The following is a 45,428-nucleotide window of genomic DNA, read 5'->3' as shown; positions in this document are numbered from 1 at the left end:
CGCCGTCGAGGCGGACGGAGGAGGAATAAACGCCGTCCGGCACGGCGGCGATCGCGCGCCGCATGGATTGCTCGGACATGGCGTGAAGCTCGCGCGACAGATCCTCGAAATCCTCAAGCCCGGTATCGGCGAGGAAATCGGATGCACGTTTCCGGCAGACCTGGTTGGCGGTCACCTGCGCCTCGATGTCGCCAAGAATCAGATCGGGGTGCCGGACATTGTTGAGGAAGAGACGCAGCATGGTCTCCTCGCGAACGCCGGCCCGGTAGAGATGAATGGGCGGGATACATACGCCCTCTTCATATATCTCGCGATTGTCGGGCCGGACGCTCCCGCCGATATCGGGCGCATGGGCCGCCGTGCCGGAAAAGGCGACCAGCCTGCCGTTGTGAAAGACCGGCGCGATGAGCGCGATGTCCGGCAGATGCCCCGTCGCGATCCAGGGATCGTTCGTGAAAACGCAGTCCCCTTCCCGCCAGGTTTCCAGCGGAAATCGCTCCAGAATGCTCCGGCAGGCCCGCCCCAGAAGCCCCGCGAAGGCGGGGATGCCGCCGCTGCACTCGGCCAGCGTCTCGCCACGCAGATTCATCAGGCATGTCGCGAAATCATTCGATTCACGTATAATTGGAGAGAAGGCAGTACGCAGCAGCGTGGTCGCCGCCTCGTCGGCGACGGCAATCAGCTTACTCCAGTAGATTTCGAGCGAAATCGCGTCGAATTTCTCACTCATATGCGTCCACCGATGCTGCTAGTGTCTCCGGAATTGGCGCCAAGCTAGCAGCGGCATCCCCCTACTTCCAATTCGCTATACGTATAGATTGATGCATCGATATTCCCCCTCCCGGCCCAACAGACTGTCCCGATTTCAGGTGCGCCGCGCAGGCGCGCGGGAAAGGAGAGCGACGTGAATATCGATTGGCTCGACGATTTCCTGGCGCTGGTCGAGGTCGGCGGCTTTGCGCGCGCCGCGGAGCAACGCGCGGTCACGCAGCCGACCTTCAGCCGGCGGATTCAGGCTCTGGAAGAGTGGGTCGGCGCCACGCTTGTCGACCGCAGCACACACACAATGAAGCTAACCGCCGCCGGCGAGAGTTTTAAGGTTGTGGCGGAACAGACGGTCCGCCGTCTCCAGCTCGGGCGGGAGGAAGCGCGGGCGATCGCCAAGATTTCGTCCGAAACGCTTCGCTTCGCCTCGACCCATGCGCTGTCGCTGACCTTCTTTCCGACCTGGCTGCGCCGTCTGGAGAAGGACGAACCGACAAGCGTGACGGTGGAGCTGACGGCCGACCACATGGTGGCGTGCGAAAGACTGATGATCGAAGGGCGTGCACAGTTTCTGCTCGGCCATCACCACGAAGCCGCAACGACAAGGTTCGGCAAGGACTTCCGGTCCGTACGGCTGGGCGAGGATACGCTGTTGCCCGTGATTTCACCGGAACTGGCAAAACAGGTCGACCCGGAAAAGGCGCCGCAACTATCCTTCTCCGCCGAATCGGGCATGGGAAGGATCCTGTCCGCGGCCTGCGCCGCCTCCGGGCGCACGCCAAGAGCCAAGCCTGTCTTTTCTTCTCATTTAGCCAGTGTCCTGACGGCCATGGCCCGCGACGGCCGCGGCGTCGCATGGACAGCGCTCAGTCTTGTAGGAGACGACATCGAGGCGGGAACCCTGTTGCGCGCCGGCCCGCCGGAGCAGGATATTCCTATTGAGATACGTCTGTGGCGCCCCGCGGCCCGACAATCACCGGCGGCGGAGGCGCTCTGGAGCAGGATTTTGAAGTCTCAATAGGCTCAACCTTAGCTTGACCGGAAACATACCCCGTAGGGCCTCGCGGAAAACCGACGCACTGAAGATAATTCACTCCGAGCAACGTCGGTGCATGTGGATGCAGTCAGCCGACGGTGCTCCATATGCACGGCTTAATTTCGCGGAAAAGAACGATCACTCATTTCGCACCTTCTGGAGGGGCGTTTCCATCCACGCCAGAAACATACAATCCCTCCCCACCCGGATGGTCAGTTTGATTACCGCCTTCCAACACCCAATTGCATCAGGTCTTCGCCAATCACAAGTTTACCCTCAAATCCTTTCTGCGCTGGCGCCAGATCCTCATTGCTGGCATTGCCTGGAACGATATGACTAAGGACAAGGGTGGAAACTTCAGCACGGGCGGCAACGGTGCCGACATCTTCTACCGCTGTATGTGCGCTCAGGAGGTGATTGAGAATAGCATCATCATTTTCGCTACGCGGTTGGGGAAACATGCTGCGCACCCAATCCGCAACAATCACCTCATGCACAAGTATGTCAGCCCCTTTCGCCAGACGAATAAGGTTTTCACTTACCGCCGTGTCCCCTGAAAATACGATGGACCCATCGTCGGTATCGAAACGGAAGGCGAAAGCAGGCCAAACGGGAAAGTGATTTACCAATGTCGCAGATACCCGGACCCGATCATCTTCGAAGACTTTGAAGGGAGCCATCTCCGGCTCCGGTGTCTTGTTTGGACTTTCGAAGCCGGGAATTTCGGGCAGCTCTATGTCGTGAACATCGATCATCGTCGAAGGATCGGGCCGATGATTGTCTCGAATCCGATCGTTTATGTCCGTTGCAAACGCCTGATACAGATATCCTGCCATGTCCTTAGTGCCAGGGGTCGGGTTCTCGGGGTTGACGACGGGAAGGTCATGAGGCGCGGCGCCCGCCGGCGAGAAAACAGGCTCCATTTCATTTCTTCTTCCTGGGCCGAAGACCTTCAATGGGACCTTCGCATGCGATCCGTCGAATATTCCAAAAAGCGTCAATGCCGGATAATCGACGATATGGTCCGAGTGCAGGTGCGTAAAAAATAGAGCTCTCACATCCCGAAGGACGCCAATTCCGTTTGTCGAAGGGCCTTGTGCCTCCTGCAACCTGCGTCCCGCGCCCGCCCCGCAATCCACGAGATAGAGCGCGTCCCCAACAGCGACAGCGGATGCAATCCCGTGCCGGTTGGTGCCCGGCCAGAACACAGGGCCTCCCGCCGTTCCAAGCAGAATGAGCCTTGTGTTAAATTGGCTTGCTTCCGCTTGGGAGGCATTGATCCTTTTCCTCTGCTCTTCCATTTCCTTTGCGCTGGCAGGAGAGCCTAGTACCAGCGTCGATGCGGCCCCCAAACCGGCCAGAAACTGACGCCTTTCGATTGCCCTTTCGATCGCCTGACCGACAACATGACACATTGGTTTCTCCCTTAAACAGGGGCATCGCCCCGATGAGCCTTCCTCAGCAGATCCCTGACGCTTTCCCGATCTACGGGGCGCGGATTGTAGTAGGGGTTTTCCGTTGCCATGCTTGCGGCGAGATCAATATCCGCGAGCGTCAGCCCCAGTTCAGACAGGCTTTTTATCCTTGCCACTTTACGCATGAGTTGGAAGAGCCCCATCGGAGCATCCGCAACGTTCAAAGCCCGCGCAATCCGACCCATCGCATCAGGCGCGTCTTCTCTGTTGTAAGCCGCGGAATAGGGGATCAACAGGCTATGAACATCTGCATGCGGAAGATCGAAAGCCCCCCCCAGCACATGGCACAATTTGTGATGAATAGCCATCCCGACGGAACCGAGACATGCCCCCGCAAGCCAGGCTCCATAGAGCGCCTCCGTCCACGCGTCGCGGTCGGACGGGTTTGCCATGATGCGAGGAAGAGCCACCCCTAAAGCGCCGATTGCAGCTTCGGCCCACATACTCACAACAGGATTTCTCTGCTCGGCATATAGCGCTTCTACAGCGTGAGCGACTGCATTCATACCAGAAGGTCCGGCCACCTCGGGTGGCAACGTCTCGACGAAATCCGGATCGTAAATGACGGTTTGCGGCAACAGCCGCCCATCACGTAGCGTTGTTTTGACGCCGTTCTCCGTCTGCCCGAGAATAGGCGTCATTTCCGAACCGGCGAATGTCGTTGGAACTGCGATCTGCGGCAACCCTGTTCGTAGCGCCAGTGCTTTTGCGAGTCCGATAGATGACCCCCCGCCAAATGCGACAAGCACATCGGCGCCTTTTTCTTCAATCAAGCGAAGCTCTTTGTTTGTCGCCTCCACCGGGGTGTGCATACGTGCACCGGAAGAAAGTCCGTATGCTCTGCCTCCAAGCGCTTCGACAAGCATTTCCGCCTGCGCTGCCTGCTCCGGGGTCGACAACACCCAGGCTCGCTTTGCATCAAGACGTGCGACTTCCCGTTCAATTTCAGCAACCCTGCCGCGCCCGAAAAGAACACGCTGCGGAAGTGCCACAACATCGAACGACTGCCAGGCAAAGGAGTTTCTGATCGTCATCGATTTCGGTCCGCTGTCCGCCGCTCGAGGTCCCTGAGTGCAGAAATCTCCCTCTCGGTGGGTGGCGGCGTTTCCGCGATGCTGTCGGCAAGCTTGAGATCCCATTCCGTGGCGTCCCGCGCTTCGTCGAGCGTGCGTCCGGAATGAAGGCTCGATAGCTGCAGTTCACGCGTGATCGGATCCGGCGTAAGTATGCCAATATCCGTAACCACCGCGGTCGGCCCGGCGCCAGGGAGCCCGGCGTTTATTCTCGCATCGCCCCCATCGAGATGACCGACAGACGTGACAAAATCCAGCTTCTCGACGAAAGCCGCTCGACTTTGCTTGAGAACGATCAGGACCTCTTTGGCGGAGGCCGCAATCTCCGGCGCGCCGCCAGCGCCAGGGAGCCTGACTTTCGGTGACTCATAATCCCCGATCACCGTCGTGTTGATATTGGCGTAGCGATCGATTTGCGCCGCGCCCAGAAACCCGACATCGATCCGTCCGCCTTGAAGCCAGTATCGGAATATCTCATGCGTCGGCACGACCGTATCGGCGGTCAGCGAAAGGTCCCCATCCCCAATAGACAAGGGAAGAGTATCGGGCTTTGCACCGATTGGACCGGACTCGTAAATCAAGGTCACGTCAGGTGCATGCGTCAGGCGAGCCAGATTCGCGGCCTTGGACGGCAATCCGATTCCGACAAAACAAACGGCTCTATCAGACAACAGGCGCGACGCGGCCACCGCCATCATTTCCGAAGAAGTGAAATCGTTGGCAAACATCACGCTGTCACCTCGTCGCGCGCTTCCGGCAGCTTTTGCAAAAATTCGTCACACCCCGTAGTGCCGAGAACGAACTCCTCCATCCAGCTAGTAAAAGCCTCGCGGTCCTTCGAAATCGGGTCCCATGCCTGATAGAATCTGTTGCTTCGCTCGTAATACCCTTCTGCATATGACGGCCATGCGCCATACCGTACCGGGCAAACGGCACTTAGAACCCAATGCGGCAGGATACAGGCGTTAGAGGGGGCGCTGAGCTCATCGACGATTTCTTCGACCGTCACGATTGTTCTTTTTGCTGCGAGAACCGCTTCTTTCTGGACACCGAGTATCCCCTTGAGCAGGACATTTCCCCTGCGATCCGCCTTCTGCGCATGGATAATCGTGATATCCGGCCTCACGGCGGGAACCGCTGCGAGCTTCTCACCCGTGAAAGGGCATGAGATGAACGCGATACGCGGGTTATGCGTCGCGAGGTCGGACGCTACATACCCGCGCATAACGGCAAAAGGCAAATTACTCGCGCCGGCGACATAGGCGTTTGCCAAATCGGCATGGCTACGCTCTTCGAGCTCAATCTTGTGTGGCCAGCCCCGTTCTACGGCATCGCGGAATCTGTGCAGGGACCCGACACCCGGATTCCCTCCCCAGGAAAATACGAGCTTTTTTGCACAGCCCATACCAATCATCTGATCGTAGATCAGATCGGGCGTCATCCGATAAAGAGTGAGATTCTTCCTGCCTTGCCGGATTATCTCATGCCCGGCGGCGAATGGAATAAGATGCGTGAAACCTTCCAGGGCGAGGTGGTCGCCATCATTCACAAAGCGCCGCACCGCTTCGTCCAGAGGCATGATCCTGCCATCTTCAATATTGCCTACCCTCATGTCGCGGGACGCTGATAGAAGTCCGGGATATTTGCATCGACATTGACCCAAACCGATTTCGGCTGGGTGTATTCGCGCATCACCTCAAAACCCATTTCCCGGCCATATCCGGATTGCCCCACGCCTCCGAAGGGAGACCCGGGGTGCACAATCTTGTAGGCATTGATCCAGACCATGCCGGCATGGAGCTCACCTGCAACACGATGAGCGCGTTGCAGATCGCTTGTCCAGATCCCTGAACCCAGACCGTAGGACACGTCATTTGCTATTGTGAGAGCTTCTTCAGCAGACGCAAATGTCATCACAGAGACAAACGGGCCGAAGACTTCCTCCTGACAAGCCCTGTCCGTTGGCCTTGCACGAACGACTGTCGGCTCCACAAAACACCCATTCGCCAAGGCAGGATGATCCGGCACTTTTCCGCCGGTCAAAATTTCTCCGCCCTCCTCTACCGCAATCTTGCAGTAGTCGATCACTCTCTCCTGGTGCGCCTTGGAGGTGAGCGGCCCCATTTCCGTCAACGGATCCAACGGATCGCCAAGACGAATGGATTCCGCGAGCGGTATGAATTTCTCCAGAAATTCGTCCGTTATCGCCTCATGGAGAATGAGGCGCGAACCAGCAATGCAGGCCTGCCCCTGATTGTGAAAGATTGCCGAGGCAGATCCCTTGACCGCCTTATCGATATCCGCGTCGTCAAAAACGATATTCGCTCCCTTGCCGCCAAGCTCAAGCTGAAGCTTCTTGAGATTTCCTGCCGACATCCGAACGATGTTGCGACCGGTCTCCGTCGAGCCCGTGAAAGACACCTTCCCGATATCCGGATGCTCTGCGAGCCGGACACCCGCAGTCGAACCAAAACCCGGAAGAATGTTCACAACCCCTGGTGGGAATCCCGCCTCGTTAATCAGCTCTGCAATCCTGAGGCTGCTCAGCGGCGTCAGTTCCGCCGGCTTCATTACGACACAGTTTCCCGCCGCAAGCGCAGGCGCCAGCTTCCAGCTCGTGAACATAAGCGGGAAATTCCAAGGCACGATCTGCCCGACAATGCCAATCGGTTCCCTCTGAACATAGTTCAGGAACCCTGGATAAACGGGCGGAAGAAAGCCCTCGAGCTTGTCCGCCATTCCACCGAAGTACCGGAAACAACGTGCCGTGCGCGGAACGTCCAGGTTCCTTGCGTCGCGCAGAGGGTGTCCGGTATCGCGGGATTCCAGCAACGCGAGTTCCTCGGCATTTTGCTCGATGGCCACGGCGAGCTTAAGCAACAATTCCCCGCGTTCAGCAGCGTCCACACGCTTCCACTCGGAAAACGCTCTCCGAGCCGCTTCAACCGCTCGGTCTATATCTTCCGCCTGAGCGCTAGAAACCTCGCATATCTGACTATTGTTGAAGGGGTTGAACACCGGCATGGTCGCCCCGTGAAGGGCATCCACGAACTCGCCTTCGATAAACAATCGTGTTTGCACTTTGGCGGTACCCTCTACCAACGGACAGGCACAACGGGTGCCGTTCCCGAACGCACCATCTCCGGAATTGCCGGCGAGCCGTTCTCCCATACAAGGAGCATCGCTCTCTTGTTGGAGTATCCCTGATGACGAATATCGGCCGGCATGCATGCAACATCTCCGGCACGCATTGTGACGACGGCACGCGGCGCACCTGTCTTGCCGTCCTTTACATCCCAAACAATTTCATCGGAGAGCTGCAAAAACCACTCGACCCGGTCGTTTCCATGCTCAACCGGCAAAATAAACTCCTCGGTCGTTGGGCAGAACAGACTATCCCGCACCACAGAGCAGACCGATGGATTCCATGTGACGTCCGATCGGGAGAGATAGGCAAACAGGTTGAAGGCTGCTACTTCCCCCTCGAATCCCGGCTCGGCGTGCACTTCGGGTTCATCCTGCCCGACATCGCGGAAAGCACGGTTGACCGGATATCCTGTTTCGTCGCTACGCTTTGGCGCGTCGCCGGCCAAGCCGACCATGCGCTGTGCGGTAACACGCTGGCGGCTAACCGCTTCATTATTTGAGCCCTTCTTGGTTCCCCAAGGCGTCCCCGTTTCCATGGGTGCGGCAAAGGGGTCATAGGATTCATTCGTCCAGTCATCGACCATCTGCCTGAACACATCAATCAGCTCTTCCGACCGAAAGCGTTCGATGAGTTCGCGACCCGCCGATGTGTAGGCATCATTCATTGCACCGACAAAAACTTCCACCTCGCCGTAGTAGTTTGTCGTGCCGAACACGCCATCGAAGTTCACCGTACCGTAGAAAAAACCCCACGCCACGTCGCGCATCATTGCACGAAGAAAAGCGTCGATCGGCATCTGATGGTTTCCGCCAGGCCACGAAATGCGAACAAAGTACTCATCGCGGCGAAATGAGAAGGAGCCGACACGAAATGATCTGTAACCGGTTTCATTATCGATTGCGCCAATTTCGAAATCCGATACCACCGGCAATCCGCGCGGATTGGCGACCTTCAGATCTCCGGTATCATTGTCTTTCATAGCCATGATTGTTCTCCTCCGGTCTCTTTGAATTACACGGCGTCAGACTCAGGCCAGACAAATCTCTGCCCATTTCTCAACCGTCTCTGCGCCCTGAATAGTTTGGAAGATCACGACAGCCGGGCTCGACGCCTCGAACCTGTAGGCGGCGCCAACAGGCAAGAGCGCCATGTGACCCCGCTTGAGCCTGACACGCCCCATCTTTCGTTGATTGTCGGGTAGCTCTTCGAGCCTTTGCGCACCGTCGAGAGACGAGTCGACCAGTCCCTCAGGCGCATCGAGCTTGACGAGATGGACGTCCACTTCGCCATCCATGCAGACCACGAATTCGTCATGCCTGCACGCATACCACCCCGACTGGCCCTCGGCCCGAGCGACCTCGATCACATATTCGAAATTCTTCGCCGCGCAGACACGTTCATAGGGCTCGGAGCGCGCCGCAGTCTCGTAAATGTTCGAGAACACGTAGTTCCTCGGATCATCATCGACAATGTCGATGCCTCCCTTCTGGAAGTTGTCGAGCGATCCAAATTCTGTGCGCTTTTCGGTCATCTGTTTTCTTCCCCGGCTATTTCCGTTGACGGCTGGCTTCCTTCAGGTCGAGGGCAACGTCGACGATCATGTCTTCCTGGCCACCCACCATTCGCCGTCGACCCAGCTCGACAAGGATGTCTCTGACATCAAGGTCATAGGTTTCCGCCGCCTTTTCCGCATGGCGCAAGAAACTCGAATAGACGCCTGCATAACCGAGACTCAATGTCTCACGGTCTACGCGGACGGGTCGGTCCTGCAGGGGACGCACCAATTGGTCGGCAGCGTCCATCAGACGAAAGAGGTCGGTGCCGTGATCCCAGCCATAGACATCTGCCGCGGCTATAAAGGCTTCCAAAGGAGCATTACCCGCGCCTGCGCCCATCCCTGCCAGAGATGCATCGACCCGGATCGCGCCGTTCTCGACCGCCGTGATGGAGTTCGCCACACCGAGACTCAGATTGTGATGAGCATGAATGCCGCGCTCGGTCTCGGGCTTCAGTACGTCGCCATAGGCACGAAATCTCTCCGCCACGCCTTTCATTGTCAGCGCGCCGCCGCTGTCGGTCACATAGACGCAATGCGCACCATATGTTTCCATCAGCTTGGCCTGCTCGGCCAGCCTCTTCGGTGGACTCATGTGACTCATCATCAGGAAGCCGGAGACGTCCATCCCGGCTTCCCGCGCCGCTTCGATGTGCTGTCTGGATATATCGGCTTCGGTACAATGCGTTGCTACGCGAACCGAACGAACCCCCATTTCAAAAGCATGGCGGAGATCGTGGACGGTTCCGATACCCGGCAAAAGCAGCGTCGTCACCGTCGCATGTTTTACCGACTCAACAACCGCGCCGATCCAGTCCCAATCCGTGTGCGCACCAAATCCATAGTTGAAACTCGATCCCGCCAACCCGTCACCATGAGACACTTCGATCGCGTCGACCTTGGCTTCATCCAGCGCTTTTGCTATCTCACAAACATGCGCCAGACCGTATTGGTGGCGGATCGCGTGCATGCCATCGCGCAGCGTGACGTCCTGAATGTAGAGTTTGCGCGCTGGCCTGAAATCTCTCATCACGCTTTCTCCGAGGAACTACGCGCAACGATTCGTTCTGCAGTTTTCAACGCAGCAGAGGTCATAATGTCCAGATTTCCTGCATAAGCCGGCAGGTAGTGTGCAGCGCCTTCCACTTCCAAAAAGACTGTCGTCTTCAACCCGGTGAAGTCGCCGTTCATTTCCGGTATGTGAAGGCGATTGTTATGGCCGATGCGCTCGAACTGCACTTTCTGCTTTAACCGGTACCCAGGCACATAAGCCTGAACGGCTAGCACCATTCTTTCTATCGAGGCTTCTACCGCCGTCTCGTCCGCGTCTTCGCTCAGGCAGTAGACCGTATCGCGCATGATGAGCGGCGGTTCCGCCGGATTGAGAACGATGATGGCCTTACCGCGTTGCGCGCCGCCGACCACCTCAATCGCTTTCGAAGTCGTTTCAGTAAACTCGTCGATATTTGCACGTGTGCCCGGCCCAGCCGACCGCGAGGCGATGGAGGCCACGATCTCTGCATAGAGGACCGGAGCCACGCTGTTGACCGCCGCCACCATTGGAATGGTCGCCTGACCACCGCAAGTCACCATATTGACATTCGGTGCATCGAGATTGTCGTCCAGGTTGACCGGCGGAATCGTATAGGGGCCGATCGCGGCAGGTGTAAGGTCGATTACCCGCTTTCCGTATGCGCGCAAGACTTCGTCATGGTGTTTATGCGCGCCCGCCGATGTCGCGTCGAAGACGATTTCGATTTCAGAGAAGCCAGGCATGCTCACTAGCCCCTCAACTCCCGCCGAAGTCACCGGTACACCCAATCGAGTGGCGCGTTTCAACCCGTCGGACTCCGGATCGATGCCAACAAGGGCACCCACTTCCAACACTTTGGAGAGACGCATGACCTTGATCATCAAGTCCGTTCCGATATTTCCGGAACCAATAATCGCAACTTTGACGGACATGGTTCTCCTCACTCCGCCGAGAACGGAACCGTCAGTGCGCCAAAGCCGCCCACTTCGATGGTGAACGTATCGTTCGGCGCTACATCGACCATTGGACCAAGCGCACCGGACAAAATAATTTCGCCGCGCCGGAGGGGATCGCCGAGCCTGACCGACATATCGGCTAGCCACTTGACCGCGCGAAGCGGATGGCCGAGACAAGCCGCGCCGGTGCCGACGGAGACTTCCTCACCATTACGGCTCAAAACCATGCTGCAAAGCCGCGGATCGAAGTCACCGAGCTTTCGTTCCTGCTCTCCAAGTACGAACAAACCGCATGACGCATTGTCCGCAATGGTATCAGCCAGAGTGATTTTCCAGTCAGCTATGGCACTATCCACGACCTCTGCCGCAGCGACTGCATAACCGATCGCTCCTTCTAGGGCCGACCAGGATGTGTTGGGCTCGACCAGATCGTGTTCGAGTACAAACGCGATCTCGGCCTCAATCCGTGGCTGCATGAGACGCTTCATGGGAAGCGTCTCACCGCTTGCAAACTGCATATCATCGAACAGAACCCCGAAATCAGGCTGGTCCACCCCCAATTGAGCCTGGACGGTTTTTGAAGTGAGGCCGATCTTGCGGCCGACGCGCCGCGCTCCCTCGTCGATGCGACGGCGCGTATTAATTTCCTGCACTCGATAGGCCTCATCCACATCGCTAAGCCCGTAGGTCAGACTGAGGGGCGGAATGCACAACCCCGTTCTTCGGGATTGGTAAACAGCATCTGCTATGTTCGCGGACGATTCCGGCATGGCTTGAGGCCTTCCTCAGGCGGCGATGAAATTGGCGACGAGTTCATTGAACTCCGATGCCTTTTCCCATTGCGCCCAGTGCCCACAATTCGGGAAGACGTGCAGTCTGGCGTTCGGCAACCGGTTCAGCAAAATGAATGAAGAATCTAGAGGAAGGACACGATCCTCACGCCCCCAGATAATAAGGACCTCGTTTTCCAGGCCTGCGAGATCCTCGCGCCAGAGGTCTTCGATAGCCGGCTTGCCGTTGCGAGGCAAGATGGAAGGCGCGGCGACGACTTCCGGATCAATCGAGTTCTGGTAGCGCTGCTCGAGCAGTTCATCCGAGATCTGCGACCCGTCAAAAACCATCATGTCGATGAAATCGCGCAGGCGCTCACGCGTCGGCTTGCCATCTGCATAATAGGCAAACATCCGGCGCAGTCCTTCCGTGGGCATTGCGGAGAAGATAGGCAGGCCACCTCCCGCGCCCATCAGGATGACCTTGCCGGTGCGCTCGGGATTGTCGAGCGCGAACTTCAGCGATGTACCGCCTCCAAGCGAATTACCGACAAAATTGGCTTTCTCAATGCCGATCTTGTCCATGAATTCGCGCACAACGCCGGAGTAGTAGCGGAACAGGCCAGGCTGCGGCCCCACTTTGGTGGAGCGCCCATAGTTCGGCAGATCAATGACAATGACTCGGCCTTTTTTTGCAAGATCTTCTACGTTGCGCTGGTAATTGCTCCAGCCCGTGGCGCCGGGTCCCCCACCATGTATCAGGATGGTCGGAAACCCCTCTCCCATATCGTGATAGTGAAGAGAGACCCCATCGAGTTCTGCCATACGACTCGTTGCTTCGAAGGTGTAGGACACGTCGCGTTTCCTTTCGATATTCGTTCTGTCGACCTCGCCGGGCCGGATATGTTCGGTTTGAATTACTGCCGAGTGCGTCCATGCCCCCAAATGGAGGTCGAGGCATATCGGGCAGGCACCCATGTTTTTTCGTCGATAAGGCGACCGTCGCATCCGAACTCCAATTCGAATTCGGATGGCGTTGCCACGTAAAAGGAGAGCATCCTGTCGTTGCTATGCCGGCCGAGACTGCCGGTCACCGGCACCTTGGCGGATTCCGCCTGATCGTAGAGACGTCCCACATCGTCCACGCTTTCCACTTCAAGCATCAGATGCACAAGACGCTTCGGTAAAGGTGCCGGCAGCAGAGCAATCGTATGATGGCGAGGATTGCAGTGGAGGAACACGGCTTCGACAGTCATATCCGGCCCCAATGACACATCGATGTAGTCACTGACTTCGAACCCGAGTACTTCGCAGTAGAAATTCCGCATTTCCTCAATTCGGCTTGTGGCGAGAACAGCGTGGCCCAGCCCCAGGGAACCGGTGACGAATTGCGACCGCAAGCGAGGCGAACAGAAGGGTTCTTCGGGACAGCGACGCACGGTATGAAAAAACTCCAACCGGTTTCCATCCGGGTCTGCCGCAATGAGCAGCCCGTCTACCATGCGCCGCTTGAGAACGTCCTCGTCACCCATCACGGCTTCTATTCCCTTGGCGGCGAGTATCTGACCAAGATGAGACAGTTCGTCCACATCCTTCACCTCGAACCCGAGAGCCAAAAGGTCGTCGTCCTGCGAGGGCTCGGTTGCAATGCGCATCGCATAATCGTCGATGCGATAGGCCTTTGCTCCGCCTCCGACATGAGGACCGTTCATCAGCCCGAGATACCGGACGAGGAAATCATCCCACGCCGGCTGATCACTCACGCCGACAACCGCATATCCCAAATTTTCGACCAGGCTCATTCCCCGCTCCCCTCGCAAAATCGTTCCAACAGACCATTTCCCCCAGCAGGTTCGACAAGACCTCTCACGCCGACACCACCATCCACATTGAGGATCGCGCCCGTCGTCGCGCGCGAATGCCGTGATGACGCCAGCAGTACATAGGCGCTGGCGTAGTCCTCGCCCCGCGGCATGTCGGGTAGGGGTGAATGCTGTGCGACAAGGTCTGCCATCGGCAGCGAAGTAATCGACTGATCGGCAAGACCGAGACTCTGGGGCCCGCGCAGATCCGACTGCAGCGGCCCCGGGGCCACACCGTTAACCCGGACATGCGGGGCAAATTCGAATGCAAGCTGGCGGACGACGCCAACGCCAGCAAACTTCGAGGCGGTGTAGAGAATGCCACCGCCATTTACGTAGAAACTGGCATTCGAAAGTGTAAGAACGACACTGCCCCGCGCTTCGAGAAGAGCGGGAAGCGCGGCCCTCGCTCCCTTCATCGCGCCCAGAAGGTTGATCCCCATCACCTCATTGAAGGCCTCGTCAAGGCAATCCGGATCGATGTCGGCAAGAGCTGTCTGATAATCCCAAATGCCGGCATTGCCTATGAATGCGTCCAGGCGACCGAAAGTCTTTAGAGCGTTAGAGACTGCAGAGAGATTGTCTTCATAGTTACGTACATCACCACAGCAAGGGATAACCTCCGCACCAAACTCCCGGGTCAGCGCTTCCAGCTTTTCCGAAGAGCGATCAAGAACCGCAACGCGTGCGCCTTCTTCAACGAAACGCTTCACGATCGAGCGCCCCAGACCCGACGCGCCGCCTGTTACAAGCGCGACATGCCCATCAAGCCAGTTCATGCGGCTGCCCTTTCAATCTCTTGTACGAGAGTCCGTAGCTGCACTTCCAAATCAGCCAATGCCGATGGATTAGCGACCGGCTTGCCGATGAGGCGTCTCATTGCGGCGAAATCCGATGGTGCTCCGATCGCGAAAGCGCCTGTTGCCCGGCCTTCTTTCAACACCAGACAGCTAGCCGCGCCGGAAGTTTTGCTCCGACGCAGGACAAGATCATCACCCTGCGCCTCGCCCGCTCCCTGGATGTAGATTTCCGCCTGTTCCGACCAGAAGGTAGGGAGAATTGACGCGGCACAGTCCTGCCCTGCGATTTCGCCCGCTACGATCCGGGCCTGCGCCATCGCATCGTTATAGGTCTCGTGACGGCATCCCGGCTTTCCTGGATGCGCCCCCCAACGGGCAGCATCACCGACGGCAAAGACATTTGCGTCCGATGTTCGCCCTCTTTCGTCTGCCAGCACACCATCGGAAACGGCAATCCCGGCCGCCTCGGCCAGCTCATCTCGCGGAGACACACCTATCCCGACAAAGGTCAGATCGGCTGGAATGCAGGTACCGTCCGCAAGGCAGATCGCCTCAACCGATTTGTTCCGATCGATGCGGAGTATCGATGCCCCGAGCTCGAAGCCGATTCCCTTCTCCTCCAGAAGCCTCTGGAGCAACTGCGCCATCTGCGCCGGTAGTGATCGGGACATGATCCGCGATTGCTGCTCTATGACCCGGACATTGCATCCAAGCCCGACCGCGGCACACGCGACTTCGAGCCCAATCACGCCTCCCCCAACTACGCAGACGTTCTCTGCTTCGCGCAGTGCATCACCGAGTACACGCGCATCACCCCAATCGCGCAGCGTGTAAAAGTCCGTCGCACCGGCACCCGGAGCGCTGATTGTCTTGGGGCGAGCACCCGTAGCGATTACCAGGGTGTCGAAAGGATATTCGACGCCGTCGGACGTCGTAACGACTCGCCGTACTTTATCAATCGAGGTCGCTTCCCGCCCTTTGTGCAGGACAATTTCCAACGAACGAAGCTCCGCCTCCTCCGAGAGAAATGGCACGTCTGGGTCAGTAGCCTTCAGCGCATCCTTTGACAGGGGTGGCCGTTGATAAGGAAACAGGTTTTCCGACGAAAGAATGCGGACGCTGTCCTTATAGCCCATGTTACGGAGCTGTCTTGCGCATTCAAAACCTGCGAGGCCACCGCCAATGATCAACGTACCGGCGGTCATTTTTTCTCACCACCTTCATCAGGCGCCGGTAATTCGATCCTGATTTCACCATCCACGTCTTCCACCGCAAATGTCTTGAGTGGGCAAGTCGCAGGCGGAGAGAGCACACAGCCGGTACGAATATCGAACTTCGCCATGTGCAGTGTGCATTCGATTACATGACCATCTAGCCAACCTTCCGAAAGTGACCAATTGCCATGCGTGCATGTGTCGGAAAATGCGAAGAACTCACCATCGACATTGCACACAGCGACCGGCCCCACCTCGGTCTCGACCTTGAGAATGGCGCCCAGCGGTAAATCGGATTTTTCGACGGAAGCAATAAAGGCCATTCGAGAACTCAAAAGAAGATACTGATGCTGTTGGTCAGAATTAGAGTGTGGTCGAGGTATACGGTACGCGCAGCGATTTCGAACTTCCCGCCGCCACCACTCCGACGCAGCCGATCCACGCGCTTTCCGGAAAACATATCCACCTGCCGCTCAAGACGGCTGCGGTATACGAGCGTATTGGACGTCACCTCGAACTCGTCGTTCTCCAGCGCTCGCAGGCGAATGTTGGAAACAAAATGTCTCGTTCGAGATGGCGGATCCTCGGCCCAGGCAAACCCGGTTGCGAGACGCCGTATGCGCGTCTTCAACCCCTCGTAGTCATCGTCAAAATGGGCAAGCTCGGCCGTTCCGCTGAATTCCTTGTCACGCTCGCGCGCGCTCCGTGTCGTTCTCACGGGAACGAAGTAGCGAATATCCGGCGCAAAGAGCGCGAGCCATTCATCGAAATGCCCGTCGTCGAGCAGGGCCGCCTCATCGAAGAGGAACTCTTCAACTTCGCGCGCAGTTTCAACGTCAATGCGGTTGTTCATATCGCTCGATCCGCCCTAGCTGCCACTGTCCGGTTTTCCACAGGCCGATGCCGGTTCCTGCGCCAGTTCCTCCCAACTTTGGCCCGCCATCATTCTGGCCCAATGCTGGTAGAACCCCCTTGCCGCTTCCTCGGAGAACATGCCACTCACGATTCCTGGGTACTCCGAACGATCTTCCGTATGGCCCTTTCCCATCGACGCGTTGAGAGATGTCTGGCGCGTCTTGTGCCCCCGCAACACTCTCTGGACCTCCACCCAGTTTTCGCCATCGTCCTGCTCAAAGATTCCGCTCGTGCCGAACATTCGCGTGATCCGGTCGCGATATGCGGCCTTCACTTCGTCCGGCGCATCGCTATCCACCAGGATCATCGACCAGACTTCCATTTCCTGAGGCCCCCGCGGATGCCATACGCGCAGCGCGTTGATACCCGGCAAGAAGGAGAAATTTGGGAAGATCGTCATATGTTGTCCGGTAATCTGGCGGCCTCTCAACTCACCCAGATGCTGGACTGCCGCGTCGGAATATTTTCCAGCGAGGTAGTCCACGATTGTTCGACCCATCGTGTTGACGTTGAATTCCCACCCGCGCTCGCTGGCGAAAAAGCCCGTTCCATGACCGAAACGCGGCGCGCGAAACTGTGCTCCCTCTTGCGGCCAGTCCGCATCCGCCGGGGACGCGTCGTCTGGCAGGCTCGCCAGAACCGCTGAAAGATGCGAATAGGGCGCGTGGTACATATCACTTGCAAACTGCTCGGCCGCCAGCTTCCAGTTGCAGGGGATAACCCATTTGTGCACGCCCGAAATCAACTCGCTGCCCGCACCCGAACGATCGAACATGACGTCCATATACCAGGCGGCATCGCCAATATAGGTTTCGAGGTCAGGGGCTGCCTCATCCCAGCAACCGAAAATCAGATTACGGAAGGATGCAATCCGGGGAACACGAACAGGGCCCCAGGCGTCCTTGTCGATTTCTCCGTGATAGGCCTCCTGCTCAAGAGGCACATGTACGAGCCGGCCCGAAATGTCATAGGCCCAGCCATGGTAGGAGCAGGTGAAAGAGCGTGCCTTGCCACAATCGGTCCGACAGATGCGCATACCCCGATGGCGACACTGATTGAGAAAGGCAACGACGCTCCCATCCTTCTGGCGCACGACCAGTACGGGATCCTCCCCCATATATGTGGAGACGAAATCGCCCGTTTCCGGAATCTGACTGCCATGCGCGAGGAACAACCAACTGCGACCGAACACCTGCTCCAACTCGCGCCGGTAAATGTCTTCATCCACGTAGATGGCAGGATTAATCTCACCACCATCGCCCCCGACGAGATCAATCATGCTACGATCTGGACCACCAGAGTATGGATTTGGCATTTTACTACCCGACTCCTCAACAAGAAAAATACTACCCGCCATTTCAGGTAATAATTACTTGTTATTTGTATTTTCTATTTGTTTTTATGTTCGTTTTTTCCGTATCTTACCTAGAACAAACTAGAAGGTAGTGCGCTGCCCGTCATTGACCGACTGTCCGCTTCTGTTGATGACGGGTCCGAGGAAACGGACAAATGGCAAACTTCGGCTACATCAATCTCGACGACATCGACTATGGGACGATCCACCGGAACGTCCCTTGGGGCATTCATGTGGAACCGCGGCGCATGCTCGCCCTTTTCGTTGTCAGCCGCGGCAAGGCGTGGTTCCAGACGGACAACAAATCCTTGCCTCGGGTTGAGCTTGGAGAGGGAGATATCATCGGCGTGTCAGCCGGAATCGGTTACACGCTGTCGAGCGAGCCGGAGCCCGCTGCTGCGAGCATCATCGACGGGAGAGAGATATTTGAAAGCCTTGCCCGCAAGACACGGCATACGCCGTCGACCGGAGAAGGTGATACGGAACTGGTTATTGGACGTGTGCCCCTTAAAAAGCAGGTTCTTGCGGGCATCTACCCGACGATATCCCTGCTCACACCGCGCGACGGCAAACCGCATTTGCGTACCCGGAACATCATCGACATGATCATCAGGGACTACGCACAGGCAGATGGATCGCCAGAGCGTGCCATCCTAAAGAGGCTGACAGAGGCACTCGCTATCGAACTTCTGACCAATGTCGAACGCAAGCGAGCACGCGGCGAGGATCGATTCTGGCACCCCACCACTACGGATCGTTCTATTTCAAGTGCCCTCGACCTGCTGCATCAAAACCCTCAGGAAGACTGGACTCTCGAACGCCTGGCCCAGGCAGTCGGTTTGAGCAGATCGGTTTTCGCCGAGCGGTTCCGCAACATCACCGGCGGCACGCCGATTTCGTATCTCACCTCAATCAGGATTAACCGTGCCATTATACTAATTGAGGAAGGCGCACTCTCTCTCAGCGAGATCGCCTTTGCGACCGGCTATATGTCGGAAGCCGCCTTCAGCAGGGCCTTTGTACGGGAGAAAGGCATTACGCCCGGTCGCTTCCGGTCCTCGATACTAAAAGACGCGGCGCAGTAAACTTGCGCCGCGCCCGGATCACCATCCATTCCTGCTACTTGTTCACAGCAACCTGATTCGATGGATAGAAGCGAAAAATAATATCCGCGACAAGTACGGGTTTGTCTGCCTTGTCGTTTTCGATTTCGCATCCCATCAACAGCTGAACACCGCCTTTGACGTCGATCACGTCCTTCAGGGTCATGTGGAGCCGAATACGCGAGTTCACAAGCACCGGTGCCGGGAACCTTGCTTTCTCGATGCCGTAGTTCAGCCCCATGCCGATGTCTTCCAGTTTGTAGACATCACGCAGCAACGGCACCAGCATGGCGAGTGTCCAATAGCCATGCGCGATCGTACAACCGAAAGGGCCTGTTTTGGCCTTCTCCACATCGACGTGACTCCAGTCCCAATCCTTGGTCGCGTCGGCAAACATATTGATTTGTTCCTGGGTCACGTCATGCCATTCACTCGACCCTACACGTTGTCCGCGGTACGACTTGATGCCTTCAACACCCTTGAATGTAACCGGCAATTTTTCCCTCCTGCTGAGTGCGCTTATGTATGCGCTAGCGTTTTCCATTCCTCGGCGAGCTGTCGCCTGACCAGGCTTCGATCAACCTTGCCATTCGCCAGAAACGGCATCTCGGACCAAACTGATATGAGTTTCGGCACCTTGTAACCCGGGAGCCGACCACGCAGATGCGCACGAAGTTCTTCGACGTCTGCCGTCCTACCATCCGCAAATGACACGGCAGCCGCAACGACCTCGCCGTACTCCTCGTCTTTCACACCAACAATGGTGGCGAACGCCACCGCCCCATGAACTTCGATAGCGCTCTCGACTTCGTAGGGGGAGATGTTGTAGCCGCCCGACCGGATGAGTTCCTTTTTCCGTCCAACAATCGAGAGATATTCCTGGTCGAAGGCTCCGAGATCTCCGGTACGAAACCATCCATCTTCCGTGAAGGAGTCCGCCGTCGCATCCGGACGGCCCCGATATTCGGATATGACCTGCCTCCCTCGAATAAGTATCTCACCGACGAAGCGCCCATCCATTTCCACCGGATCATCGAGCTTGACCTCAAGGCTCGGCAGCGGCTTGCCCACACCCGACAGCAAGGCTTCCGCGGACATGTCTCTATCGGAAAATGTTATTCCGCCAGCAGCTTCCGACATCCCGTAGGACACACCCAACCGCTTCGCCCGACAGCGAATAGCATCAAAGGCTTCACGCGAGAGGGGCCCTGGCCACCAGACATACTCCAGACTCGACAGGTCGAATTCATCCATCCGTCCGGATGAAGCAAGACGCTGAAGCATGGTCGGGATTGCACACCAAAGCGTTATTCGCTTCTGCTCGATCGCTTCCAGCGTTCGTTCCACATCGAACCCGGGGAGCTGCACCGCGGTACCGCCCGCCAGCAATGCCATCACCACTTCATTCGCCAGAAATGCGACATGATCGATCGGCAGCATGGATAAGGCGCGAATATCCTCCATATCAATGCGAGCGAGTGCATTGGTAACCGAAGTGAGAATAGCGAGGTTCGAGATCAGAACGCCCTTCGGCTTTCCTGTCGAACCTGAAGTGTAGATCAGCGCGACGGCAGCTTCGGGGTCGTCTGCAGGGATAACCTGCTGGGCAGCATCTTGCTCAAGAAAGGCACCAAAATCCGATAGCCTCACGAGACGGTGTTTTTCATCTTTGCCCAGCACCTCTTCGATCGCTTTCGCAAAATCACGCCCATCGAGCCTTTCGATTGAAAAGATGATCGTCGACGCAGAGTCCTCCAGCAAATGCGAGAGCTCGTCATCCGAAAGCCTCGGCCCCAGCCCCGCGAAAATCGCCCCGATTTTCGAGCAGGCCAGCAAGACCGTCGTCACTTCGGGGCATGGCGCCGCAAGGAACGCGACACGATCTCCGACACCTACGCCGCGACGCCTAAGCGAGAGGGCGCATCGATCTACCAGATCAACCAGTTCCGCGTATGAGATAACGCGCTCTCCATATTCGATCGCCGGATGCATCGGGCGATCGACGGAAATTTCTTTCGCTTTTTTGTAGAGCGTATCTTCAACAATGTGTTCCGTGGTCGAAGTACCCATGTCGCTCCCGTCTCAATAAATCCCGGAGTCTTCGCGGCGCCCATGCGCAACACCTGTCGGCCCCTGACTCAGCCAGCGGCCGGCGCTCTTCACCCAAGGTGCGAGCTGTGCCGCGGCCCATCGCTTCGCATGCGCCATGACATTGGGTGGCGAGAGCCTATCCAGGCCGGATGCGGCAACACTCTTGTTGAACTCGGCGGCTTCGTGGCGATCAGCCGCAAAATGTCGGGTAGCCATCTTCGCGACTGCCGGGTCTGTGCTGCTCATCGCCGTTGCGATTGCGACAGCGGCGGAATCTGCATCCACGATCCCCGAATTCAGCCCTCTTCCACCGAAGGGGGCAAAAAGATGTGCTGCCTCGCCACAAAGCAGAATGCGGCCGCTATCATCTGTGAAGTCTCGCGCTACCAGTTGCCGGAAGCGGTAAGTCGAAACCCAAGTGATTTCGGCATCGGCAAGGCCATGATTGAAATCTGACAACCATGCTCGGCACCCTTCAGGCGACCCGAGGAATTCAACGTCGTCATCCGCCTTGCACTGGAGGTCAAAGCGCCAACCTCCTTTGAAGGGAAGGATCAAGAGATTGCGCCCGGCGAGGCTCTTGTGCCGATAATGGAAGTAAAGTTTGAGCGGCCAAGCGTCGAGAGTAGGCGACGACACATCTGCGATGACATAAGCAGTGTTCGAGCTGCTGCCCTGGAGGGGTATCCCCAAAGCCTTGCGTACCGACGAACGCGCCCCGTCGGCAGCGACCACATAAGGCGCAACAAGCCTCTCGCCTTCAGCGTTCAGCAGGGTCACACCCTCGGATCCCACCTGCACCGTGCTAACGGAAAATGACCAACGGAATTCGACGCCGGCTTCCAGAGCAGCCTTGTAGAGGATTGTCTCAGTGTCCACCTGCGGAAGGCTCGTCCCATAGTTCAGATAGCTCGAACGCTCGAATGAACGTTGATAAACAAGCTTGTTTGCATAGGTGAATTCAGCGCCACGCCATGTAACGCCCGCCTCACCTATCTGCTTTGCAAGGCCCGGCGCCATCCGGTCGAGTATCTGCAGCGGCTCTTTATGGAGGAACAAGGCTCTGCTGCCAGGTCTTTGCCGCCCATCAGCATCGGCTTCCACGACAAGTACGGGTAGCCCTCTCGCCCGAAGCGCCAAGGCTGCGGTCAAGCCGACCGGCCCTGCTCCGACTACGATGATATTTACCGATTTCGCCACAAGCTGGCCCTGCTTTCCAGTCCATACCCATGCGATTGGCGCCGAGGCAGCTCACCCGCCCTTCTCCACCAATCACATCGGCACTAGACCTATTGCAGGACATGCAAACAATATCCGGACGTATGAATCTCCAGACAGATCGTCCGACACCGGCAGGCAATCCAAGCGCTTTACGTATCGTCCGGATGCCCGCCACTCAAAGTGATCGAAATCGTTTTTTCGATTACCGGTGCCGCCGCCCTCGGGGTAACGACTTCGTCCCCCGACTTCCAAAAGATAAAGTGCATTTCAGTCAAAGAGAGTGAACATGGAATCGAATAGCTCGAATGATCGCCACTGATGCACATGGAAATCCTATTGGTGGGAAGCTTCCGCATTTCAGGAACCGGGATCTTCTCCCCTCACCACCGCCTTCCGCGCCACTCGGTGCGCCTCGCGGGCCTGCGCCAACAGCACATCTGGATACACACCAAGTGCAAAGGACTTCCGCCGGCCTCCGAACCGATATTCATATCGCCAGTACCGCTGCCCTTTGGTGGCGACCAGCAAGAAGAGGCCCGCTCCATCGGAAAGCTTGCATGCCTTGGACCTTGGTTTCGCGGTCCTTACAGCCACATCGGTCAACGGCATGACGGTATCTCCTTACAGAGAGGAAGAAATGTGCCGTCACGACATTCGGAAGCCCAAAGACAAGGTCGGACCTTGCCGGACTCAAGCGTTTGATTTTGTTTGAGATTTAGACCCGTCTCGGACTTTCTCGAACGTCCTTGGATGGGTAGGTGGTGCCCAGGGGCGGAATCGAACCACCGACACTGCGATTTTCAGTCGCATGCTCTACCAACTGAGCTACCTGGGCGGAAGCTCCAAAGCGGGGCGGGCTCTTGAGGCCCCGGCAAACCGCCTTGGTGAGGTTCGCGGGTTATAAGAGATTGATCCGGCACTGTCCAGAGGTGCCGCACAGCTTTCGGTCAGAATATCGAAAGCCGAATTGGCGAACAGGGTTAAGGGCTTACCTGCCTCCGCCGCGCTCGCCCTCTTCGTCGAGATCAAGGCTTTCGGGGTCGAAATCGTCGGGCGGCTCCACGGCGGGAATCGCATAGCCCTCGCTCAGCCAGCGATTGAGATCGACATCCGCGCAATGCTTCGAGCAGAAGGGATGGACATCGGGCGCAGATTTCTTGCCGCAAATCGGGCAAGGCCTTGGCGCGCGCAAGGGAATGACCTTTCCATCCCGCTCTCCGCTCTCCTTCCCGCTCATTGCAGCACCCCGACATCCAGCTTTTCGCGGGCATAATCGGGCTCCGGCACGAGACTGACCGCCGCGGCGACTTTCTCGCTAAGCCGTTCCAGCAGATAGGGGTTGCCTCGTTCCAGCCAGTCCACCACTTCGGTGGACGCATGCGCAACGAGCGTGCGGCCCGGAGCCCCTGCCGCTTCGCGCTGGATGCGCCGCAAGAGATCGTTTGCCACCGTCGCACAGGTCTTGCGGCGCGGCCTGCAATTGGCATAGGCGGGTTCGGTCAGCAGCTTGTCCAGCGGCTCGCGCACGCGCTTCCTTGTCATCTCTACCAGGCCGAATTCCGACATGGCCGAGATCTGGGTCGGCACGCGGTCGCGCGCAAACCCCGTTTCCAGCGCGTCGATCACCTTTGCAATGTTGTCGGGTTCGTTCAGGTGAATGAAATCGATCACCACGATGCCGCCCGTACCGCGCAGGCGAAGCTGGTGGACGATTTCCTCTACCGCTTCGAGATTGATGCGCGCGCTTGTTTCTTCCAGGCCGGTGGCCGCGGTGTAGCGGCCAGAGTTCACATCGATCGCGGTCAGCGCTTCCGTCGTCTCTATGGTGATCCAACCGCCCGAGGGCAGTTCCACACGCGGCTCCAGCGCGGTTTCGATCTGTCCGTCCACGTCGTAAAGGGCAAAAAGAGGCCCCGGCCCGTTGAAAAGCTGTACCCGGTCCAGCATTTCAGGCATGGCACGCTTGCAGTAGTGCTTTGCTTCCGCAAAGGCTTCAGCATCGTCGATCAGCACACGCTCGGTGTCGGCATTCACGCAGTCGCGCAGCGTCTTTGCCACCGGATCGAGATCGTGAAAGACGACGGAAGGCGGCGAAGATCGTTTCTGCCTGTCGCGGACCTGGCGCCATTCCTCGGCGAGCTGTCGTGCGTCAGCGGCAATCTCTTCCGCTGTCGCACCGATGGCGGCGGTGCGCACGATGAAGCCCGCAGGCTCGCCCGTAACGCCACAGGCATTGAAGCGCTCGACCATTTCTTCCACCAGCGCGGTCAGCCTTTCGCGCTCAGGCTCGTCCTCGATACGGCGCGACAGCGCAACGCCGGACTGGTTGGGTACCAATACGAGCAGGCGTCCGGGCAGCGTGACATTAGCGGAAAGGCGCGCACCCTTTTCGCTGATCGGGTCCTTCACTGCCTGGACGAGAATTTCCTGCCCTTCCGTGACGCAAGCGGAAATAGGCGGCAATGTGCCTTCATCAAGGCCCGTCAATTCGCAAAGGCATCTCGCCTCGCGCGCGCCAAGAAAGCCCGCGCGCTCCAGACCGATTTCCACGAAGGCGGCCTGCATGCCCGGCAGCACACGCTGCACACGGCCCAGAAAGATATTTCCGATGACGGAATGCCCTGCACGTCCCGTCCTTTCCTTCAGCGCATCCGCCATGGTGCGCTCCAGAAAGAACTCGACAGGACGACCGCTTTCGACGACCGCGACGCGCGTTTCGCCGGGGCCGACATTGATCAGCACTTCCTCCGACATCAATCCCCTTGCCATCTTCCGACCGCGACCCCCATCACAGACGGATACGGAACCCCTAATTTGCAAACCAATTCTGGAAAAATGATCCTAGCAGCAATTTGCGCTGCGTTCATAGATGCGGCGAAAGGACCCGATAGCCCCTGCCGGTCAGCAATTGCGCGGTCTCATAGAGCGGCAGACCGACTACGGATGAGTAGGATCCCGAAATTTCGCGCACAAACGCTGCGGCAAGCCCCTGAATAGCATAGCCACCCGCCTTGCCGTCCCACTCGCCACTATCGAGATAAGCGGCAATTTCCGTCTCGGAAAGGCGCTTGATGCAGACCTTCGTCGTCACAACGCGGCAACTGAACCTACCGTCGCCGGCAAGGCACAGCCCGGTATAGACCCTGTGTGTGCGGCCGGACAGAAGCCGCAGGCATCGATCTGCTTCCGCCCGATCGAGCGTTTTGGGCAGGATACGCCGCCCGCAGGCGACGACCGTATCGGCCGCCAGCACGAAAGCGTCCGGCTCGGCCGCAGCCACGGCTTGCGCCTTTTCCCGCGCCAGCCTGCCGGCATGGACGCGCGGTGGCTCGTCGCGCAGCGTTGTCTCGTCGATGTCCGACGGAATTACCGCATCGGGAGCGATGCCGATTTGTGCCAGGAGAGCAAGGCGGCGCGGCGAGGCGCTGGCAAGAACCAGCCTGCGGCGCGCACCGTCGGAAGCGTTCGCACTATGAGGGGCGACGCTCACTTGAATCGGTAGGTAATCCGGCCCTTGGTCAGATCATAGGGCGTCATTTCGACGAGCACCTTGTCCCCCGCCAGCACGCGGATGCGGTTCTTGCGCATCTTGCCTGCCGTGTGGGCAATGATCTCGTGATCATTTTCCAGCTTCACCCGGAAAGTGGCATTCGGGAGGAGTTCGACTACGACCCCCTCGAATTCGAGTGTTTCTTCCTTCGCCATTCACAACCCTTTGAAATTTGGCCGAAGAATGGTCAGAAAGGCGCCCGAAATCAAGTACTGCATGCACCCTCTTTTCGCAGGGGCAGCAAAGTACTCACAAAAAAGCGACAAATCCGCTGGAATGGCTCAGTTCGCCAGCAGATATTCGATCGTCGAAACGACGCGAACGGTCTTGTCGATCTGCTCGCTTTGCTGAATGCCGGGGGCATTGTCGCGCGGCAGGATCTGGAACTGGCCCTGATAGGCGCGGCGGATGCCGTTGAGGCTAGTGCCGGAATCCCTGGCGAAGGTCTGTGCGGCTTCCTTGGCGCGGCCCATCGCCTCTTCGATCATCTCACCCTTTACCTTGTTGAGGCCGGTGAAAAGATAGGAGGGACGGCTCGGACCGCGGTCGCTGGAAAGAACAATCCCCGCCGCGACCAGATTGCCGGTCGACCGGTTCGCCTCGGCAACCTTGTCCACATCGGTAGAGCGCACCATCACGAGCTGGCTGATGATGAAACGAATATCCACCGGCCCGGAGCGATAGGCCTGCGCCATGCGGTCGGTCACTTCGGGGCTTTCCACAGAGATTTCATCGTCAGAAAACCCTTCGCTTTTCAGGAATTTGATCACCGCCTTCGTACTCACCGCGATCTGGGCCTGAACACCTTCGACATTGTTGCCGGTCGCCACGAACCGAATGGGCCAGAGAGCAAGGTCGGCTTTCACATCACGCTCGGAAAGCCCTTTCACGGTGACCGAGCGGTCGCCCAGCCGGGATTCAACGAGGCCCTGCCCGCCGAAGTAGCCACCAAGGGCTATTCCAACGCCCAGAATGGCGGCAGCGGCGATTGCGAAAACATTATTCATGAGCGAACTTCCTCCCGGCAGAACGGCTTACCCCGTGTGCGGTTATTATAGGGAGGCTTGTGTCGAGAATGCGACCCCGGCAGACGCCGCATGGCCCAGAATGGGTAGGCCGGTCGCCGGAGGGGGGGGGGATCCAGCAATCCCGCCCGCTATCCGACGCGCCGCTCAGTCCGCCCGAAGCGCTTCTCGATCAGGCGTTTGAGCTGGTCGCGCAATTCACGATAGGCGACGAGACGGCGCTCTCGGCTACCGCCGGTAGGGGTAGCCAGCGGATCGATCACGTCCCAGTATTCGACTTCCGTCGCCGCAGACCGGGTAGCTCCTTCGGCGGCTTCCTTCGCCTCCGGCGTCAGCGCCACAATCACGTCATAGGATGTGAGGTCGTCCAGCTCATCGACCCCGCGCGGCATATGGGATGCAATGTCGATCCCGACTTCGCCCATCACCTCCGCGGCGAAGGGATCGGGGTCGCCGGGCGTCACGCCCGCCGACTGCGTGAAGATGCGGCCCGGATAGAGCGCCTTCATCAGCCCCTCGGCCATGGGGGAGCGGATCGCATTGAGGTTGCAGATAAACAGCACCGAGCCCGGCAATTTCCCTTCTCCCGCCATGCCTACCCCTTGATGTGAAGTACGCAGATAAGCGTGAAGAGACGGCGGGCGGTGTCGAAATCCATGTCGATCTTACCCGAGAGACGCTCCTTCAGCAGCGTCGAGCCTTCATTGTGCAAGCCCCGGCGCCCCATATCGATCGCCTCGATCTGGGCAGGCGCTGCGCTTTTGATGGCGTCGTAATAGCTCTCGCAGATCAGGAAATAGTCCTTGATGATCCGGCGGAACGGGGTCAGCGAGAGCATGACCTTGCCATGCTCTTCGTCGTCTTCCAGGCGGATATCGAAGATAAGTCGGTTTTCCTCCACCGACAGACGCAGGCGATACGGGCCGCCTTCGCTGCCGACGGGCATGAAGAGATTTTCTTCCAGCAGGTCGAAAATCGCCACCTTGCGCTCATGCTCGACGTCGGGGCTGCGGCGCACGACGGAAGTCTCGTCGAGGGCGAGATCGACAATGCGATAGTGCGCATCCCGCTCGGGGGACGATGCCGCCTCTTCCATTCCGCCTTCTGCGCTCCGATCGCTCATATGGGGTACTCTAAGCCCAATCGCACTTGCGATGCGAGGCCCGAAGCGCATCTCAATGGCGCGGGCATGCGCCTGGGTCGAGGCTCAGCGGTTGAGCCGGATGGAAACGGAGCGTCCATGCGCCTGAAGCCCTTCCGCATCGGCCAGCGCCACCGCCGCCGGCCCGATTGCCGCGAGCGAGGCCGCATCGCAGCGCACCAGCGAGGTCCGCTTCATATAGTCGAGCACGTTGAGGCCGGAAGAAAAGCGCGCGCTGCGGGCCGTGGGCAGGACGTGATTCGTCCCTGCCACGTAATCGCCCACCGCTTCCGGCGTATAGCGCCCGAGGAAAATGGCGCCCGCATTGGAAATCCGGTCGGACAGTGCATCGGGGTCGGCCGTCGCTATTTCCAGATGCTCCGGTGCGAGCCTGTCTACCAGCGGCACCGCATCTTCCAGCGCGGCGACCGTGATGACGGCGCCGAACTCTTCCCAGCTCTGCGCGGCCGTTTCCTTGCGCGGAAGGGCCTCCAGCTGGCGGGTAACCGCCTCTTCCACCCTGTCGGCGAAAGCGGCATCATCCGTAATCAGAATGCTTTGCGAGCTTGCATCGTGTTCCGCCTGGCTCAGAAGGTCCGCCGCGATCCAGTCCGGATCATTCTCGCCATCCGCGACAACGAGAATTTCGGACGGCCCCGCGATCATGTCGATGCCGACCGTACCGAAGACCTGCCGCTTGGCCGCCGCCACATAGGCATTGCCGGGACCGACGATCTTGTCCACCGGCGCGATGGCGTCGGTGCCATAGGCCAGCGCAGCCACCGCCTGCGCACCGCCGATGCGATAAACTTCCGAAACGCCGGCGAGCTTTGCCGCCGCCAGCACGAGCGGGTTCACCACCCCGTCCGGCGTCGGCACCACCATGACGATGCGCTTCACACCCGCGACTTTCGCGGGGATTGCATTCATCAGAACCGAACTTGGATAATTCGCCGTGCCCCCCGGCACATAAAGGCCCACCGCGCCCACAGGCGTCCAGCGGTGGCCGAGTTCCACGCCTTGCGGATCGGTGAAGCGGGCATTCTCGGGCAATTGCCGCTGGTGATAGGCCGCGATGCGTTCCGCCGCGATCTTCAGCGCTTCGACGGTTTCAGGCGCACAGGCCGCGGTCGCGGCATCGATATCGGCGGCGGGAATGGCGAGCGTCTCGGGCGTGATTTCCGGCAAGCGGTCGAATTTACGTGTGTAGTCGACCACGGCTTCGTCGCCGCGCTTGCGGACATCGGCAATGATCGCCGTCACGGTTTCGTTCACATCGACAGAGGCTTCGCGCTTTGCCGTCAGAAGTTCGGCAAATCGCGCGTCGAAACCCGCATCGGCACTATCGAGGCGCTGGGCCATCACTCAATCCGTCAGTTCGTTTCATGCCGTCAATTTTCGTGTCTGGGCGCGAGCGGCGTTTCGCGCATCAGCCCCAGATCGGATAAATGGGCTTCAAGCGCCTCCACGTCCAGCCGAATTTCCCCGCCGCCGGAAAACACCAGCGTGACGACACCGGCAGGCGTGTCGGTTTCCTCAAAGCGGATGGCGAGCAGGTTCAGCACGCCGTCGGGCTTGTCCTGCGCAATATTGCGCGTCCGGACTTTCATCACATTCTCGAAATGAAGACCGGTTCGGACACGCTCGTGCCGAGCCTTGGCGAACCAGCCACGCCGCTTTACTTCGCTCTCCCAGCGAAAACGGTTCGCGACCAGCGCAAAGCGCCGCGTGCCGGGCAGGTGGGCCAGATCGCCCACTTTCAGCACCGCATCCTGCATCTGCGCGGAAATGACTTCGAGGTCTTCGGCATCCCGCGCCGAGAGCCGTAATTCTTCGCTCATGCTGTCTCCATCTCGATCACGTCAGGAGGCTTTCTCGCGCCAGATTTCGGCCCCGCAGGCACTAAGTTTTTCTTCTATACGCTCAAAACCCCGATCGAGGTGATAGACGCGATTGATCACTGTTTCGCCTTCGGCGGCAAGGCCCGCAATAATCAGCGCCGCCGATGCGCGCAGGTCGCTCGCCATCACGGGGGCGCCTTTCAGCTTTTCCACGCCATGCACCAGCGCCTTGTCGCCATGCAGCGAGATATCCGCGCCAAAGCGGGCCAACTCCTGCACATGCATGAAGCGGTTCTCGAAAATCGTCTCGGTGATTTCCGACTCGCCTTCCGCCATGGTCATCAGCGCCATGAACTGCGCCTGCAGGTCGGTCGGGAAACCGGGGAAGACCTGCGTTACCACATCGGTGGCCTGAAGCCGCGCCCCGTTGCGGGCGACACGCACCTCGCCCTGGCGGCTTTCCACCTCGACGCCCGCCGCGCGCATGGCGACCAGAGCCGCCTCGAAAGTGGAAGCATCTGCGTTTTTCAGCGTCACATCGCCGCCGGTCATAGCCGCAGCTATGGCGTAGGTGCCGGCCTCGATCCGATCGGCGACCACGTGATGGGTAGTGCCGTGGAGCCTGTCGACGCCCTGTATGCGCAGGGTGGAGGTCCCGATCCCTTCGATCTTCGCGCCCATGGAAACGAGACAGTTGGCGACATCGGTCACTTCCGGCTCGCGGGCGGCGTTTTCGAGAATGGTTTCGCCCTCGGCAAGCGTTGCGGCCATCAGCAGCGTATGCGTGGCACCGACCGAGACGACCGGAGACCGGATGAGCGCGCCCTTGAGCCCGTCCGGGGCGGCGGCGACCACATAGCCGTCCACCAGGTCGATCTGCGCCCCCATCTTCTGGAGGCCCTTGATATAGAGGTCCACCGGCCGCGCGCCGATGGCACAACCGCCGGGCAGCGAAACACGCGCCTTGCCGCAGCGCGCCAGCAGTGGCCCCAGCACCCAGAAGCTCGCCCGGATTCGCGAAACGATCTCATAGGGAGCGGTGGTCGACTCAATGTCGGGCGTGGTGATGGACAGCGTATAGCTGTGACCGGCGATTTCGGGTTCCAGCTCGGCACCCAGCACGTTCAGGAGCTTGCCCAGCGTCTGCACGTCGGTGAGCTGAGGCATATTGTGGAATTTGACCGTCTCGTCGGTCAGCAGGGCCGCCGTCATCAGCGGCAGGGCCGCGTTCTTCGCGCCTGAAATAGGGATATCGCCGGTCAGGCGATTGCCGCCCCTAATGTGAATGCTGTCCATCTGCCGTTCCGATCCGATCGCTGAGTGTCTTATAGATGAGGTGGCCGGGGAGAGTCACGAAAAGGGACGTCCCCTGCTCCCCGCTGGCCTATCCCAGCAAGTACCGGACCAGCGCGGCCTTATCATGTCGCGGAGGTGACGCCCGGGAGGCAGATCATGGCGACAATCGGGGAACGGCGCCGTTGATCGCCCATCGGAGATCTCGTGGCCGGCTCACTCCTCGTCGGCAGCCTTGCGGCCCCGGCTTTGGGACTTCCGCTTCTTCAGGTTTTCCCGAAGGGCTTCGGCCAGACGCGCCTGTTTGGCCTTGGCGTCCCTGGCCTGGCTCGCTCTGTCGGTACCTTTCCCGTTGGGCGCGCGGCCGCTCATATTCGTTCTGGATGTCTTGTTCATCGCTTGGGGCTTTCTTTTCGGGCCAAACCGGCCCCTTCCGGGCGCGATTTAGAGGCGTAGGCGCGGCGCCGTCAACCGGGGACGCCATTCCCGGCTAGGACGAGACCCGAGGCCGTTTTACAGGGTTGCAGATAATCGGGGCATGTGGCAGTTTCCGCGCGCTTCGCACACCTGCGGGTTGCGTCGCCTGTCAGCTTTCCGTTTACCAAAGAAGGCTAGACTTTCCGCGGATCAACTATCCCGGCTCCGGGCTGCTGTAGCTCAGTGGTAGAGCACTCCCTTGGTAAGGGAGAGGTCGACAGTTCAATCCTGTCCAGCAGCACCATTTCCCGCGCATTCCGGCCTTTATATTGTCCGCCTGACAGCCTGTTCATGGCAATTGTCGGGGCTAGGGCCATGATGCGGCCGGACCCGGTTCCAGCATATGCCGCACATGAGCTATTTTTCACTTGATCCCGGCCGGGGCCGCCCCATTAATCCCGCTCGAAAATAGGGTACCCGACATGCTGGCCGCCCCCGGGCTGGGGCATATCCCGAGGCAGGGCCGCCGCAGCGCCCCAAAAGCAGTACAAAAAGCCATGCTCAGAACCGTGCTTTATGTCATCGGCCTGCTTTTGTGCATTCTGGCTGCCGCCATGCTGCTGCCGGCCATGGTCGACTATGCCGCCGGCGATGTGGATTGGCGTGTCTTCATCGCTTCGGCCGGGCTTACGGCCTATGCGGGCGGCTCGATGATCCTCGCTTTCCGTGCGCCCCATGTCCACATCCGGGCGCGGGAAGGTTTTCTCCTGACGACAGGAAGCTGGCTTGCGGTGAGCGCCTTCGGATCTTTGCCGCTCATATTCAGCTCGCTCCAGCTATCGCCTGCCGATGCCGTTTTCGAAACCGTGTCTGGCCTGACCACGACGGGCGCCACGGTGCTGACCGGGCTCGATACGATGGCGCCAGGGCTCCTATTCTGGCGTTCGCTGCTGCAATGGATAGGCGGTGTCGGCATCATCGTCGCAGCGATCTTCATGCTGCCGCTGTTGCGTGTCGGCGGAATGCAGCTCTTCCGTTCCGAATCTTCCGACATCTCGGAGAAAGTCGCCCCGCGCGTCTATCAGATCGCATCACTGACAATCGTCATCTATGCGGTGCTGACATTTGCTTGCGCGATCTGTCTCGTCGTTGTCGGCATGACGCCATTCGATGCGATCAATCACGCGATGGCTACCCTCGCGACAGGAGGCTTTTCAACCCGGGATGCCTCGGTGGGCTTCTACAATTCCGTGCCGATAGAACTTGTGCTCGTCATTTTCATGGTGGCGGGCGCGTTGCCGCTTGTCTTCTACGCCATGCTGGTCAAGGACGGGCAGCGCGCATGGCGACAGGAAAAGCAGGTTCCCGCTTTTCTGCTGACTTTGGCAGCCGCCATTCTGGCCGTGACCTTCTGGCGGGTCTCATCGAGCCCTGAGGATTTCGGACACGCGCTGAGGGAGGCGACATTCAACGTCACCTCCGTCATCACCGATACGGGCTTTGCTTCCACCGATTTCAGTAAATGGGGCACGGGCGCACATGCATTGTTCCTCTTGCTGATGTTCATCGGCGGCTGCGCCGGGTCGACCTCCGGATCCATCAAGATTTTCCGCTGGCAGATCCTCTTCAGGTCGTTCGCCGTACATCTGAAGCGAAACATCGCCCCCCATCGCATGATCGTGCCGCGCTACCGCGACAAACCCGTGGACGACGATATGGTCTCTTCGGTGCGCAATTTCTTCTTCATGTACATCCTGACATGGGGTGTCGTTTCGACCCTGCTCATGTTTACCGGGCTCGACTTTCTCTCGTCCGGCAGCGCCGTCGCCACCGCGATGGCAAATGCCGGGCCGGGTCTCGGCCCTATCGTCGGCCCCGGCACTACCTTCGCCTCGGTTTCCGATTCTGCAAAATGGCTGCTAAGCGCCGCGATGTTGCTCGGCCGGCTTGAGCTGACAACCGTCTATATTCTGTTCCTGCCGGATTTCTGGCGGAACTGAAGCCGCGCGACCATATTCCGGCCCTCTATCGACCCGCCGTATACGAGCCAATATTTTCCGATATAGAGCTTCCTTTTCCGTAACGGCGTAACCTGTTGCTGCTACACAACAAATATGTCGACGGGATCGCAACATCTCCATATTTCCGCCTTCCACACTCCTCCCCGCCGTCACACTCGGCCGCTACCCAAATGCATGTCAGCGGCGCACGCTATGAGGCGCTCGCGAAAACTCATCCTTCGTGTGGGGCCGATCGATTGCGACCGGCCGAGCGATAAGAAGAGGAAAAAGGACATGATGAAAACTGCGATCACCGCTCTCGCGCTGGCTCTGGCGCCGACGGCTGCATTCGCGCAGATGAACACGGCCAATGTCGACACCGAAAGCTATGGTCCGAAAGCCGGCGACACGGAGTTCACTCTGTCCGGCTCGGGCTACAGCAACAAGGATTTCGACAACAATACGTTCGGTCTCAGCGGCAGCCTTGCCAAATATCTGACGGACAACGTGGCCATCGGCATTCGTCAGAGCGTGAACTGGACAGACCCCAAGAACGGTAGCGACCAGTGGGGCGGCTCCACGCGCGGCTTTGCGGATTATGTCTTCGATCTGAAGAAGTTCCGCCCTTATCTGGGTGTGAGCGTCGGCGGCATCTATGGCGATAATTTCAACGATACGTTCGCCGCAGGTCCCGAGGCCGGCCTCAAATACTACGCGGACCAGAACACTTTCGTCTTCGCCCAGACCGAGTACCAGTTCACCTTCGATGACGTGGACAATCTCAGCAACGATTCCGAGCACGGGCTCTGGCAGCACACGGTCGGCGTCGGCTTCAACTTCTGACGGGCGGCTATTTTTAAGCCTCACAAAGGGCGTCCTTTTAGGGACGCCCTTCTTCGTATGCGCTCACGAGCTTGCGGACGAAAACGTCTGGATGTGCTACTCGCATGGGGCATGAGGAAGATTGAATATCTGGAAAGCGCCCAGAACCCGCGGGTAAAGCTCTGGCTCGGACTTGCCGAGCCGAGAGCGATCCGAAAGAGCGGGCGTTTCCTTCTTGCAGGTCGGAAAACCGTGCCCGAAGCGCTGAGCCGCTGGCCCGGGCAATTCGAAGCGCTCATCGCCACCGATGAGGCCGCGCTGGAAGACCCTGCCATTCCGGACGAGCTGGCCCGCATCCTTGTACCGAAAGCCATTTTCGAGCGGCTGGATCTGTCCGGAACCGGCCATGCGCTGCTTGTCGGGCTGGTCCCGGAGATGCCGCGGACCGATCTTTCCGCCGCACCGCAAGGACTGGAACTGGTCTGCGCGCTCTCCGATCCGAACAATCTCGGCGCACTCATTCGCTCCGCGGCCGCCTTCAATGTCAGCCGCCTCATTCTAATGCCGGAATGCGCTCATCCGTTTCACCCGCGCGCCTTGAGGGCGGGCTCCAATGCCGTCTTCGAGCTGCGGCTGGAGACGGCGTCGAGCTGGGAAGCGCTCAATACCGCCCAGGGTTCGATCTTCGCGCTGGACGGTCACGGCACCGATATGACGACGTTTGACTGGCCGGCGGATCTTCGTCTGGTCCTGGGCGAGGAAGGCCGTGGCGTACCGGACAGTCTCAAAATGAAACGCCTCTCCATTCCAACCAGCGGCAAGGTCGAATCCCTCAATGCCATGGCGGCAGCCAGCATTGCGCTTTCCCAGTTTTTTCTGTCCCGTCGTAAAGCCGGCATGTGAACCGGCGCGTGGCGCATCGCGTAGAAGGCTGAGAGGACCGGGCAATGCCCGTGGCGCGCCGCTCCAGTCAGGACCCCATGGGGAGGCACGCGGCGACAGGCGTTTTCCGGTTCTCACCCCTTCGCTTCGCCGCTGTCTGCAACGAGCCTGTTTCAACCGGCCCTTTTCAACTGGCCTGTTTCACCGCTTCATAGGCGTCAAGCGCGCGCTGTCTTGCTTCGCGATGGTCGACGATGGGACGGGGATAACTGTCGCCTAAAACGATACCGGCCGCCTCCAGCATGGCGGGCGGTGCCTCCCATGGTTTGTGAATATATTTCGTGTCGAGCCCGGCCAGCTCCGGCACATAACGCCGGACGTAATCACCTGCCGGGTCGAACTTCTCGCCCTGCAGTACCGGGTTGAAGATACGAAAATAGGGCGCTGCATCCGCGCCCGAACCCGCCACCCATTGCCAGCTCGCCCGGTTCACCGCGAGGTCGGCATCGACCAGCGTATCCTCGAACCAGCCCGCGCCACGCTTCCAGTGGATGAGCAGATCCTTCACCAGGAAAGAGGCCGCGATCATGCGGACACGGTTGTGCATCCAGCCGGTCTGCCAGAGTTCGCGCATCCCCGCATCGACAATGGGATAGCCCGTCTTTCCCACCGTCCATTTCCGGAACGCCTCGTCATCATCGCTCCATGGAAACGCGTCGAAGGCCGGTTTCCAGTTTTTATCCACGATGGATGGCCAGTGATAGATCAGGTGATAGGCGAAATCGCGCCAGGCAACCTCGGAGAGGAATGTGTCGAGCGACTTTTCGGCGGATGGGTTGTCGCCGCGATGCGCCTCGACTGCCGCCCATATCTGGCGGGGAGAGATTTCTCCCCAATGAAGATGCGGCGAAAGCCGTGAGGTTCCTTCCACCCCCGGCAGGTCGCGCTGTCCCCGGTAATCGCTTACCGCGTTTTCGAGGAAATGACGCAGGCGTTCATGCGCGCCTTTTTCACCCGGGGTCCAGCGCTCCCTTATGCCGCCCGCCCAATCCGGCGAAGACGGACGGAGATGCCAGTCGTCCAGCTCGTCCGACACCGGATCGCAGCCTCCCTCCAGCTTGCGCATCGGCGCCAATGGCGCACCGAAAGGAGCGGATGCGCAAAGCGCTTTCCAGAAAGGCGTGAAGACCTTGTAAGGGTCGCCGGTCTTCGTTTTCACCTGCCAAGGCTCCGCCAGAAGCGAGGCGGCAAAACTCCTTGTTTCGATACCGGCCTTGGCCAGAGAGGATTTGAGGCTCTTGTCGCGTTCTGTGACGGTTGGCTCGTAACAGCGGTTCCAGAAAACCGATTTGGCGCCGGTCTCCCTCACCAGGGCGGGAAGTTCCTCTTCAGGCTTTCCCCGTCTCAGGACCAAATTCGCACCGCGTTTGCCCAGCGCTTCCGAAAGACCGGAGAGGCTTCCATGAAGCCACCAGGCGGAAGCTTCGCCCGGCAGGTCGCGCTCGTCGAGAATGAACAATGGCAGCACGGGCACTCCCCGCTCGGCGGCCGCGGCAAGCGCGGGGTTGTCGGCGACGCGCAGATCGCGACGAAACCAGACAATGATCGGCGGAGTTGATTTGCTTTCTGTCATGTCCTGCTATCAGTGCGGCGGCGCGGTTTTTCTCGATACGCTTTTCAGCCGGTGCCGGATCAGTCAGGCGCGCCTTTCCTCTTCAATGCGGCATAGGACACCGGAAACGATATGTCGTCGTCCCCGAAAGGGTAAAGCAGCGTGGCACTCGGTTTCCAGATCACCACGAGCCCGTCCTCCCACTCAATGCGGCGCTGGACATCGGGTTCCTCGAACAGCGCCTTGAGGTAGTCGAGAACGGCGCGCCCCTCTTCTCCCGGCACACCATGAATGGCGCGGGTAAAGGCGGGGCTCACGCCCAGCGCCATCGTACCGCTTTCGGCCTGCAATGCTGCAAGCGCGCTCCGCCTCGGTGGATTTCTTTCGCGAAGGGTCGCCAGCCAGCGCAATTGCTCCGGCGTCTCACAAGTCTGCGCCAATGGCAGAGCTGCGTCGTGACATGCTTCCAGTCCCGCAAGATAACGACGCATCGCGGGCGAGAGAGCCTCATAAACCGCAATGCGGGACGCGGATATCAGTCCCCCACGCCCGGCAGCCCCCTTTCCCGCCGCGAGGAGCGCGAGCTCAGGCGGCGACCGCTGCCATATCGGATCGGCAAGCAGCTGCAACGCATCGCGTGTCGTCCTGTCCCGGAAGGTCGTCAACGGCGGGTTGCCCAACGGGTCACCGACGATGGAAGCAATATCGGCAAGGATGCCGGCGGACAGGTCGGGCAGATAAAGGGAGACGAAACCACGCGTTCCCAAGGTGCGGCGGATACACGAGACCATCTTATCCCGCTGAAGTTCCGGAAAGTCTCCCGGCATCACTTCGATGAGACGATCGATCTCCCCCTCCAGTGCCTGCGGGGTCAATCGCCGCATAGGCCTCGCCGCCAGATCACCTTCATTCCCCACCCCTTGTTCGAGACAATGTTTGTCTCTGGTTTATGCATTTAATTCAAATTGATGTTCATTATGACTAGTTATTGGTCTTATGAATTTACGCAACATTGACCTGAACCTGCTTACGATCTTCGAGGCAATTATGGTCGAGAGAAGTATTACGCGGGCCGCCGCCAGGCTGAACATGACGCAGCCTGCCCTCTCGAATGCCTTGTCGAGATTGCGGGCTCTGGTCAATGACCCGCTTTTCGTTCGTCAGGGTAATGAAATAGCGCCAACGGCGCGCGCCCGTGCAATGGACGCCCCGGTGCGGCGGGCTCTCATGCTCGCCAGACACGCTTTTCAGGAGCGCCACCCGTTCCATCCGGGGGAAATCATGCGCAGATTCAGCCTGTTTCTCGGCGACCTCGGGGAAACGCTCTACTTGCCCCGGATCATGCCGCGCCTGCGTTTACAGGCTGCGGCCGCCAGCATCGTTCTGAAGCAGCCGTCGGACGACACGCTCATTCAGGACGTGAAAAAAGAACATCTCGACCTCGCATGGCTCAGCATTCCGCCTGACGACAAATCGGTATGCAACGAAGCGCTGCTGCATGACGAGTTCGTCTGCGTGACGGCGTCGGCGACGATTGCCGGGCGGATACTCGACGAAACGACCTTCTTCAACCTGACGCATGTCCGGCTTGCCGCCCGTCATGCGCCCGGCCATATCGGAGAGCATGCCTTCAGGCGGAAGGGCAAGGCGCGGCGGGTCGTCGCGGAGGTCGATACGCTTCACGCCATGGCATTTCTGGCGGCAAGTTCCGACATTGCGGGCTGCATGCCGCGCCTGCTCGCTGAACGCTATGCAGCGCTGCTAGGTCTTCGCGTCGACAAGATGCCGTTTGAGGTGCCGCCTGCCTTCGTGCACCAGGCCTGGCCCGCGATCCTTGACGACGACCCGGACCATATTTGGCTCAGGACCCTCATTCGCGAAGCCGTGACAGGAGGTTAGGTGCCTATTCCGTCCGGGAGAGCGGGACGACGAAGCGGGTTTCCCCTTCCATGGCGGTGAGCGCTTTCACGCGATAGACGTCTTCGAGGTTCCGGTCGGTCAGGACGTCTTGCGGCGCGCCGGATGCGCGCACTCTTCCCTCATGCAGCAGGACCAGCCGGTCGCAGAAGCGCGAGGCGAGCGACAGGTCGTGCAGCACCGCGATGACGATGCGGCCTGAATTTTTCGCATAATTTTCAAGCACTTCCATGATGCGAAGCTGGTGATAGGGGTCGAGCGAAGCGACCGGTTCGTCGACGAGGAGGAGCGGCGCCTCGACCGCCAGCGCGCGGGCGAGGAGGACGCGGGCGCGCTCGCCGCCCGACAGCGCCATCACGTCGCGGCCGCGATAGCGCTCGACATCGGCAAGCTGCATGGCGTGCGCGACCGCCTTTTCATCGGCTTCGCGCATTTTCCGGAACGGTTCCAGATGCGGCAGGCGGCCCAGCGCGACGAGGCGGGAGACCTCGATCGGCCAGTGACTTTCTGCGTTCTGGGCGAGATAGGCGAGCCTGCGGGCAAGGTTGCGCGCATGATTGGGCGAGGTAGAGCAAGCGAGCGGATCGCCGTCCAGCAGAATGTCCCCCTCGAAGGGGATAAGGGAGGCGATGGCGCGGATCAGTGTCGTCTTGCCCGCCCCGTTGGGACCAACGAGACCGACGAAACCCGGACCGGGGATATCCAGCGAGACATCGTGAACGATGCGCGTGCCGCCCAGCGCGGCATTGAGGTGGCGGAGGACAAGTTCCGTCATGCCGTGTCCCTCCTCATGCGCATGATGAGGAAGAGGAAGAAGGGCGCGCCGAGCAGCGAGGTGACGACGCCGAGCTTCGGCTCCGGCCCGCCGACGGGCAGGCGGACGATGATGTCAGCAGCGAGCACCAGCGCCGCACCGCCCAGCGCACTCGGCAGCAGCAGGCCGCCGGGGCGGTAGCCAACGAAGGGGCGCAACAGATGCGGCACGACGAGACCGACGAAACCGATGACGCCGGTGACCGACACCGCCGCGCCGACGGCGAGCCCCGTGCCGATAATGGCGCGCGCCTTTACCGAGGTCTGGTTGAAGCCGAGCGTCGAGGCCGTGTCCTCGCCCAGCGTCAGCGCATCGAGCGCGCGGGCGGTGGAGGCGACGAGCGCCCAGCCGACGATCATGAAGGGCAGGACGAACCAGACCTGGGTCATGGAGCGGTCGGAGAGCGAGCCCAGCATCCAGAAAACGATCTCCAGCGCCGCATAGGGGCTCGGGGAAAGATTGAGCGCGAGCGAGGTGAGCGCGCCCGCAAAGGCGGTGATCGCCACGCCGCCGAGAATGAGCGTCACGATGGGCGCGTTGCGCCCCACCAGCAGATAGAGCGTGACGAGCGCGATGAGGGCACCCGCCACGCCGCCAAGCTGCACCGCCATGGCGCCGCCCGCGGCAAGGCCGAAATAGAAGACGAGCACCGCGCCCAGCGCCGCGCCGGAAGAGGCACCGATAATGCCGGGCTCGGCCAGCGGGTTGCGCAGGAGGCCCTGCAGGACGGCGCCGGTGAGCCCCAGCGTCGCGCCCACCAGCACGCCCAGCAGGGCACGCGGGAGGCGCACCTGCTCCAGCACCAGCCAGGCAAGGTCGCGGTCGATCTTCGCGATGGTCTCGAACTTGCCGGGCAGCATCTCGAAGCCGCGCCCGATGAAGACCGAGCCCACGAAAAGGAGCAGAACGAGCCCCAGCAGCACGGCATTGACCGTCCAGTATTTGCGGGTCTCGGTCATGGCGTCTCCCCTGCCGCGAGGCGGTCATGCGCGGCGGCGAAGCGGTCTATCGTGCCGGTGATGAAATGGGTGCTGCATTGCCAGAACTTCGTCGACAGGCGGAGCTCATGCGCATAGCGCGTCATGTAGGTTTTCAACGCCGGGTGCTGGAGGACGGCGCTCGCCAGCGACGGCGCGCCGGGGCGATAAACGCCGATGGCAACGAGATCGGGGTGCATTTCTATGACGTCCGTCAGATCGGGATAGACGATCCCCACCGCATTCTCGCGCGTGATGACATTGCGAAAGCCGGTGAGCGCCATGATGCGGCCGAGAATGGAATTGGGCGTCGAGGCGCCGCCGAGGTCCTGATAGAGCAGGATGCTCGGGGACTTCGCGGTGAGGGGGCGGCGGTCGGCGGCCAGCGCATGGTCGAAACGGGCGATGAGAGCCCTGCCCTGCTGCTCCCGCCCGATGGCCTGCGCTACGGTGCGAATATTGTCGCGTATGTCGTCGAAGGTCGCCGCGTTCTTCACCCGCGCGACGGGGATGTTCAGCCGCTTCAGCATGTCGAGCACGAAGGGCGAGGTGAACTGATGCGCCAGCACGAGATCGGGCGCGTAGGGCAGAACGTCCTCGATGCGGCCGTCATTGGCGGGAATGTCCTTTACCTCATCCGCCACGGGCGAATCCGCCGGGTCTTTCGACAGGCGATAGACGGATTTGACGGTGCCGGGCTTTGCCAGCGAGGCGAGGATGATATCCGAGCACAGATTGATGGAGACGATGCGCTGCGGGGCCTCTCCCGCGCGGGCCTCTCCAGCATGGGCCTCTCCAGCATGGACATGGGGCGCGGCGACCAAAACGCCCGCGAGGGCGCATGCAGCCAGCCTCCTCCACCAATTGTCGTTATGTCCCGCCACGCCGCCTCTTTCGCCCGTTCCCTGAAAGCGCGCGAGTGTAGCCAGCCCTCCCCCATGAAGAAAGGGCGGAGCGGCGCCAGAGTCGTTCACCGTATCACGAAAACCGTACCGTCATTGCGAGGCCCGCAAGAGCCGAAGCAATCCACAAGGCGCTTGCCGTGAATTGCGGCCGCATGGATTGCTTCGTCGCATTCCGCTCCTCGCAATGACGATTCCATCAAAATTGAAAGCGCCTTAGCGCAGGCGCGGCAGCCCATCCATGACGGGTTTCGGTTTGCGGTCCACGGTGAAGAGGCCCCATGCGCCCTCGGAAGGGTTGAGACCGTCCGTGCCCGGCGTCTCATCATAGACGCGCCAGGGTGCATCGAAGGCGGCGAAACCGGCAAAGGCACGGTCGCGCGTCGGCGGCATTTCCGCCTCGAGCGCCTTCCAGAAAGCGGCCTGACGGGCGGGCGTGAAATTGCGCGAGGCGGGCCTGGTGGGAAGTCCCGTCTCCTTCACCAGGATGGGGCCGCAATAAATCTCCGCGACCTGCCCGGTGACATCGACGACGAAATCCGCGCCGTTTCTTGCCGGCGCATCGCTGAACCAGGGTTCGAAGGCGGGATGCGCGTTTGCGAGCAGGAAGTCGAGTTTCCCGAGGACCGGTTTCGCTTCCGGCTTCAGCCACCAGGCGAAAGGCTCGGTCGCACCGAGGGGCAGCGACGGCGCTTCTTTGCGCATACGGGCGATGGCTTTTGAAAGATCGTCCCAGCTTGCGCGCTTGCCGAAGACGAGCTCATTGCCGAGCGAGAGGCCGACGACGAGATGCGGATGACGCTTCGCCGCGGCGAGCGCGCGGTCGATCTCCTTCTTATCGGTAATGTCCCAGACGCCGAGAATGACCGCGCGGGAGCCGAGCTTCGCGGCGACATCCGGCACGCGGTCGAGCCCGTCCAGCGCGCCATAGGTGATGACGCCATCGAACCACGGACGCAGTGCGACGAGATCGTCATGGATGCTCTTCTCGTCCGGCGTCGCCGTGCCCTCTCGCCATTTCTTCAGGCCCGTCGGCGAATAGGAGACGAAGCGGCCCGTCGCCATCGTGTCGCGCAGCGTGTCGAGGCGGGGCCGCACGGCCTCGCGCTTTGCGCAGGCGGGCGCCGCCGACACTGCGTGAGGCAGCATGAGAAGGAGCAGGGAAAGGAACCACAGATACCGCATGGGCCCGAGCTTAGCCGCCTATGAGGCGGTATCGTGGCACACCCCCCAAAGAAAACGCCCCGCCTGCGGAAAATCTCCGCGGACGGGGCGCCTGAAACTCTTGCTCGCCGTCAGGCGGGAAGGATCAGATCATTTCCTTCAGATCCTTGGCGACGCGGAACGCCACCTTCTTGGAGGCCTTGATCTTGATCGCTTCGCCCGTGGCCGGGTTGCGGCCCATGCGGGCGGCACGCTTGCGAACCTGCAGGATGCCAAGGCCCGTCAGACGGATCTTGTTGCCCTTCTTCAGGTTTTTCTGCGTCATGTCGACGAAATCCTGGAAGATTTCGTTCATCTGCTTCTTCGGCATGTCGTGCTTCTCGGCCAGTTCGGCGATGAGCTTCGACATCGGAATGGTGGGCGGCGTCGCGGGCTTCGCAGCCGTCGTCCTGGCAGCCGTGGAGCGGGCAGCCGGCTTCTTCGCAGCGGCGGCGGGCTTCTTGGCGGCAGCCGCAGGCTTCCTCGCGGCCGGCTTCTTCGCAGCGGCGGCGGGCTTCTTCGCAGCAGGTCTCGTTGCCATGGTCTTGATCCTCATTGCTGTGTTCGTTCACACCACCCGGCCGCATCTTTTTTCCGATGACGGGCTGTCTTTCCGGATCGAGCGTCGCCCGAGAAAGACAGGTATGAACGAAGCAGTTTCCCCGGGACCGCATGAGGGAAATCCCTCTTTGATGATAGCGACAGGTCCCTCGTGCCGAATCACCCGATAAACACCCAATTATCAGTCATGAATCTCACTCCGCAATAAGGGGATTGCGAGAAATGCCTGTCTGACAGGGGTTTTTCGCTCTTCGGGACGAGAAATCACCATGTGGAGGGCATTTTTCGCCCTGCAACATGCAAGAGTCTGCATATTTCCGGATGCGACAGGAGGCGAGGTCATGCGTGCCGAATGCGCTGCCACGCGCTACTCTTTCCCTTATCGAGACGGTTTAGGGGAGGAAAGAATGAGTGACGCGGCAAGCGAAACGCAGCAGAGCATTTGCGCATGGGCGGAAGAAACATTCGGTCCTGCAAAGAGCGCGGCCACGCTCCATGCGCGCGCCCTGCCCGAGATGGAGGAACTCTCCGACGCATTGAGGACAGGCGACCGGCAAGAGGTCGCCCATGAGCTGGCGGATATCGTCATCCTGCTTTACCGCGTCGCGCAAGAGAGCGGCGTGGACCTGCACACGGCCATCGACGAGAAGATGGCGATCAACCGGGCGCGCCAATGGGTGCCCGCCGGCGACGGCACGGGCAAGCATGTGAAGTAGCAAGGCAGCATTAGCGGAGAGGTGGATTGGGTCCCGGCAACGAGTGCCGGGACGACACTGGAGTTGGGTTTTCCTCAGCAGGTCAAACAAGCGATGTCTTCCCGGGACTTGTTCCCGGGATCCATTGGCGCCGCGGCAAGTGGATAGGCCAATGGGTCCCGGCTCTCTTTGCGTGTGAAGGTGGCCGGGATGACACTATGTTTTGATTTTCTTCTTCCCACAAAACAAAATGCCCGGGCGCTGGCCCGGGCATTTTTCATTCGGCAGTGAAGATCGCTCAGTCGAACGCTTCTTCCCAGCTGCCTTGCGTGGAGGCCTTGGAGTACTCCGTCGCGCGGTTTTCGAAGAAGTTGGCGTGCTCGATGCCGTTGAGCATCTCGTCCATCCAGGGCAGCGGGTTCTTTTCGGTGCGGTAGATGGGCTGGAGGTGGAGCTGGGTCAGGCGGCGGTCCGCGATGTAGCGGATATACTGCTTCACCTGCCCGGCATCGAGGCCTTCCACGCCGCCCATCTCGAAGGCGAGGTCGATGAAGGCGTCCTCATGGTCGATGATGGTTTCGCAGGCCTTGTAGATGTCGCGCTGCAGCTGGTCGGTCCAGATTTCCGGGTTCTCCTCCACGAAGACGCGGAAGAGCTTCATGGCGGACAGCGTGTGCAGCGTTTCGTCGCGCGCCGACCATGTCACGATCTGGCCCATGCCCTTCATCTTGTTGAAGCGCGGGAAGTTCATCAGGATCGCGAAGGAGGCGAAGAGCTGCACGCCCTCGGTGAAGCCGCCGAAGACCGCCAGCGTCTTGGCGATGTCTTCCTTGGTCTCCACGCCCCATTCCTGCATGTAGTCGAACTTGTTCTTCATCTGCTCGTATTTCAGGAAGGCCTCGTATTCGGCTTCCGGCATGCCGATCGTATCGAGCAGATGGCTGTAGGCGGAGATGTGGACCGTCTCGATATTGGAGAAGGCGGCCAGCATCATCTGCACTTCCGTGGGTTTGAAGACCCGCGAATAGTGCTTCATGTAGCAGTTGTTCACTTCCACATCCGCCTGCACGAAGAAGCGGAAGATCTGGGTGAGCAGGTTGCGCTCGCCTTCGGTGAGGTTCTTCGACCAGTCCTTCACGTCGTCGGCCAGCGGCACTTCCTCCGGCAGCCAGTGAATGCGCTGCTGGGTGAGCCAGGCATCATAGGCCCAGGGATAGCGGAAGGGCTTGTAGACGTGACGTTCTTCGAGAAGGGACATGGCTTTGCTCGTTTCTCTGTACCGGAGAATTTTATTCTGTCATGCCCGGACCCCGATCCGGGCATCCAGTCTGCGCCTGCGGCACTTACTGCGCTGGATTGCCGGATCAAGCCCGGCAATGACAATTAAAGAAGACGTGGATGGGGG

The 45,428-nt window shown here is 59.6% G+C and carries 47 protein-coding genes, 2 tRNA genes and 2 pseudogenes; 9 read left to right on the top strand and 42 right to left on the bottom strand.

Annotated elements, in window-relative coordinates:
- On the bottom strand, positions 1-730 hold a 730-nt coding region (locus CMI59_RS10660; RefSeq protein WP_293328239.1), incomplete at its 3' end, for a hydantoinase B/oxoprolinase family protein.
- 174 nt (positions 731-904) lie between these two features.
- Between CMI59_RS10660 and CMI59_RS10655 the strand changes: the two genes are divergently transcribed.
- The gene (locus CMI59_RS10655) at positions 905-1,786 is read left to right on the top strand and encodes a LysR substrate-binding domain-containing protein (protein ID WP_293328238.1); all 882 of its coding nucleotides are present in this window, start codon (positions 905-907) and stop codon (positions 1,784-1,786) included.
- 236 nt (positions 1,787-2,022) lie between these two features.
- Here the strand turns inward: CMI59_RS10655 and CMI59_RS10650 are convergent, their stop codons facing one another.
- From CMI59_RS10650 to CMI59_RS10570, 17 genes are all read right to left on the bottom strand, one after another.
- A complete protein-coding gene (locus tag CMI59_RS10650) occupies positions 2,023-3,216 on the bottom strand; it encodes an MBL fold metallo-hydrolase (protein ID WP_293328237.1) in 1,194 nt (397 codons plus the stop codon).
- A gap of 11 nt (positions 3,217-3,227) precedes the next feature.
- Complete coding sequence (locus CMI59_RS10645; protein WP_293328236.1) at positions 3,228-4,310, bottom strand: maleylacetate reductase; 1,083 nt, start codon at positions 4,308-4,310, stop codon at positions 3,228-3,230.
- Complete coding sequence (locus tag CMI59_RS10640; protein WP_293328235.1) at positions 4,307-5,077, bottom strand: CoA-transferase subunit beta; 771 nt, start codon at positions 5,075-5,077, stop codon at positions 4,307-4,309. The genes CMI59_RS10645 and CMI59_RS10640 overlap by 4 nt, the downstream gene beginning before the upstream one ends.
- Entirely contained in the window at positions 5,077-5,928 is an 852-nt protein-coding gene (locus tag CMI59_RS10635) for a CoA-transferase (protein WP_293328234.1), read from the bottom strand. Before CMI59_RS10635 ends, CMI59_RS10640 begins: the two co-directional genes overlap by 1 nt.
- 29 nt (positions 5,929-5,957) lie before the next feature.
- Positions 5,958-7,418, bottom strand: a complete 1,461-nt coding sequence (locus tag CMI59_RS10630; RefSeq protein ID WP_293328233.1) for an aldehyde dehydrogenase family protein — start codon at positions 7,416-7,418, stop codon at positions 5,958-5,960.
- 26 nt (positions 7,419-7,444) lie between these two features.
- Positions 7,445-8,482, bottom strand: coding sequence for a hypothetical protein (locus CMI59_RS10625; RefSeq protein ID WP_293328232.1), 1,038 nt, complete (start codon positions 8,480-8,482; stop codon positions 7,445-7,447).
- 42 nt (positions 8,483-8,524) lie between these two features.
- Positions 8,525-9,028, bottom strand: coding sequence for a hypothetical protein (locus CMI59_RS10620; RefSeq protein ID WP_293328231.1), 504 nt, complete (start codon positions 9,026-9,028; stop codon positions 8,525-8,527).
- Between the two features lie 16 nt (positions 9,029-9,044).
- Positions 9,045-10,082, bottom strand: coding sequence for a 4-hydroxy-2-oxovalerate aldolase (gene dmpG, locus CMI59_RS10615; protein WP_293328230.1), 1,038 nt, complete (start codon positions 10,080-10,082; stop codon positions 9,045-9,047).
- On the bottom strand, positions 10,082-11,017 hold the full coding sequence (locus CMI59_RS10610; RefSeq protein ID WP_293328229.1) for an acetaldehyde dehydrogenase (acetylating): 936 nt from the start codon (positions 11,015-11,017) through the stop codon (positions 10,082-10,084). The genes dmpG and CMI59_RS10610 overlap by 1 nt, the downstream gene beginning before the upstream one ends.
- A gap of 8 nt (positions 11,018-11,025) precedes the next feature.
- Positions 11,026-11,811: a fumarylacetoacetate hydrolase family protein gene (locus tag CMI59_RS10605; protein ID WP_293328228.1), complete on the bottom strand. Its 786-nt coding sequence runs from the start codon at positions 11,809-11,811 to the stop codon at positions 11,026-11,028.
- Between the two features lie 15 nt (positions 11,812-11,826).
- Positions 11,827-12,666 carry an alpha/beta fold hydrolase gene (locus tag CMI59_RS10600; RefSeq protein WP_293328227.1) on the bottom strand — a complete coding sequence of 280 codons (840 nt, stop codon included), beginning with the start codon at positions 12,664-12,666 and terminating at the stop codon, positions 11,827-11,829.
- Between the two features lie 62 nt (positions 12,667-12,728).
- Complete coding sequence (locus tag CMI59_RS10595) at positions 12,729-13,613, bottom strand: VOC family protein (protein ID WP_293328226.1); 885 nt, start codon at positions 13,611-13,613, stop codon at positions 12,729-12,731.
- Positions 13,610-14,452, bottom strand: coding sequence for a 3-(cis-5,6-dihydroxycyclohexa-1,3-dien-1-yl)propanoate dehydrogenase (hcaB, locus tag CMI59_RS10590; RefSeq protein WP_293328225.1), 843 nt, complete (start codon positions 14,450-14,452; stop codon positions 13,610-13,612). Before hcaB ends, CMI59_RS10595 begins: the two co-directional genes overlap by 4 nt.
- Positions 14,449-15,678, bottom strand: a complete 1,230-nt coding sequence (locus tag CMI59_RS10585) for an FAD-dependent oxidoreductase (protein ID WP_293328224.1) — start codon at positions 15,676-15,678, stop codon at positions 14,449-14,451. The genes hcaB and CMI59_RS10585 overlap by 4 nt, the downstream gene beginning before the upstream one ends.
- Positions 15,675-16,010 carry a non-heme iron oxygenase ferredoxin subunit gene (locus CMI59_RS10580; protein ID WP_293328223.1) on the bottom strand — a complete coding sequence of 112 codons (336 nt, stop codon included), beginning with the start codon at positions 16,008-16,010 and terminating at the stop codon, positions 15,675-15,677. Before CMI59_RS10580 ends, CMI59_RS10585 begins: the two co-directional genes overlap by 4 nt.
- Positions 16,011-16,018: 8 nt before the next feature.
- On the bottom strand, positions 16,019-16,540 hold the full coding sequence (locus CMI59_RS10575) for an aromatic-ring-hydroxylating dioxygenase subunit beta (RefSeq protein ID WP_293328222.1): 522 nt from the start codon (positions 16,538-16,540) through the stop codon (positions 16,019-16,021).
- A gap of 15 nt (positions 16,541-16,555) precedes the next feature.
- Entirely contained in the window at positions 16,556-17,881 is a 1,326-nt protein-coding gene (locus tag CMI59_RS10570) for an aromatic ring-hydroxylating dioxygenase subunit alpha (protein ID WP_293328221.1), read from the bottom strand.
- A 230-nt stretch (positions 17,882-18,111) separates the two neighbouring features.
- On the opposite strand from CMI59_RS10570, the gene CMI59_RS10565 reads away from it, so the two are divergent.
- Complete coding sequence (locus CMI59_RS10565) at positions 18,112-19,041, top strand: AraC family transcriptional regulator (RefSeq protein WP_293328220.1); 930 nt, start codon at positions 18,112-18,114, stop codon at positions 19,039-19,041.
- Between the two features lie 34 nt (positions 19,042-19,075).
- Here CMI59_RS10565 and CMI59_RS10560 read toward each other — a convergent pair whose 3' ends face one another.
- The 16 genes from CMI59_RS10560 to CMI59_RS10490 all read right to left on the bottom strand — a co-directional run bounded on the left by CMI59_RS10560 (position 19,076) and on the right by CMI59_RS10490 (position 31,617).
- Positions 19,076-19,555 carry a MaoC family dehydratase gene (locus tag CMI59_RS10560; RefSeq protein WP_293328219.1) on the bottom strand — a complete coding sequence of 160 codons (480 nt, stop codon included), beginning with the start codon at positions 19,553-19,555 and terminating at the stop codon, positions 19,076-19,078.
- Between the two features lie 23 nt (positions 19,556-19,578).
- Positions 19,579-21,129, bottom strand: coding sequence for an AMP-binding protein (locus CMI59_RS10555; RefSeq protein WP_293328217.1), 1,551 nt, complete (start codon positions 21,127-21,129; stop codon positions 19,579-19,581).
- Positions 21,130-21,141: 12 nt separating this feature from the next.
- Positions 21,142-22,350 (bottom strand): FAD-dependent monooxygenase, encoded by a 1,209-nt coding sequence (locus CMI59_RS10550; RefSeq protein ID WP_293328215.1) that lies wholly within the window; start codon positions 22,348-22,350, stop codon positions 21,142-21,144.
- A gap of 378 nt (positions 22,351-22,728) precedes the next feature.
- Positions 22,729-22,980 (bottom strand): Arm DNA-binding domain-containing protein, encoded by a 252-nt coding sequence (locus CMI59_RS16905; protein WP_363102487.1) that lies wholly within the window; start codon positions 22,978-22,980, stop codon positions 22,729-22,731.
- Positions 22,981-23,130: 150 nt separating this feature from the next.
- A tRNA-Phe gene (locus CMI59_RS10545) sits at positions 23,131-23,206 on the bottom strand.
- 153 nt (positions 23,207-23,359) lie between these two features.
- On the bottom strand, positions 23,360-23,608 hold the full coding sequence (yacG, locus tag CMI59_RS10540) for a DNA gyrase inhibitor YacG (RefSeq protein ID WP_293328213.1): 249 nt from the start codon (positions 23,606-23,608) through the stop codon (positions 23,360-23,362).
- On the bottom strand, positions 23,605-25,140 hold the full coding sequence (locus CMI59_RS10535; RefSeq protein ID WP_293328211.1) for an Rne/Rng family ribonuclease: 1,536 nt from the start codon (positions 25,138-25,140) through the stop codon (positions 23,605-23,607). The genes yacG and CMI59_RS10535 overlap by 4 nt, the downstream gene beginning before the upstream one ends.
- A gap of 94 nt (positions 25,141-25,234) precedes the next feature.
- Positions 25,235-25,861, bottom strand: coding sequence for a nucleoside triphosphate pyrophosphatase (locus tag CMI59_RS10530; protein WP_293328209.1), 627 nt, complete (start codon positions 25,859-25,861; stop codon positions 25,235-25,237).
- Positions 25,858-26,076, bottom strand: coding sequence for a translation initiation factor IF-1 (gene infA / locus CMI59_RS10525; RefSeq protein ID WP_293328207.1), 219 nt, complete (start codon positions 26,074-26,076; stop codon positions 25,858-25,860). Before infA ends, CMI59_RS10530 begins: the two co-directional genes overlap by 4 nt.
- A gap of 126 nt (positions 26,077-26,202) precedes the next feature.
- The gene (locus CMI59_RS10520; protein WP_293328205.1) at positions 26,203-26,928 is read right to left on the bottom strand and encodes an SIMPL domain-containing protein; all 726 of its coding nucleotides are present in this window, start codon (positions 26,926-26,928) and stop codon (positions 26,203-26,205) included.
- A gap of 149 nt (positions 26,929-27,077) precedes the next feature.
- Positions 27,078-27,539 (bottom strand): low molecular weight phosphatase family protein, encoded by a 462-nt coding sequence (locus tag CMI59_RS10515; RefSeq protein ID WP_293328203.1) that lies wholly within the window; start codon positions 27,537-27,539, stop codon positions 27,078-27,080.
- A gap of 2 nt (positions 27,540-27,541) precedes the next feature.
- The gene (locus CMI59_RS10510; RefSeq protein ID WP_293328240.1) at positions 27,542-28,042 is read right to left on the bottom strand and encodes a UPF0262 family protein; all 501 of its coding nucleotides are present in this window, start codon (positions 28,040-28,042) and stop codon (positions 27,542-27,544) included.
- Between the two features lie 111 nt (positions 28,043-28,153).
- A complete protein-coding gene (hisD, locus tag CMI59_RS10505; RefSeq protein ID WP_293328201.1) occupies positions 28,154-29,449 on the bottom strand; it encodes a histidinol dehydrogenase in 1,296 nt (431 codons plus the stop codon).
- A gap of 29 nt (positions 29,450-29,478) precedes the next feature.
- A complete protein-coding gene (locus CMI59_RS10500; RefSeq protein ID WP_293328199.1) occupies positions 29,479-29,928 on the bottom strand; it encodes a DUF2948 family protein in 450 nt (149 codons plus the stop codon).
- Between the two features lie 21 nt (positions 29,929-29,949).
- Positions 29,950-31,224, bottom strand: a complete 1,275-nt coding sequence (gene murA / locus CMI59_RS10495; protein ID WP_293328197.1) for a UDP-N-acetylglucosamine 1-carboxyvinyltransferase — start codon at positions 31,222-31,224, stop codon at positions 29,950-29,952.
- Between the two features lie 213 nt (positions 31,225-31,437).
- On the bottom strand, positions 31,438-31,617 hold the full coding sequence (locus tag CMI59_RS10490; RefSeq protein WP_293328195.1) for a hypothetical protein: 180 nt from the start codon (positions 31,615-31,617) through the stop codon (positions 31,438-31,440).
- Between the two features lie 250 nt (positions 31,618-31,867).
- Here CMI59_RS10490 and CMI59_RS10485 point away from each other — a divergent pair.
- The 4 genes from CMI59_RS10485 to CMI59_RS10470 all read left to right on the top strand — a co-directional run bounded on the left by CMI59_RS10485 (position 31,868) and on the right by CMI59_RS10470 (position 35,363).
- Positions 31,868-31,942, top strand: a tRNA-Thr gene (locus CMI59_RS10485).
- A gap of 253 nt (positions 31,943-32,195) precedes the next feature.
- On the top strand, positions 32,196-33,638 hold the full coding sequence (locus CMI59_RS10480; RefSeq protein ID WP_293328193.1) for a TrkH family potassium uptake protein: 1,443 nt from the start codon (positions 32,196-32,198) through the stop codon (positions 33,636-33,638).
- Positions 33,639-33,932: 294 nt separating this feature from the next.
- Positions 33,933-34,481 carry an outer membrane beta-barrel protein gene (locus CMI59_RS10475; protein WP_293328191.1) on the top strand — a complete coding sequence of 183 codons (549 nt, stop codon included), beginning with the start codon at positions 33,933-33,935 and terminating at the stop codon, positions 34,479-34,481.
- Between the two features lie 111 nt (positions 34,482-34,592).
- The gene (locus CMI59_RS10470; protein WP_293328189.1) at positions 34,593-35,363 is read left to right on the top strand and encodes an RNA methyltransferase; all 771 of its coding nucleotides are present in this window, start codon (positions 34,593-34,595) and stop codon (positions 35,361-35,363) included.
- A gap of 166 nt (positions 35,364-35,529) precedes the next feature.
- On the opposite strand, the gene CMI59_RS10465 is transcribed toward CMI59_RS10470, so the two are convergent.
- Both CMI59_RS10465 and CMI59_RS10460 read right to left on the bottom strand, forming a co-directional pair.
- The gene (locus CMI59_RS10465; RefSeq protein WP_293328187.1) at positions 35,530-36,975 is read right to left on the bottom strand and encodes a deoxyribodipyrimidine photo-lyase; all 1,446 of its coding nucleotides are present in this window, start codon (positions 36,973-36,975) and stop codon (positions 35,530-35,532) included.
- A gap of 59 nt (positions 36,976-37,034) precedes the next feature.
- On the bottom strand, positions 37,035-37,838 hold the full coding sequence (locus CMI59_RS10460) for a TauD/TfdA family dioxygenase (RefSeq protein WP_293328185.1): 804 nt from the start codon (positions 37,836-37,838) through the stop codon (positions 37,035-37,037).
- 112 nt (positions 37,839-37,950) lie between these two features.
- On the opposite strand from CMI59_RS10460, the pseudogene CMI59_RS16900 reads away from it, so the two are divergent.
- A pseudogene (locus tag CMI59_RS16900) lies at positions 37,951-38,139 on the top strand (LysR family transcriptional regulator); the annotation flags it as partial.
- Positions 38,140-38,235: 96 nt separating this feature from the next.
- Complete coding sequence (locus tag CMI59_RS10455; protein WP_293328183.1) at positions 38,236-38,853, top strand: LysR substrate-binding domain-containing protein; 618 nt, start codon at positions 38,236-38,238, stop codon at positions 38,851-38,853.
- 4 nt (positions 38,854-38,857) lie between these two features.
- Here the strand turns inward: CMI59_RS10455 and CMI59_RS10450 are convergent, their stop codons facing one another.
- The 5 genes and pseudogenes from CMI59_RS10450 to CMI59_RS10430 all read right to left on the bottom strand — a co-directional run.
- Positions 38,858-39,646 carry an ABC transporter ATP-binding protein gene (locus CMI59_RS10450; RefSeq protein WP_293328181.1) on the bottom strand — a complete coding sequence of 263 codons (789 nt, stop codon included), beginning with the start codon at positions 39,644-39,646 and terminating at the stop codon, positions 38,858-38,860.
- Positions 39,643-40,644, bottom strand: coding sequence for an iron ABC transporter permease (locus CMI59_RS10445; RefSeq protein WP_293328179.1), 1,002 nt, complete (start codon positions 40,642-40,644; stop codon positions 39,643-39,645). Before CMI59_RS10445 ends, CMI59_RS10450 begins: the two co-directional genes overlap by 4 nt.
- Positions 40,641-41,546: an ABC transporter substrate-binding protein gene (locus tag CMI59_RS10440; protein ID WP_293328177.1), complete on the bottom strand. Its 906-nt coding sequence runs from the start codon at positions 41,544-41,546 to the stop codon at positions 40,641-40,643. Before CMI59_RS10440 ends, CMI59_RS10445 begins: the two co-directional genes overlap by 4 nt.
- Before the next feature lie 234 nt (positions 41,547-41,780).
- Complete coding sequence (locus CMI59_RS10435; RefSeq protein WP_293328175.1) at positions 41,781-42,749, bottom strand: hypothetical protein; 969 nt, start codon at positions 42,747-42,749, stop codon at positions 41,781-41,783.
- 124 nt (positions 42,750-42,873) lie between these two features.
- Positions 42,874-43,185, bottom strand: a pseudogene (locus CMI59_RS10430) (HU family DNA-binding protein); the annotation flags it as partial.
- A 550-nt stretch (positions 43,186-43,735) separates the two neighbouring features.
- Here CMI59_RS10430 and CMI59_RS10425 point away from each other — a divergent pair.
- On the top strand, positions 43,736-44,044 hold the full coding sequence (locus CMI59_RS10425) for a dATP/dGTP pyrophosphohydrolase domain-containing protein (RefSeq protein ID WP_293328173.1): 309 nt from the start codon (positions 43,736-43,738) through the stop codon (positions 44,042-44,044).
- Positions 44,045-44,321: 277 nt separating this feature from the next.
- Here the strand turns inward: CMI59_RS10425 and CMI59_RS10420 are convergent, their stop codons facing one another.
- Positions 44,322-45,281, bottom strand: coding sequence for a ribonucleotide-diphosphate reductase subunit beta (locus CMI59_RS10420; protein WP_293328171.1), 960 nt, complete (start codon positions 45,279-45,281; stop codon positions 44,322-44,324).
- Between the last annotated feature and the right edge of the window lie 147 nt (positions 45,282-45,428).

It is taken from the genome of Parvibaculum sp. (assembly GCF_002684405.1).
Classification (GTDB): domain Bacteria; phylum Pseudomonadota; class Alphaproteobacteria; order Parvibaculales; family Parvibaculaceae; genus Parvibaculum.
Note: the sequence above shows the minus strand (reverse complement) of the source record. Positions and strands in the feature narration are given on the sequence as shown.

What these genes read in the sequence shown, in the direction of transcription:
- CMI59_RS10470 (WP_293328189.1), top strand. Translation starts at nt 34,593, where the DNA reads ATGAGGAAGATTGAATATCTGGAAAGCGCCCAGAACCCGCGGGTAAAG.
- CMI59_RS10510 (WP_293328240.1), bottom strand. Translation starts at nt 28,042, where the DNA reads ATGGAAGAGGCGGCATCGTCCCCCGAGCGGGATGCGCACTATCGCATT.
- CMI59_RS16905 (WP_363102487.1), bottom strand. Translation starts at nt 22,980, where the DNA reads ATGCCGTTGACCGATGTGGCTGTAAGGACCGCGAAACCAAGGTCCAAG.
- hisD (WP_293328201.1), bottom strand. Translation starts at nt 29,449, where the DNA reads ATGGCCCAGCGCCTCGATAGTGCCGATGCGGGTTTCGACGCGCGATTT.
- CMI59_RS10475 (WP_293328191.1), top strand. Translation starts at nt 33,933, where the DNA reads ATGATGAAAACTGCGATCACCGCTCTCGCGCTGGCTCTGGCGCCGACG.
- CMI59_RS10450 (WP_293328181.1), bottom strand. Translation starts at nt 39,646, where the DNA reads ATGACGGAACTTGTCCTCCGCCACCTCAATGCCGCGCTGGGCGGCACG.
- CMI59_RS10435 (WP_293328175.1), bottom strand. Translation starts at nt 42,749, where the DNA reads ATGCGGTATCTGTGGTTCCTTTCCCTGCTCCTTCTCATGCTGCCTCAC.
- CMI59_RS10580 (WP_293328223.1), bottom strand. Translation starts at nt 16,010, where the DNA reads ATGGCCTTTATTGCTTCCGTCGAAAAATCCGATTTACCGCTGGGCGCC.
- CMI59_RS10455 (WP_293328183.1), top strand. Translation starts at nt 38,236, where the DNA reads ATGCGCAGATTCAGCCTGTTTCTCGGCGACCTCGGGGAAACGCTCTAC.
- CMI59_RS10650 (WP_293328237.1), bottom strand. Translation starts at nt 3,216, where the DNA reads ATGTGTCATGTTGTCGGTCAGGCGATCGAAAGGGCAATCGAAAGGCGT.
- CMI59_RS10585 (WP_293328224.1), bottom strand. Translation starts at nt 15,678, where the DNA reads ATGACCGCCGGTACGTTGATCATTGGCGGTGGCCTCGCAGGTTTTGAA.
- CMI59_RS10480 (WP_293328193.1), top strand. Translation starts at nt 32,196, where the DNA reads ATGCTCAGAACCGTGCTTTATGTCATCGGCCTGCTTTTGTGCATTCTG.
- CMI59_RS10460 (WP_293328185.1), bottom strand. Translation starts at nt 37,838, where the DNA reads ATGCGGCGATTGACCCCGCAGGCACTGGAGGGGGAGATCGATCGTCTC.
- CMI59_RS10620 (WP_293328231.1), bottom strand. Translation starts at nt 9,028, where the DNA reads ATGACCGAAAAGCGCACAGAATTTGGATCGCTCGACAACTTCCAGAAG.
- CMI59_RS10425 (WP_293328173.1), top strand. Translation starts at nt 43,736, where the DNA reads ATGAGTGACGCGGCAAGCGAAACGCAGCAGAGCATTTGCGCATGGGCG.
- CMI59_RS10635 (WP_293328234.1), bottom strand. Translation starts at nt 5,928, where the DNA reads ATGCCTCTGGACGAAGCGGTGCGGCGCTTTGTGAATGATGGCGACCAC.
- murA (WP_293328197.1), bottom strand. Translation starts at nt 31,224, where the DNA reads ATGGACAGCATTCACATTAGGGGCGGCAATCGCCTGACCGGCGATATC.
- CMI59_RS10500 (WP_293328199.1), bottom strand. Translation starts at nt 29,928, where the DNA reads ATGAGCGAAGAATTACGGCTCTCGGCGCGGGATGCCGAAGACCTCGAA.
- hcaB (WP_293328225.1), bottom strand. Translation starts at nt 14,452, where the DNA reads ATGAACTGGCTTGATGGGCATGTCGCGCTTGTAACAGGCGGCGCGTCG.
- CMI59_RS10420 (WP_293328171.1), bottom strand. Translation starts at nt 45,281, where the DNA reads ATGTCCCTTCTCGAAGAACGTCACGTCTACAAGCCCTTCCGCTATCCC.
- CMI59_RS10465 (WP_293328187.1), bottom strand. Translation starts at nt 36,975, where the DNA reads ATGACAGAAAGCAAATCAACTCCGCCGATCATTGTCTGGTTTCGTCGC.
- dmpG (WP_293328230.1), bottom strand. Translation starts at nt 10,082, where the DNA reads ATGAGAGATTTCAGGCCAGCGCGCAAACTCTACATTCAGGACGTCACG.
- CMI59_RS10595 (WP_293328226.1), bottom strand. Translation starts at nt 13,613, where the DNA reads ATGAGCCTGGTCGAAAATTTGGGATATGCGGTTGTCGGCGTGAGTGAT.
- CMI59_RS10610 (WP_293328229.1), bottom strand. Translation starts at nt 11,017, where the DNA reads ATGTCCGTCAAAGTTGCGATTATTGGTTCCGGAAATATCGGAACGGAC.
- CMI59_RS10570 (WP_293328221.1), bottom strand. Translation starts at nt 17,881, where the DNA reads ATGATTGATCTCGTCGGGGGCGATGGTGGTGAGATTAATCCTGCCATC.
- CMI59_RS10645 (WP_293328236.1), bottom strand. Translation starts at nt 4,310, where the DNA reads ATGACGATCAGAAACTCCTTTGCCTGGCAGTCGTTCGATGTTGTGGCA.
- infA (WP_293328207.1), bottom strand. Translation starts at nt 26,076, where the DNA reads ATGGCGAAGGAAGAAACACTCGAATTCGAGGGGGTCGTAGTCGAACTC.
- CMI59_RS10535 (WP_293328211.1), bottom strand. Translation starts at nt 25,140, where the DNA reads ATGGCAAGGGGATTGATGTCGGAGGAAGTGCTGATCAATGTCGGCCCC.
- CMI59_RS10555 (WP_293328217.1), bottom strand. Translation starts at nt 21,129, where the DNA reads ATGGGTACTTCGACCACGGAACACATTGTTGAAGATACGCTCTACAAA.
- CMI59_RS10640 (WP_293328235.1), bottom strand. Translation starts at nt 5,077, where the DNA reads ATGTTTGCCAACGATTTCACTTCTTCGGAAATGATGGCGGTGGCCGCG.
- CMI59_RS10445 (WP_293328179.1), bottom strand. Translation starts at nt 40,644, where the DNA reads ATGACCGAGACCCGCAAATACTGGACGGTCAATGCCGTGCTGCTGGGG.
- yacG (WP_293328213.1), bottom strand. Translation starts at nt 23,608, where the DNA reads ATGAGCGGGAAGGAGAGCGGAGAGCGGGATGGAAAGGTCATTCCCTTG.
- CMI59_RS10520 (WP_293328205.1), bottom strand. Translation starts at nt 26,928, where the DNA reads ATGAATAATGTTTTCGCAATCGCCGCTGCCGCCATTCTGGGCGTTGGA.
- CMI59_RS10515 (WP_293328203.1), bottom strand. Translation starts at nt 27,539, where the DNA reads ATGGCGGGAGAAGGGAAATTGCCGGGCTCGGTGCTGTTTATCTGCAAC.
- CMI59_RS10625 (WP_293328232.1), bottom strand. Translation starts at nt 8,482, where the DNA reads ATGGCTATGAAAGACAATGATACCGGAGATCTGAAGGTCGCCAATCCG.
- CMI59_RS10565 (WP_293328220.1), top strand. Translation starts at nt 18,112, where the DNA reads ATGGCAAACTTCGGCTACATCAATCTCGACGACATCGACTATGGGACG.
- CMI59_RS10490 (WP_293328195.1), bottom strand. Translation starts at nt 31,617, where the DNA reads ATGAACAAGACATCCAGAACGAATATGAGCGGCCGCGCGCCCAACGGG.
- CMI59_RS10605 (WP_293328228.1), bottom strand. Translation starts at nt 11,811, where the DNA reads ATGCCGGAATCGTCCGCGAACATAGCAGATGCTGTTTACCAATCCCGA.
- CMI59_RS10575 (WP_293328222.1), bottom strand. Translation starts at nt 16,540, where the DNA reads ATGAACAACCGCATTGACGTTGAAACTGCGCGCGAAGTTGAAGAGTTC.